This is a genomic window from Pisciglobus halotolerans (assembly GCF_900113675.1).
GTDB lineage: Bacteria > Bacillota > Bacilli > Lactobacillales > Carnobacteriaceae > Pisciglobus > Pisciglobus halotolerans.
The window spans coordinates 78407-136077 of sequence record NZ_FOQE01000001.1 but is presented as its reverse complement, the minus strand read 5'-3'; the positions used below and the strand labels follow the sequence as shown (position 1 = coordinate 136077).

General features: G+C 40.1%; 52 protein-coding genes (1 of these 52 cut by a window edge). 40 read left to right on the top strand and 12 right to left on the bottom strand.

All coding sequences use genetic code 11. The annotated features are described in order from the left end of the window. Both BM057_RS00615 and BM057_RS00610 read right to left on the bottom strand, forming a co-directional pair. Positions 1 to 1054, bottom strand: the 5' portion of a protein-coding gene (locus BM057_RS00615) for a heavy metal translocating P-type ATPase (protein WP_092090754.1). The gene continues 833 nt to the left of window position 1, outside the view; 1054 of the gene's 1887 nt are visible here — the first part of the coding sequence; the start codon lies at positions 1052 to 1054; its stop codon lies off the left edge, out of view. Positions 1055 to 1355: 301 nt separating this feature from the next. Next, positions 1356 to 2699 carry an MATE family efflux transporter gene (locus BM057_RS00610; RefSeq protein ID WP_218147425.1) on the bottom strand — a complete coding sequence of 448 codons (1344 nt, stop codon included), beginning with the start codon at positions 2697 to 2699 and terminating at the stop codon, positions 1356 to 1358. 421 nt (positions 2700 to 3120) lie between these two features. Between BM057_RS00610 and BM057_RS11500 the strand changes: the two genes are divergently transcribed. From BM057_RS11500 to BM057_RS00595, 3 genes are all read left to right on the top strand, one after another. Next, positions 3121 to 5157: a methyl-accepting chemotaxis protein gene (locus BM057_RS11500; RefSeq protein ID WP_143074455.1), complete on the top strand. Its 2037-nt coding sequence runs from the start codon at positions 3121 to 3123 to the stop codon at positions 5155 to 5157. A 366-nt stretch (positions 5158 to 5523) separates the two neighbouring features. Then, positions 5524 to 6171 (top strand): ABC transporter ATP-binding protein, encoded by a 648-nt coding sequence (locus BM057_RS00600; protein WP_092090753.1) that lies wholly within the window; start codon positions 5524 to 5526, stop codon positions 6169 to 6171. Between the two features lie 4 nt (positions 6172 to 6175). Next, a complete protein-coding gene (locus BM057_RS00595) occupies positions 6176 to 6937 on the top strand; it encodes an ABC transporter permease (RefSeq protein WP_092090752.1) in 762 nt (253 codons plus the stop codon). Positions 6938 to 7582: 645 nt separating this feature from the next. Here BM057_RS00595 and BM057_RS00590 read toward each other — a convergent pair. The 8 genes from BM057_RS00590 to BM057_RS00560 form a co-directional block, all read right to left on the bottom strand. After that, positions 7583 to 8290, bottom strand: coding sequence for a DNA-3-methyladenine glycosylase family protein (locus tag BM057_RS00590; RefSeq protein WP_092090751.1), 708 nt, complete (start codon positions 8288 to 8290; stop codon positions 7583 to 7585). Between the two features lie 29 nt (positions 8291 to 8319). Next, entirely contained in the window at positions 8320 to 8970 is a 651-nt protein-coding gene (gene msrA, locus BM057_RS00585; protein WP_092090750.1) for a peptide-methionine (S)-S-oxide reductase MsrA, read from the bottom strand. 302 nt (positions 8971 to 9272) lie between these two features. Then, entirely contained in the window at positions 9273 to 10160 is an 888-nt protein-coding gene (gene mgtE / locus BM057_RS00580) for a magnesium transporter (protein ID WP_218147424.1), read from the bottom strand. After that, positions 10096 to 10614, bottom strand: coding sequence for a magnesium transporter MgtE N-terminal domain-containing protein (locus BM057_RS11810; protein WP_218147423.1), 519 nt, complete (start codon positions 10612 to 10614; stop codon positions 10096 to 10098). Before BM057_RS11810 ends, mgtE begins: the two co-directional genes overlap by 65 nt. A gap of 262 nt (positions 10615 to 10876) precedes the next feature. Next, entirely contained in the window at positions 10877 to 11563 is a 687-nt protein-coding gene (locus BM057_RS00575) for an ABC transporter ATP-binding protein (protein ID WP_092090749.1), read from the bottom strand. Beyond that, entirely contained in the window at positions 11563 to 12687 is a 1125-nt protein-coding gene (locus BM057_RS00570; RefSeq protein ID WP_092090748.1) for an ABC transporter permease, read from the bottom strand. Before BM057_RS00570 ends, BM057_RS00575 begins: the two co-directional genes overlap by 1 nt. A gap of 96 nt (positions 12688 to 12783) precedes the next feature. Continuing rightward, positions 12784 to 13356: a TetR/AcrR family transcriptional regulator gene (locus tag BM057_RS00565; protein ID WP_092090747.1), complete on the bottom strand. Its 573-nt coding sequence runs from the start codon at positions 13354 to 13356 to the stop codon at positions 12784 to 12786. A 642-nt stretch (positions 13357 to 13998) separates the two neighbouring features. Further along, entirely contained in the window at positions 13999 to 14904 is a 906-nt protein-coding gene (locus BM057_RS00560; RefSeq protein WP_052181905.1) for a nuclease-related domain-containing protein, read from the bottom strand. A 747-nt stretch (positions 14905 to 15651) separates the two neighbouring features. Between BM057_RS00560 and uvsE the strand changes: the two genes are divergently transcribed. The 16 genes from uvsE (at position 15652) to BM057_RS00480 (ending at position 32963) form a co-directional block, all read left to right on the top strand. Then, on the top strand, positions 15652 to 16908 hold the full coding sequence (gene uvsE / locus BM057_RS00555; protein WP_092090746.1) for a UV DNA damage repair endonuclease UvsE: 1257 nt from the start codon (positions 15652 to 15654) through the stop codon (positions 16906 to 16908). A gap of 325 nt (positions 16909 to 17233) precedes the next feature. Next, positions 17234 to 18322: an ABC transporter permease gene (locus tag BM057_RS00550; protein WP_092090745.1), complete on the top strand. Its 1089-nt coding sequence runs from the start codon at positions 17234 to 17236 to the stop codon at positions 18320 to 18322. Positions 18323 to 18339: 17 nt separating this feature from the next. Beyond that, entirely contained in the window at positions 18340 to 19029 is a 690-nt protein-coding gene (locus BM057_RS00545) for an ABC transporter ATP-binding protein (protein ID WP_092090744.1), read from the top strand. Between the two features lie 22 nt (positions 19030 to 19051). After that, complete coding sequence (locus BM057_RS00540) at positions 19052 to 19501, top strand: MarR family winged helix-turn-helix transcriptional regulator (protein WP_092090743.1); 450 nt, start codon at positions 19052 to 19054, stop codon at positions 19499 to 19501. 40 nt (positions 19502 to 19541) lie between these two features. Further along, positions 19542 to 21047 carry a phytoene desaturase family protein gene (locus BM057_RS00535; protein ID WP_047392827.1) on the top strand — a complete coding sequence of 502 codons (1506 nt, stop codon included), beginning with the start codon at positions 19542 to 19544 and terminating at the stop codon, positions 21045 to 21047. A gap of 22 nt (positions 21048 to 21069) precedes the next feature. Then, complete coding sequence (locus tag BM057_RS00530) at positions 21070 to 21957, top strand: phytoene/squalene synthase family protein (protein WP_092090742.1); 888 nt, start codon at positions 21070 to 21072, stop codon at positions 21955 to 21957. Positions 21958 to 22009: 52 nt separating this feature from the next. After that, positions 22010 to 23509: a phytoene desaturase family protein gene (locus BM057_RS00525; RefSeq protein WP_092090741.1), complete on the top strand. Its 1500-nt coding sequence runs from the start codon at positions 22010 to 22012 to the stop codon at positions 23507 to 23509. After that, on the top strand, positions 23502 to 24902 hold the full coding sequence (locus BM057_RS00520) for an aldehyde dehydrogenase family protein (RefSeq protein ID WP_047392835.1): 1401 nt from the start codon (positions 23502 to 23504) through the stop codon (positions 24900 to 24902). Before BM057_RS00525 ends, BM057_RS00520 begins: the two co-directional genes overlap by 8 nt. Positions 24903 to 24913: 11 nt before the next feature. Further along, the gene (locus BM057_RS00515) at positions 24914 to 26023 is read left to right on the top strand and encodes a glycosyltransferase family 2 protein (RefSeq protein WP_047392837.1); all 1110 of its coding nucleotides are present in this window, start codon (positions 24914 to 24916) and stop codon (positions 26021 to 26023) included. 15 nt (positions 26024 to 26038) lie between these two features. Next, positions 26039 to 26554: a glycosyl-4,4'-diaponeurosporenoate acyltransferase CrtO family protein gene (locus BM057_RS00510; protein WP_047392840.1), complete on the top strand. Its 516-nt coding sequence runs from the start codon at positions 26039 to 26041 to the stop codon at positions 26552 to 26554. Between the two features lie 138 nt (positions 26555 to 26692). Then, complete coding sequence (locus BM057_RS00505; protein WP_047392842.1) at positions 26693 to 26914, top strand: heavy-metal-associated domain-containing protein; 222 nt, start codon at positions 26693 to 26695, stop codon at positions 26912 to 26914. Positions 26915 to 27621: 707 nt separating this feature from the next. After that, entirely contained in the window at positions 27622 to 27876 is a 255-nt protein-coding gene (locus BM057_RS00500; protein ID WP_052181906.1) for a heavy-metal-associated domain-containing protein, read from the top strand. After that, positions 27860 to 29770 carry a heavy metal translocating P-type ATPase gene (locus BM057_RS00495; protein ID WP_092090740.1) on the top strand — a complete coding sequence of 637 codons (1911 nt, stop codon included), beginning with the start codon at positions 27860 to 27862 and terminating at the stop codon, positions 29768 to 29770. The genes BM057_RS00500 and BM057_RS00495 overlap by 17 nt, the downstream gene beginning before the upstream one ends. Before the next feature lie 190 nt (positions 29771 to 29960). Beyond that, entirely contained in the window at positions 29961 to 30683 is a 723-nt protein-coding gene (locus tag BM057_RS00490; RefSeq protein WP_047392848.1) for a Crp/Fnr family transcriptional regulator, read from the top strand. 237 nt (positions 30684 to 30920) lie between these two features. After that, a complete protein-coding gene (locus BM057_RS00485) occupies positions 30921 to 32243 on the top strand; it encodes an FAD-dependent oxidoreductase (RefSeq protein WP_092090739.1) in 1323 nt (440 codons plus the stop codon). Between the two features lie 48 nt (positions 32244 to 32291). Next, positions 32292 to 32963, top strand: a complete 672-nt coding sequence (locus BM057_RS00480) for a DUF421 domain-containing protein (RefSeq protein WP_092090738.1) — start codon at positions 32292 to 32294, stop codon at positions 32961 to 32963. A 68-nt stretch (positions 32964 to 33031) separates the two neighbouring features. Here BM057_RS00480 and BM057_RS00475 read toward each other — a convergent pair whose 3' ends face one another. Continuing rightward, entirely contained in the window at positions 33032 to 34825 is a 1794-nt protein-coding gene (locus BM057_RS00475) for a DUF4153 domain-containing protein (protein WP_177186134.1), read from the bottom strand. A 330-nt stretch (positions 34826 to 35155) separates the two neighbouring features. On the opposite strand from BM057_RS00475, the gene BM057_RS00470 reads away from it, so the two are divergent. From BM057_RS00470 to BM057_RS00455, 4 genes are all read left to right on the top strand, one after another. Continuing rightward, positions 35156 to 36550 carry a uracil-xanthine permease family protein gene (locus tag BM057_RS00470; protein WP_425439003.1) on the top strand — a complete coding sequence of 465 codons (1395 nt, stop codon included), beginning with the start codon at positions 35156 to 35158 and terminating at the stop codon, positions 36548 to 36550. A gap of 211 nt (positions 36551 to 36761) precedes the next feature. Continuing rightward, the gene (locus tag BM057_RS00465; protein ID WP_092090735.1) at positions 36762 to 37148 is read left to right on the top strand and encodes a GntR family transcriptional regulator; all 387 of its coding nucleotides are present in this window, start codon (positions 36762 to 36764) and stop codon (positions 37146 to 37148) included. Next, on the top strand, positions 37145 to 38530 hold the full coding sequence (locus BM057_RS00460; protein ID WP_092090734.1) for a PH domain-containing protein: 1386 nt from the start codon (positions 37145 to 37147) through the stop codon (positions 38528 to 38530). Before BM057_RS00465 ends, BM057_RS00460 begins: the two co-directional genes overlap by 4 nt. Before the next feature lie 126 nt (positions 38531 to 38656). Beyond that, a complete protein-coding gene (locus BM057_RS00455; RefSeq protein ID WP_092090733.1) occupies positions 38657 to 39328 on the top strand; it encodes a CAP domain-containing protein in 672 nt (223 codons plus the stop codon). A gap of 584 nt (positions 39329 to 39912) precedes the next feature. On the opposite strand, the gene BM057_RS00450 is transcribed toward BM057_RS00455, so the two are convergent. Beyond that, positions 39913 to 40356, bottom strand: coding sequence for a YaiI/YqxD family protein (locus BM057_RS00450; protein ID WP_092090732.1), 444 nt, complete (start codon positions 40354 to 40356; stop codon positions 39913 to 39915). A 208-nt stretch (positions 40357 to 40564) separates the two neighbouring features. Here BM057_RS00450 and BM057_RS00445 point away from each other — a divergent pair, with 208 nt between their 5' ends. The 17 genes from BM057_RS00445 (at position 40565) to flgL (ending at position 57567) form a co-directional block, all read left to right on the top strand. Continuing rightward, on the top strand, positions 40565 to 42298 hold the full coding sequence (locus BM057_RS00445) for a methyl-accepting chemotaxis protein (protein WP_092090731.1): 1734 nt from the start codon (positions 40565 to 40567) through the stop codon (positions 42296 to 42298). 30 nt (positions 42299 to 42328) lie between these two features. Further along, positions 42329 to 43513: a PfkB family carbohydrate kinase gene (locus BM057_RS00440; protein WP_177186133.1), complete on the top strand. Its 1185-nt coding sequence runs from the start codon at positions 42329 to 42331 to the stop codon at positions 43511 to 43513. A gap of 81 nt (positions 43514 to 43594) precedes the next feature. After that, complete coding sequence (locus BM057_RS00435; protein ID WP_092090729.1) at positions 43595 to 45805, top strand: methyl-accepting chemotaxis protein; 2211 nt, start codon at positions 43595 to 43597, stop codon at positions 45803 to 45805. A 39-nt stretch (positions 45806 to 45844) separates the two neighbouring features. Beyond that, on the top strand, positions 45845 to 46303 hold the full coding sequence (locus tag BM057_RS00430) for a chemotaxis protein CheW (protein WP_092090728.1): 459 nt from the start codon (positions 45845 to 45847) through the stop codon (positions 46301 to 46303). Positions 46304 to 46337: 34 nt separating this feature from the next. Further along, complete coding sequence (locus BM057_RS00425) at positions 46338 to 46820, top strand: chemotaxis protein CheD (RefSeq protein ID WP_092090727.1); 483 nt, start codon at positions 46338 to 46340, stop codon at positions 46818 to 46820. A 13-nt stretch (positions 46821 to 46833) separates the two neighbouring features. Continuing rightward, the gene (cheB, locus tag BM057_RS00420; protein WP_092090785.1) at positions 46834 to 47847 is read left to right on the top strand and encodes a chemotaxis-specific protein-glutamate methyltransferase CheB; all 1014 of its coding nucleotides are present in this window, start codon (positions 46834 to 46836) and stop codon (positions 47845 to 47847) included. A 4-nt stretch (positions 47848 to 47851) separates the two neighbouring features. Then, positions 47852 to 48634 (top strand): CheR family methyltransferase, encoded by a 783-nt coding sequence (locus BM057_RS00415; protein WP_092090726.1) that lies wholly within the window; start codon positions 47852 to 47854, stop codon positions 48632 to 48634. A gap of 18 nt (positions 48635 to 48652) precedes the next feature. Further along, positions 48653 to 50707: a chemotaxis protein CheA gene (locus BM057_RS00410; protein ID WP_092090725.1), complete on the top strand. Its 2055-nt coding sequence runs from the start codon at positions 48653 to 48655 to the stop codon at positions 50705 to 50707. Continuing rightward, positions 50691 to 51287, top strand: coding sequence for a chemotaxis protein CheC (locus tag BM057_RS00405; protein WP_092090724.1), 597 nt, complete (start codon positions 50691 to 50693; stop codon positions 51285 to 51287). The genes BM057_RS00410 and BM057_RS00405 overlap by 17 nt, the downstream gene beginning before the upstream one ends. A gap of 20 nt (positions 51288 to 51307) precedes the next feature. Continuing rightward, positions 51308 to 51670, top strand: a complete 363-nt coding sequence (locus tag BM057_RS00400) for a response regulator (protein ID WP_092090723.1) — start codon at positions 51308 to 51310, stop codon at positions 51668 to 51670. A gap of 13 nt (positions 51671 to 51683) precedes the next feature. Beyond that, positions 51684 to 52103: a chemotaxis protein CheW gene (locus BM057_RS00395; protein ID WP_047392883.1), complete on the top strand. Its 420-nt coding sequence runs from the start codon at positions 51684 to 51686 to the stop codon at positions 52101 to 52103. Next, positions 52100 to 53098 carry a flagellar motor switch protein FliM gene (gene fliM / locus BM057_RS00390; protein ID WP_092090722.1) on the top strand — a complete coding sequence of 333 codons (999 nt, stop codon included), beginning with the start codon at positions 52100 to 52102 and terminating at the stop codon, positions 53096 to 53098. The genes BM057_RS00395 and fliM overlap by 4 nt, the downstream gene beginning before the upstream one ends. Continuing rightward, the gene (gene fliY, locus BM057_RS00385; protein WP_092090721.1) at positions 53091 to 54173 is read left to right on the top strand and encodes a flagellar motor switch phosphatase FliY; all 1083 of its coding nucleotides are present in this window, start codon (positions 53091 to 53093) and stop codon (positions 54171 to 54173) included. Before fliM ends, fliY begins: the two co-directional genes overlap by 8 nt. Before the next feature lie 354 nt (positions 54174 to 54527). Next, positions 54528 to 54821 (top strand): flagellar biosynthesis anti-sigma factor FlgM, encoded by a 294-nt coding sequence (gene flgM, locus BM057_RS00380; protein WP_047392892.1) that lies wholly within the window; start codon positions 54528 to 54530, stop codon positions 54819 to 54821. 7 nt (positions 54822 to 54828) lie between these two features. Further along, positions 54829 to 55197 (top strand): flagellar export chaperone FlgN, encoded by a 369-nt coding sequence (gene flgN / locus BM057_RS00375; protein WP_047392894.1) that lies wholly within the window; start codon positions 54829 to 54831, stop codon positions 55195 to 55197. 12 nt (positions 55198 to 55209) lie between these two features. Beyond that, a complete protein-coding gene (gene flgK / locus BM057_RS00370; RefSeq protein ID WP_047392896.1) occupies positions 55210 to 56637 on the top strand; it encodes a flagellar hook-associated protein FlgK in 1428 nt (475 codons plus the stop codon). 3 nt (positions 56638 to 56640) lie between these two features. Further along, positions 56641 to 57567 carry a flagellar hook-associated protein FlgL gene (gene flgL, locus BM057_RS00365; protein WP_047392898.1) on the top strand — a complete coding sequence of 309 codons (927 nt, stop codon included), beginning with the start codon at positions 56641 to 56643 and terminating at the stop codon, positions 57565 to 57567. The last annotated feature ends 104 nt before the right edge of the window (positions 57568 to 57671 follow it).

Here is a 57671-nt window from a genome sequence, read left to right as displayed (position 1 = left end):
CGAGATGAGCTAGGATCTGTTCTTTTTCAGTTTGATCTTTGAAAAAACTGTCTGTGATGTAGGGTTTTCCTTCTGTGAGTGTGCCCGTCTTATCAAAGGCAATGGCATCTAATTCGCCAAAGTTTTCCATATAAGAACCGCCTTTGAACAACATGCCTTTTTTTGCGGCATTGGAAATAGCCGATAAAGCAGCCGGAGTAGCCGAAGCCACCAGTGCGCAAGGTGAGGCGACCGTCAGCAAAACCATGCCGCGATAAAAAGCTTCTTCAAATGACCAGTGGAAAAGAAAGTAGAAAACAGCAATCATAACAGGTACAAAAATAAGCACGGCTTTTACATAAGTATTTTCGATTTTTTCAAGGAAAGTGGCTGTTTTTGAAGGCACGCTTTGCGCTTCTTCGACCAAACGGACGATTTTGGCAAAAAGGGTATGCGATTGATCTTTTGTAACTTGCATGGAAAAGGCTTCCCCTAAATTAAGGGTTCCACCGATCAGTTCAGCTTTTTCGTTTTTTTCAACTGGAATGGCTTCTCCCGTAATCGCTGCCTCGTCGATCAAAGCAGTGGCAGAAGTTAAAACGCCATCAATAGGAATGGCAGACCCTTTCGGAACAAGTAATTGATCGCCGATCGCTACTTGATCCAAACCAACCGTTACAGTAGAGTGATCGGGTTGGATCAGCTGAGCAGTTTCTGGTGTCAACCGCATCAAATCAGCAATTGCGCTTTTACTTTTATTGGTGGCGTAAACTTCAAGCGAGCCGCTAAGAGAAAAAATAAAAATCAACAACGCGCCTTCCATCCAATAACCAATAAGAGAAGCCCCCACCGCAGCTAACACCATTAAGATATCTACGTTTAGATGCTTATTTGTGAAAGTATCAATGAAACCTTCTTTTGCCTGATAAAAACCACCAATCAAAAAAGACAGCAAGTAGATCACAACAGAAGCTGAGAAAAATTGCAGGTAAGAAAGCAGGATCCCTAGCAAAATCAAAAGTCCGCTAGTGATCGTAGCGATCATGGGACGATTTTGCTTTAACAAGTTGCTCATATTTATCCATCCCTTTCACTTGTGATGTTTCTATCTTAATCTTAACACTTTTATGTAAGAGAATAAACGCCGTTATACTGATATTTGGGTTATTAATGAAATGAATTTCACAAGAAACAAGGATAACAAATAAAAAGAGGCCAACTAACGGCTAAACGAGTGTTTAATTGATTTCTTCTCAGTTATGAGCATCCGATCGCATCAACTTGAACGTTAAATTGATTCTGACTTCATCACTAGAAATTTTTGAAAAAGGAAAAAGCGCCTGCCTGATGTGAAAATCGGCCTGCGCTTTGATCCGTTATTTTAATTGATGATTTTTGGGCGTTTCAAAGTAGCGTTTTAAAAAGAATAGTGTTAGTACTAAAGTCAAAACTTCCGTGAACGGTATCGTCAACCAAACGCCAGTCAGTTCAAACAAAGAAGAGAATAATAAAAGCAATGGTATGATCAATACCAATCCTCTTAAAAGAGAAAGAATGAAGGACTGTCTTGGTTTTGCTACTGCTGAAAAGAAAGCAATGGACACAATGTTGATACCCATAAATAGAAAGGCGATGAAATACAGATGAATCCCTTTTTTAGTTATAGCAGCGAGTTGAGCACTGCCTTCGCTGTTAAACCATTGAATAATAGGGTCAGCATAGAGAAGCCCTATACTATAAAACAATAGACCAATCAGTAAAGTCAGCGAAAACCCGTAAATCATCAATTTCGAAATGTTGTCTTGTCTTCGAGCGCCAAAGTTGATACTGGCTAGAGGTTGGATTCCTTGTCCAATCCCTGTAAATATCGCTACGCAAACAAGTGAAATATTAGCAATGATGCCATAAGCAGCCACACCGATATTGCCTACAAGCGTGAGGATCACTTTATTGAATAGGAAAATGACCAGTCCTGAAGAAAATTCGGTAATAAAAGAAGGAAATCCTAAAGAAAAAGTAGAGAAGATATCTTCTTTTTTCCATTTGAATCGAACAAAAGATAGTTTTCTCGTGGAGGAACGCTTATGCAAAGTCAAGATTAACAAACTAATCATGGGGGAAGTGACAGTCGCTAAGGCAGCTCCTTTCATGCCCATTTGTAAAGGGAAAATAAACAAATAATCTAAAACAATGTTCGCTAAACTGCCAATCAGCATACCCGCCATTGATAGATTTGGGTTGCCATCGTTGCGTACAAAGCAGACAACGATATCATTGACGATAAAAAAGACTGAGAAGAAAAGAATCAAACTGAAGTAATCGGTAGCCAATGGAAGAATTTCACCGCTTGCACCTAAGAATGTCAGTAATGGCTTGGCAAACAACATACCCACGATCGTTATTCCTATTCCAATGATGGTCCCTATAAAAAAGGTAGCTGTAAAAATTTGATTTCCTTTTTCCGCTTGCTGTTCGCCATGTGAAATAGCGTATCGGGTAGCACCACCTAAACCCAACATCAAGCCGATGCCATTTAGTACATTGTAAATGGGAATGACTACATTCAAAGCAGTCAAACCGTCTTGACCAACACCATTGGCAACAAAAAAAGTGTCCGCTAAAATATATAAAGATAAACCAAACATACTAAATAAGCTCAAAGAAACATAATGAATAAAAGACTTATGCAGCGGTTGATCTAAAAGATTCATTGATGACATAGCTTTGCTCCTTTCAAAATAAAAGAACACTACCTCTTTTGTCCAAGACCTAACGACAAAAGTAAATAGTGCCTTAAAGGATTCTTTGTCCGGTGACAGTAGAACCCCAGCAAGATAAAATTTTAAGTCAGCATAACACATTCTAGAAGAAAGGTCAAAAAGCGTTGTGGGAAAAATAACGGCAATGAGTTTTTTGAAGAGATTCAGCCAAGGTCATTATAATATAGGGTTTAACCTTTTCTTTTCAGGGCTATAAAAAAGAGAAAGAGGTTCTTAAAGTTTTGTTATTTTTTCCGATAAGGGGAATAGAGAGGAGAAAGGGCATAACTTTGTCTAAATAAATGTGAATGATATCACTGCCTTATAACAGTAAAAATGGAATTGTCAAAAAATAAAAGCCTATGAGAAAGGATAAAAATACATGGATATCGCTATAAAACATCAACTATCCAGCAAGAAAGTTAAAAGAACAGCACCTGCTGCTCATTCTTTACAAAGTAAGATACTCATTCCCTTTTTGATTCTGATTGTTTTAGCTGCAGGGATTATTTCTTTCGTAAGTTATTATTTCAGTGTAAACAACACCACTAATGAGCTTTCTAAAAATGTGGAAAGCGAAATGATCACGATGAATCAATCATTTGAGTTGTTTTTTTCAAATATCAGTAACGTATTGGATCGTTTTTCAGCAAGTGCCCTACTGACAGATTATCATCCAGAAGACAAAGATAAACTGATGCAGATGCTAAAAGAGACACAAGAAACAACACCCTCGATTGCTTTTATTTATACTGGTACAGAGAATAAAGATATGGTCGATTATCCCTCAGCCGATAATGGCGAAGATTACAACCCTAAAGAAAGACCCTGGTATCAACATGCTGTTGCAGCAAATGGAGAAGTTGTTTGGACAGAGCCTTATGAAGACACTGGAACAGGAGAAATAGTCGTTACAGCTTCAAAGGCCTATTTTAATGGAGATAAGCTATCTGGGGTCATGGCAGCGGATATCCTTATTGGAACCTTGACTGATATGATTGATAGGGTGAAAATAGGCGAAACCGGATATGCATTTATGTTGGATGATACGGGCAAGTACATCACGCATCCCAACAAAGCTTATATTGGAAAAGACCAAACGAAGGAAGATTACTATAAAAAAATTAAAAATGGTGAGGACCATGGGATTGTAACATACCAATTTGAAGGAAATGAAAAAGTCATGGGCTTTGCTAAAAATCCCACAACACATTGGCTTATTGGAGGCACGGTAGATAAAAAAGAATTTCAAAAAAAAGCAAGCATCATCTTTATGCCAATCGCTATTACTGTAAGCTTAGTATTGATTTTTGCTGTGATTATTTCTCTAGTGACCGCAAGAAGAATCACAAATCCTATCCAAGCGGTTATGAAGCGCATGAACGATATCTCTAACGGGGATTTAAGCCAAGAGGCATTACAAACAAAATCAAGCAACGAAATCAACCAGCTGGTAGAAGCTACCAACGCAATGAGCCAAAATATGAAAGAATTGCTGCAGAATATTCAAGGAGTATCTGAAACGGTTAATCATCATAGTGAAGAACTAACACAATCAGCTGTTGAAGTGAAAAAAGGAACAGAGCAAATTGCAGCGACGATGCAAGAACTAGCTTCTGGTTCTGAAACGCAAGCTCACAGCTCAAGTGATTTGTCTTTAGCTATGGTTGCCTTTGATGAAAAAGTTCAAGAGGCAAATGAATATGGCAAAAATATTTATCAATCTTCTGAAAAGGTCTGGCACATAACAAAAGAGGGCAGTCAGTTAATGACAGCTTCTACTAGTCAAATGGAAGAGATCGATCAGATTGTTCAAGATGCTTTCCAAAAAGTTCAAAACTTGGATAAGCAGTCTCAAGAAATCTCTAAGTTGATCACGGTCATTAAGGATATTGCAGATCAAACCAATCTATTGGCGTTGAATGCAGCGATTGAAGCAGCAAGAGCCGGTGAACAAGGAAAAGGATTTGCAGTGGTAGCAGATGAAGTCCGTAAGCTTGCTGAACAAGTAGCTGATTCTGTAACTGACATCACCAAGATTGTAACGGATATTCAAAAAGACTCGTCTATCGTGACAGAATCTTTGTTAAGCGGTTATAAAGAAGTTAAAAAAGGAACAGGACAAATTGAAACGACAGGCAAGACATTCCAACACATTAGCCAGTTGGTTAATGAGGTAAAAGAAAATATAAGAAAAGTTTCAGAAGACCTCACTGAAATAACAGCGAATAGTCAGGGTATGAATGAATCGATTCAAGACATCGCTGCTGCTGCAGAAGAATCTTCAGCAGGAATAGAGCAAACTTCTGCTACAGCACAACAAACACATAGCACCATGGAAGAAGTTGCTGCAAGTTCGGGACAACTTGCCAGACTCGCAGAAACACTAAATGGTTTTGTACAAAAATTTGTTTTGTAGATCGGCTAAAAAAGATGAAACAAATAAAGCAAAGAAGAGTTTGATGAAAACTCTTACTTTGCTTTATTTTATTTTTATGAAAAACTTTTTTCTTCATTAATGAGTTTTTATTTTTTTGTTTACTTGATGTCTACTGAATAAAGGAGACACATATTTCTGATAATGTTTTCTGTTACTTTTTTAGACATCGCCACAAACGTTCAAATCAGTTTGCATATCTGCATGGTCTGTGACTCAGCAGGTATTAAATAAACCTAACAAGAGATTGCAACGGTTTGAAAAGTCATGTAAATTAGAAATAGTGTAAAGAATAATAAAATATCGATCATATAATGAACAATGGATGTTAGAAAGGAAGAGAATATTATGGAAACTGCAATTTTACAAGCTCAGAAACTGGGGCTGGAGATTGAGGGAAAGACGATTTTAAAAGACATTGACTTGTCTATTTCAAAAGGAGAGTTTGTGACGATCACGGGTCCTTCTGGAAGTGGAAAAAGCACCTTGCTGCAGTTAGTCGCATCAATGATTTCACCAACAAGCGGGGATATGTTGTATAAAGGAAAAAGTATCAATACGTACGAACCAACCGCTTACCGCAAAGAGGTATCGTATTGTTTTCAGACAGCTAATCTTTTTGGTGAGACAGTAACAGAGAACTTAGCTTTTCCTTATGAAATCAGAAAAGAAACGTTTGACAAGGATCGAGCGATAGAAGCGTTGGGAAGTGTAGGCTTGTCTGCAGATTATTTGGATAAGAAGGTCACTTCTTTGTCAGGAGGCGAGAAACAACGGATCGCATTGATCAGAAATGTGTTGTTTTTGCCGGAAGTGCTATTATTGGACGAAGTAACGAGTGCGCTGGATGCAGAGAACCGCAAAGCCATCGGCAAAACGATCCGAAAGTTGAATAAAGAAAAAGGTGTAACCATTCTGTGGGTAACGCATAACACGGAAGAAATCACTGAAGCAAACCGCAAGATCGACATCGTTGACGGTCAAGTAAAGGAGTAAACAGATGAATAACTTGGAAATTACGAATACCTCTTTAATTTTATCAAGTGTGCTGATCATCATTGCATTGATCGTAGACTATAAAGAGCAACTAGGATTAGGAAAAGATATTTTTATAGCAGCTGTTAGAGCCGTTGTGCAATTATTTGTGATTGGATATCTATTGAGTTATATCTTCAAATTAGACAACACTATCGTAACACTGGCGATGGTTTTATTTATTATCTTTAATGCAGCATACAATGCGGCCAAAAGAGCAGAAGGCATCCAACATGCTTTCCGGATCTCGCTGATTGCGATCGGAGTTGGGACGCTGATTTCGTTAGCAGTGTTGTTTGTGTCGGGCGCTTTGATGTGGACACCTTCGCAAATTGTTCCTATCACTGGGATGATCGCCAGCAATGCCATGACAGCGATTGGCGTAGGGTATCGTACGATGAACAGCAAATTTAAAGATCAGCGCCAGCAAGTCTTAGAACGTTTGGCTTTAGGAGCGGATGTCAATCAAGCTTCCACCGCCATAATTCGCGACAGTATCAAATCAGCTATGGCTCCAAGTGTGGACCGGACTAAGACTGTCGGCCTTGTTAGCTTGCCAGGAATGATGTCTGGTTTGATGTTCGCGGGTGTGGACCCAACAGCAGCGATCCGCTATCAAATCGTTGTCATGTTTATGTTGATTGCTACCACTGGATTTTCAACAATGATTTCAAGCTATATGGCTTATAAGAGCTACTTTAATAACCGCAAACAGTTGCTTTCCTAGGACGTTTAAAGGCGAACAGGAACAGCTTAAATAAAAAAAAGCGCGCATCTTCATATAAAAAGGGTGTGTGCTTTTGTTTAAATAATCTCGAATGATTAGACTGCTTTATTTTTAAAAAAGAGTTTAAAATTGAGCTTAAAGAAACTGTGAGCTCCTAAAATTTGTTAGATTCACTTCACGAAAAGGGATAGAAGAAGCAAAAAAACAGCCTATCCATTTTAGGAGACAATACCACAAGTGATGAAGATTTGTTATCCCATACTCGAGAGTAGAAAAGCATTTGAGTGTGCCATAAAAGGACGTTTACCCGATACTCAAGAGCTGCAATGCGTTTGAGTGTGCCATAAAAGGCTGTTTATCTCATACTCAAGAGCTGCAATGTGTTTGAGTGTGCCATAAAAGGCTGTTTATCTCATACTCAAGAGCTGCAATGCGTTTGAGTGTGCCATAAGAGGTCGTATATCCGATACTCAAGAGCTGTAATGCGTTTGAGTGTGCCATAAGAGGTCGTTTATCCGATACTCAAGAGCTGCAATGCGTTTGAGTGTGCCATAAGAGGCTGTTTATCCGATACTCAAGAGCTGCAATGTGTTTGAGTGTGCCATAAAGCCTCACTTAACATTGTTTTTCTACGTCATTCTGGTTTTAAAGCTTGTCGCGGCTTTTGTTTTGCTTTTGGGCAGCTCGTCTAGTTTTTTTTCGCCTTGCTTTTTCTGCTTCTGTCAAAGGTGCATAGTCTTTCATTTCAGGAATGGCACCGCCTGCGATAGCCCAAAGATAAAGACTGGCCACACTAGCGTAAGGAGAATAGCGGCGCTTATACTTATTGAACAGCTTTTTTGTCACGCGGCGATGATGGTATAGCATACGAAGACCGCGATGGATCGCTAAATCATCCCAGCTCAGAATGTCAGGACGCTGCATTGAAAAAGTCAGCAGCATTTCAGCAGTCCATTTGCCGATGCCTTTCAGTTCTGACAGTTTTTGAATAACGGCTTCATCTGGCAAATGGTCCAATTCGCTTAAATTTAGTTTGCCGGTAACAATGGCTTCTGCTGCACCCTTTATATAGGTCACTTTTCGATAGGACAAACCAAAAGATTGGATTTCATCGTCTTTCAAAGAAAGCAACTTTTCGGGTGCGATGGTTCCCAAAGTATCGAGCATGCGTGCCCAAATCGTTTCTTGGGCTTTGGTAGAAATCTGCTGACCTACGATACTTTTGATCAATGACTCAAATAAATCTGGCGTGACTTTGCGTTTGACTGGACCGATTTTAGCAATCGCAGCGCCTAAAATAGGGTCTTTTGCAGATAATGCATCTATGACTTCTTGATCATACTGAAAATACATCGCTATCGCTCATTTCTTTTCAAAGTAGGTTACCAACGAAGATCAGTGAGCGTTTGTTCCAACAATACGCGCTGTTCTTCAGGCAAGCCCCAATGATGGATTTCTTCTTTGATTTCTTTTAAAGTTGTGCGTTCTCGTACAAATCCGTTCAAACGCGCTGCAATGGTTGAATGGATAAAAGCTGCTTCATCTGGAAAAAGTTGTTGAATTGTTTTCGTCGCTTGTTTGAAGCGCCGCAAGAAATACTTTTGATGGTAGTCTTCTGCTGGATAAAAGATGTTGTAAGGTTGAAACTCAGTCTGAAGCTCTTTTCCTAAAAGCTGTTCTTGTTCCGCTTTGATTTTTTCAGCTTGCTCGTTTTGCGTATGATTTCGGTAAAGCAGCAGTGAAATGTATTGACGTTCTTTGTAAAAGCGGTCTTTTGTTGCATCATGGTTTTGCCAAAACAAACGCAAAAGATCTTCATAAGAAAGAAGGGCAGGATCAAAAGTGATGTCGATTGATTCAGTGTGATCTCCAATGTTGCGGTAGGTTGGAGCTTTTGATGTGCCTCCTGCAAAGCCGACTTCCGTTTGGATCACTCCTGGCAAACTGCCAAACAAGGTGTCCGGTCCCCAGAAACAGCCCATGCCAAACGTTGCTTTTTCAATGGTTTGTGCGTGTTCATTTAAATTGGTCATTTTCAGTATCCTCCTTGCTGTTCGTTTAAATATTCTTTCGTCTATCTTTACACGTCACTTTTCTTTTGGCAAATGATTCAATTAATCCCCTAAAATAAAGAAGAGAGGAGACATGGGACCATGCTCCTCTCAAAAAATATTCTACTCCTAAATGATGTTTACTGAACCATAGATTCTGCAGTTATGCAATTTGATCTAACAAGTTGCAGCTATCTTAAAAAAAGGAACTGTAAACCTTATCAACAATCCCGCTTTCCTTTATGCAGCAGGCATGGAAGGATTCAGTCTAATTGGGCATCTGTTTAAAGGCCAAGCAAAGCATTGGCAATCGTAAAGTAGATAAACAAGCTTAATGCATCAACAACAGTTGTGATCAGCGGACCTGACATCACAGCAGGATCCATTTTCATCTTTTGAGCAATGATCGGCAGCATACCGCCGACTAATTTCGCCATCATCACAGTAAAAATCAAAGTGAGTGAAACGATCATCGCAATCATAAAGCCTACTTTTTCAATAGTCATCAGTTTAATAAATGAAACAATAGAAAGAATGATGCCAGCTATGATACTGATCGAAAATCCTTTAAAAAGGACTTTCAAAAAATCTCCAGTGTGAATGTCGCCAGTTGCTAAACCTCGTGTAATAAGAGTAGAGCTTTGATTACCGGCGTTTCCGCCCGTATCCATCAGCATGGGAATAAACATATTCAAAGCTGCGATAGATTGAAGGGTATGCTCAAAACGACCAATGATCCCGCCTGTGAAAGTGGCAGAGACCATTAAGATCAATAGCCAACCAATTCTATTTTTAACGAGAGAAAAAATGGAAGCATCCATATAACTTTCTTCTGAAGAACCGACCGCTGCCATTCGTTGAAAGTCTTCAGTTGTTTCGAGTTCTATAACGTCGATGATATCATCGACAGTGATGATTCCGACTAAGCGGTCTTTGGTGTCGACCACAGGCAATGCAATAAAGTCATACTTTTTAAACTTTTGGGCTGCTTGTTCTTGGTCTTCTTGTACATTGACGGAAACAAGATCAGTATGCATGACCTCTTCAATGGTTGCTTCTTCAGGTGCGCTGAATAGTTCTCGCAACGAAAGGACACCGACAAATTTTTCATGTGTACTTGTCACATAGAGCGTATAGATGGTTTTTTTTATGCAAGGCATGTTGTTTAACATGTCTCAGTGCTTCTTTTACAAGCATGCCTTTTTTCAGACTGATAAACTCGATCATCATTAGACTGCCGGCCGAGTCTTTTGGATAGTTTAAAAATTGGTTGATCAGCGTTCGTTTATCTTTGCTTGTACGTTCCAGCAGCTTTTTTACAAGCTCAGCCGGCATATCATCTAACAGATCGATCAAGTCATCAAAGTAAAGCTTATCTAAAATATAATCCAATTCGTTTGTTGTTAAATGAGATAGGAATGCCTGTTGCTTTTTTTCAGAGAAGAGAGAAAAAACTTCTACTGCTATCTCTTTTGGCAAAAGACGAAAGACGATGACGGCATTGATGACGTCTAGTTCATCCATTAATTCTGCAATATCAGCTGGATTTTTGTCTTTAATGATTTCCTTTAATTGCGTAAAGTGTTTTGTATCGATCAAGTCGATAATTTCGTTTGTATTCCACATGCTCTTTTCCTCCTAGTCAATCAGGAAAGCAGAGAAACGATGGCTGCCATGGTTTCTTGTTTCCTATTTTTTTTGGGCCTACTGTCAGGTTCCACGGCGATACCACCTTTCATGTGTAATGTTTAAGCCTCTATTCTCTAACATAACAGAAAACTTTTTATTGTAAAGCCGAAAAGCAGAAAAAAACGATTCTTCCCAATAAAAATACTCAGAGAAGAACCGTTTTTATCAAATTGGTTGGGGTAAAAAAGGAGCCAGATCTTTAAATAAGATTGGTTTCCTCTTTTAGAATCCCATCTTCAATACGGTAAACGCGGTCGCAATAGTCCAACATTCGTTCATCATGTGTGACCATAACGGCTGCTTTTTGACGCGCTTTGACCTCATTTGCCATTAATTTGACGACTTCATGAGCGCGGTTGGTATCTAAGCTGGCTGTTGGTTCATCAGCAAGGATAATCGCCGGGTCATTCATAAAAGCTCGCGCGATAGCGATGCGCTGACGTTCGCCGCCTGAACATTCATTTGGAAACTTGTTGCGCTTTTTCTCTAACCCCAAGTCATTCAATAACTCCGTTGCAAAAATTTTGTCTTCTTTTGTGACGGATCCATTCATTCTTTTAACGACTAGCAGTTGATCTAAGGCGGTCAAATACGGGATCAAGTTAGAAGTCTGTAAGATAAAGCCGATTTGTTTTAAGCGAACGGCAGACAACTCTTTTTCATTCAAATGAGTGATGTTCTGTTCATTGATAAAGACTTCACCTTCAGTTGCTTGGAGCAGAGCGCCGGCAATCGATAAAAAGGTGCTTTTTCCGGAACCGGATGGACCAATGATCGCCACAAACTCGCCAGCTTCAATAGTCAACGATACATCATTCAAAGCAATCGTTTCAAATTCATTTTCCTGATAGCGTTTGGTTACATTCTTTAATTGAATTCCTGTCATTATTCTACCCTCCCTAAAGCTGTCAATGGATCGATTTTAGCGATTTTCACAACTGAGAACAGCGAGCTGATGAGACTGATCAACAACAGCACGATGCTGTAAATCATGACCATTGGCACTTCTAAATGGAAAGGCATGGCTTCGGGTAGAAAGAGGGTCGTTAGATACGTTAACCCAATTCCGATCAGTACACTGATCAAAGATAAAACAAAAACTTGAGAAATAACTGAACGGATAATGAACCCGTTACTGCCGCCGATTGCTTTCAAAACACCAAACTGTTGGGTCTTTTGGTTGGTTAAAACATAAAAGAAGACGCCTAGAATAAAGGCGGAGATGATCATTAAAAACCAAAGCATCATTGTGATCGTTGCATTTTCGGCTGAGTACCCTGGAACAGCGTTGACGGCTGCTTTTTTTGAGCCAGCCTCGATATGTTCATCTGCTTTCGTCAGTTCATTAAGATCTACATCTTTTCCTTGAACCAAAATACCGTTTACGATATCTTCTATGCCGTTATCAGAACCTGGAGCGGCATAACGAATCGTTCTAAATTGGTCTAAATTGACGAAAATAGCTGGCTGGTGGTTCAAGGTTTGATGGTCTGTGAACCCGCCGATCGTCAATTTCTCTGTTGAACCACTTAATGCTAAAGTGTCACCAATCGCAAACCCGTCATTCTTTAAAGAAGAATCGACAAGGACTTGATCAGCAGCATCGTCTGTTAAATTTTTTCCTTCTGTAGAAGTGGGCTCAATGAAAGATCCTGGCTCGATCCCAATCAAAATAGCATCTGTTTTCTTGCCACTTTCTTCGCTTGTACCACTTTTGCGGATAGATGTAGAAAAGGTACTGATAGGCGCTGTATCTGAAACGCCTTTTTGCCGAAGCAAGTCATCTGAGATCGATTCAGAAAGCATCGATTTTGATATGCTCATATCTGCACCTTCTTCAAAAACCACTGCATTTGCCTCCGCTCGTTTTAATGTCCCTGCAGCCAAGTCAGATAGACCAGTGCCCAATCCGGATAGAATAAAAACAAGCCAAGAAATTAAAACAATAATGAGGCCGATCATGATAAATCGTCCTTTAGAATGAATGAGTTCCTTTAGTGCTAAAAACAATCTAATCCCTCTCTTTTCTTGCTGAATTTGTTTACAAAAAGGATTATACACTAAATTTACACTAGTGTCACTTTAAAAGTTTCTTTTGTGTCACTTTTATTTTTGGAACATCCCATGCGCAAGAATTTCGCGAATATAACCAGCTCGTTCCTTTTGCGTTAAATCGGATGAAGTGTTGATCATCACACTATGAAAAATCATATTGATCAACAGATTAGCCGGTAATTCTTTTTTGATAAAACCTGTTTCTTGGCACGATAAAATAAAGGATTGAATGTGGCCAAAAAAGCGTTCATGCAGTTCTTTTGAAATATTTTCCTTAAATTGGATTTTTTCATGTTTCATCTTCATTTTTTGAGTAAAAACATTTGAAAGTTGATGAACATCGCTGTAATTGAAGATCAATTCAAACAATTGGTTGAAATGTTCTTCTCTGTCTGATGACCACTCCATTTGATCAAATTCTTCTAACAACTTTTTCATTTCAAAAGTTAAATAATCACTGATCAAAACATCTTTATTAGAATAGTATTTGTAAATAGCTGCTCTGGAAACGGACAACTCATCAGCCAGCAGACTAAAAGTAAATTGATCATAACCTACTTTCATCAGCAGTAAGTGAGTTTGATGATAAAGATCTTCAACAGTAAATTTTTTCTTTCGCGGCATAATTAAGCTCCTTTGATTGTCTTTAGTTCATTGTACAATATATTCAAGCAAATCAGAAAACTTGTTTGCTTAACTCAAGCCCTTTGAAAGAGATATTCATTGAAAATAGGTCGTAAAATCATTGCCTATGACCAAGTACAGAGAGTAAAAGAGCCAACTTGTTCATAGGATATTCGTCTGTGATCAAGTTCAAATAGAAAAGGAGTCAACTGTGTTCACAGGGGACTTGTCTGTGATCAAGCTTAGATAGCAAAAGAGCCAACTTGTTCATAGGAGGTTTGTCTGTGAACAAGTTCGGATAGAAAAAGAGTTCACTTGATCACAGGGGACTTGTCTGTGATCAAGTTCAGATAGAAAAAGAGTCCACTTGTTCATAGGAAGTTTGTCTGTGAACAAGTTCGGATAGAAAAAGAGTTCACTTGTTCATAGGAGACTTGTCTGTGATCAAGTTCGGATAGAAAAAGAGTTCACTTGTTCATAGGACGCTTGTCTGTGATCAAGTTCGGATAGAAAAAGAGTTCACTTGTTCATAGGACGCTTGTCTGTGATCAAGTTCAAATAAAAAAAAGAGCCAACTTGTTCATAGGAAGTTTGTCTGTGAACAAGTTGACTTCCAATGGGCCTCATTTATCAAGATAAACCTCAAGTATAATATCTACAAGGTCCTTTTAAATGGCTTTGAAAGTTTTCTTTCAGAACGAGATAAATACGTCTTCGCGAATATATTTGACCACACCATTCATAAATCACGTTGGTTGTTAAAGGACTATTCGGAAAAAGAAAGCGGTATTCTTCAATGTTTCGCTTAATTGCGCTCTTAATAGATTCAATATACCCGCATGTAGGACAACAACGGTTTTGTCTTGAATCTGTGTGTGCTTTTGAAAAACACTGTGGACAGAAGATGCCTTTTTCCAATTGATCAAATGGATAGACTGGGAGATTTTTCGGACGATAGTATTCATCGTGCAATTGCAGAATTTCTTGAGCAAGCTGCATGTCCCTTTGGTTAGAGCCTCTTGATTGATTTGACAAATTGTGGAAATGAGCAGCTAATTGATTTGGAAACAAATACGACGTATGAGGCGGAAGATCATTAAATATAAAGTCTGGATGGATAAATACCACAAACAGATGCACTTTTAAATGATATCCTCGATTCAGCAAATAGTTATATAGCAATTCTGCACTTCGATCAGCTTGACCAAGAGGATTGCGCACGCGGTAGCCTCCTTTATTATAAATAGCGTTATCTCTGTAGTAGTAATGACCAGAATGGTTTTTAACTTCATACAAATATAGCTCACCATTCGCAATAACAAGAGAATCAATTTGAAAATCCATACCTTCGATACTAAAGTTTAGTCCATTCAAAACTAGAAGAGGCTCCTGATAAGGGGACATAAAAGAATCAAACTGCTGCTCTCCATCATAACCAATCAGTTGGTTTTCGTATTTCTTTTTCTCCTTTAGAGATAGCTCCATTCGATGATCCAGCGACTCGTAGATTTTATACGTAATGGGCTCCGTACGCTGTTTTAAAATCATAAAATTCCTCCTTTTTATTTATCACTGTTAAAATACGCAAATATTGTTTTTTTTGTAAAAAAATTTGGACAATTTAGTACTAACTTGATCACAAGGCATTTGTCTATGAACAAGTTCAGCTGGAAAAAGAGTCAACTTGTTCACAGGGTGCTTGTCTGTGAACAAGTTCGGATAGCAAAAGAGTCCACTTGTTCATAGGTTGCCTGTCTATGAACAAGTTCAGCTGGAAAAAGAGTCAACTTGTTCACAGGGTGCTTGTCTGTGAACAAGTTCAGATAGAAAAAGAGTCCACTTGTTCATAGGATGCTTGTCTGTGAACAAGTTCGGACAGCAAACGAGTCCACTTGTTCATAGGATCCTTGTCTGTGAACAAGTTCAGATAGCAAACGAGTCCACTTGTTCACAGGATGCTTGTCTGTGAACAAGTTGGACTTATTATGTGCTTTATTGAAGTATTAGGAAGCATGCTCACTGGTGCATTCCTTTCTTGGTAGTTTTAATTAGATCAAACATTTAGAAAAGCGAGAGTTGCCTTTTCTTGTTTGTTATGGCTTCAAAAGCTGCAGGGCAGTGTTGACTGTACCAATTCCCCGCTAGTCTAAAATTCTCGATAGTACCAAGTTCCCCGATAGTATCAATTTCCAAAGTTCTCGGCTGCTGCGAGTTCTCTTTCTGTACGCAGCGAGCAAAGGTGTGAGAGAATGGGAGACAAATCATTAAGGCTAGTTGCGAGAAAGGATAAGGAAAATGAGTATTGGATATGCTTGTTTAACGGTTGGGGTACCGGAAACAGATATGCGTCGTGTGACGAAGAAAAATGCTACGGCAGAAAAATTGAATGACATTACGCGGCACAATTTGATGTCATTGGAAAAAATGATCGATTACAATATTGAAAATGATATTCATTTGTTCCGGATCAGTTCAGATTTGATTCCATTTGGTTCTAGCCCTGTTAACCAGCTGCCGTGGCAGGAAACGTTTCGGGAAGAGTTTGGACGTATTGGTCGAAAAATCACTGAAAGTAATATGCGCGTTTCCTTTCATCCAGGGCAATATACCGTTTTAAATTCGCCAAATGAAGAAACTGTTGCAAAAGCGGTTGAAGATTTGCGTTATCACAATAAAGTGATGGAGTGTTTGGGCGTGAATGATGAACATAAAATCGTGCTGCATATAGGCGGAGTATATGAGGATAAACCGGCTGCAAGTCAACGTTTCGTGGAGAACTTTCAAAAGTTGGATCAAGCCATTCAACGACGATTGATTATTGAAAATGATGACCGTTTGTATACTATCCAGGATGTGCTGGAGATAGCTGAGAAGATCGGGATACCAGTTATCTATGATAATTTACACCATGCTGTCAATCCAGGGCCAGACGAGGGAAGTGATGCAGAATGGATCGCAAAAGCAAATCAAACGTGGAAAGCAGGCGACGGCAAGCAAAAGATTCATTATTCGCAGCAAGCACTAGACAAAAGAGCGGGAGCACATACTTCTACGATCTACCTTGACACGTTCTTAGATTTTTATGACTCCTTGCCTGACCAAGACATTGACATCATGCTGGAAGTCAAAGATAAAAATCTCTCTGCTGTTAAATGTATCAATGCGACAAGACCTTTTCCAGCTATAAAATATTTGGAAAAAGAATGGATGCGTTATAAATACTTGGTATTGGAGCATAGTCCAGAACGTTATCAACACATTCGTTCATTGTTAAAAGATAAAACAATTTATCCTGCAAAAGCATTTTACCATTTGATTGAAGCAGCCTTGGATACAGAAGTACAAATTGGACAGGCAATAAATGCGGCACAGCATGTTTGGGGACATTTGAAACAGCAGGTCACTGAAAAAGAAGCCAAAGCTTTTGAGCGACTGCTGGCTAAATATCAAGAGGGCCAATCTTCTGAGCAGGCAGTGAAAAAACGACTATTAACATTCGCTATGAAATACCATGAACCTTATCTGCTGCAATCGCTCTATGTTTACATTTGAATCATTCTGAAAAAAGATGTGCAAATAAAAGGCACATCTTTTTTTGTGCCAGCCTATCTAGAGGAGAAGGGATCATACATGCTGGATGGCAGATGCGAATAAGAATAGTCTCGAGAAAGTGACTTTGAGCGCAAAAGTTTATTCTTTGTAGTAGAGTAAAGACAACAGTTTGCAAATCAATATCAGCTCGTTTAAAAAACGCGATTGGTATGCCGTCTAGCCACCAATCGTATTCTTTTACATCGTACCCGATTTAATATAGAATGAGAGCCATTAATCAGGTTACATAAATAAAAATAAATAGCAGATAGAAGGAGCTAGGTGTATGTTTTTAGCATGGAAAGAAATCAAATATGAGAAAACGAGATTTGCCTTGATCATTGGTGTCATGGTTTTGGTCTCTTACTTAGTCTATTTTTTAACAGGACTAGCTTATGGATTGGCACAAGCTAATCGTACAAGTGTCGACAAATGGGATGCAGACGCTGTGGTGTTAACAGATGAATCGAACAGCAATATCAATATGTCGATGATGACATTGAAAGAGGCGGAGGAAGTCTCGGCTGATGAAACAGCGTTGTTGGGGCAAACAGCCGGAGTCGTACGCAAAGAAGGAACGACAGGAGAAGCGGCTAAAATCAATGTCACTTTTTTCGGGATCGATCCAGATGAATTTATTATGCCTGAAGTCATCGAAGGAGAGGTGTTTACGAATGATGACGAAGCTATAGCTGACAGCAGTTTAAAAGATGATGATGTTGAGATCGGAGACGTCATTGAGCTAGCTGGAAGCGACAAAAAGCTGACCATCACTGGATTTACGGAAAACGCTCAATTTAATACAGCTCCTGTTTTATATACTACGATCGCATCGTATCAAGAGATCCGTTTTGAAAAGGCAGATGACTCTGAGAATGGGCGCATCAGTGCTGTTGTTGTGAGAGACGATGCTAGTGACTTATCTGACATCAACATCGATAATGATGATTTAAAGCCTTATGCCATAAAAGACTATATCAACAAAATTCCAAGTTATAACGCTCAAGTCTTGACATTTGGACTGATGATCGGCTTTTTAGTGATCATCGCAGCGGTAGTGATCGGTATTTTTATCTATGTCTTGACCCTGCAAAAAGCCAGTATGTTTGGAGTAATGAAAGCACAAGGAATCTCTTCAGGTTATATTGCAAAATCCGTGATCGCACAAACCTTTATTTTATCTGCGATCGGTGTTGGGATTGGGTTGGTGCTGACGATCGGCACTTCTTTCGCTTTGCCGTCTGCAGTTCCTTACCAAACAGACCCCTTGTTCTTGATTGGGATCACTGGTTTGTTAGTTTTAGTAGCCGTTTTAGGCGCGTTGTTCTCAGTAAGGACAGTGGTTAACATTGATCCGTTAGAAGCCATTGGTTAGAGAAGAGGGGTAGAAAAATGAAATTGATTGAATGTAAAGGTGTGCGCAAACACTTTGGCGAAGGGCACACTAAAGTGGAAGCACTAAAAGAGACGAATTTTTCAGTAGAAGCAGGAGAATTTGTAGCCATTATTGGACCTAGTGGATCAGGCAAAAGTACGTTATTGACAATCATTGGCGGATTGCAGACGCCAAGCGAAGGAAAAGTACAGATCAAGGATGCACCTTTTAGCGAAGAAGAAGAAAAGAAGCGGGCTGCATTGCGTTTCAAAGAAATTGGTTTTATTTTGCAAGCTTCCAACCTGGTTCCATTTTTAACCGTTTCAGATCAGCTGCAATTGGTGAACAAAGTCAAAAAGGTAAAGATGGATCAAGAAAAAGCAGAACATTTATTAGATGATTTGGGTGTTTTAAAGTTAAAAGACAAATATCCAAGCGACTTATCAGGCGGAGAACGTCAACGGGTGGCAATCGCCCGTGCTTTGTACCATGAACCTTCCGTTATATTAGCGGATGAACCGACCGCAAGTTTGGATTCAGAAAAAGCTTTTGAAGTCGTCGACATTTTGGCTAGAGAAACCAAAAATAAACAGAAGGCGACGATTATGGTCACGCATGATGAACGTTTGATTCAGCAATGTGATAAAGTCTACCTCATGCAAGATGGGGTCTTATCATTAAAAGAAATGGATACAGAAAAAGAATAAGCATAAAGAGGGGTAAACGGCAGTGGAAGAAGATCTTTTTAACCGTTCATTGGACGATCAATTGTGTTTTGAAGTCTATAAAGCAGCGAATGGTTTTTCTAAGCTTTACAAAAGAGCACTGGTACCTTTTCAATTAACGTTTCCACAATATTTGGTCTTATTGGCACTTTGGGAAGAAGATAACGTTTATATTAAGCGGATCAGTGATCGCTTAGCTATCTCGATCGGTACATTGAACCCGATGTTGAATCGACTGACAGCGCAAAAATGGATCAAGAAAGTACCTTCTCCTAAAGATAAACGAGCAACACTTGTATGTCTGACAGAGAAAGCGCATGAACAAAAAAGAGCGATTTCTCTCAGCATTTTGCAAGAAATCAAGAGTTGCAATACGACCGGTATAGATGGACAGCTATTTTTACAAAACTTAAAGCGATTGAATGAAGAATTTGATCGCATAGAAAAAAATTAATCTGAATATTGTGTGTGCTAAAGAAGGAGAAAAGACAAACATGGAAAAACAAAAAACGGTTAGCGTGATCGGAGCCGGCGTTGCTGGGCTAGCTAGCGCTATCCGTCTGCAACATGCCGGTTATACAGTTGAACTTTTTGAAAAAGAGGACTTGCCAGGCGGTAAAATGAATGTCGTGGAAAAAGATGGTTACCGGTTTGATCTAGGGCCCAGTCTAGTTATGATGCCGGAGTTATACCGTGAACCATTTGAGCTGGCGGGTAAAAATCCGGATGATTACATTCCAATGGAAAGATTAGACCCTATGTATGTCTCTCATTTCAATAAAGGAAAGGAAACCATAGAAGCTTCTTCTGATTTGGTAAAATTGATCAGCACGATGGAAGCCATCAACGACAAAGACGCGCAAGGTTTTCTGCAATACTTACAAGACATTTATGAACGCTTTATTGTTGCTCGTGATCATTTTTTGCAACGTCCGTTCCGCAGACAAAGGGATTTTTATCAACCTTCTGTTATCCGTCAAGCGCTGAAATTGAAAACGTTTGACAGTGCCAGTCATTCGATCGGCAAGTATATCGAAGATGAACGTCTTCAACAAATGCTGAGTTTTCAAACTTTATATATCGGTGTTTCTCCTAAAAATGGGCCATCTTTATACACCATTATTCCAATGATCGAGTTGCTGTACGGTGTATGGTTTATCAAAGGCGGCATGCATACAATGGCTGAAGCGATGGAAAAGTTATTGATTGAATTAGGCGGGAAGATCCATTACCAAACGCCAGTGGAAGAGATTTTGATCGAAAACCAAAAAGCTGTCGGATTAAAACTGGCAGATCGCACCGTTTTTTCTGATTTTGTCATGTGTAACGCCGATTTTCCATATGCAATGAAGCACCTGGTTAAGGATACAAAAGCAAAAGGAAAGTATACGGATAAAAAGATCGATCGAATGAAGTACTCCTGTTCTTGCTTGATCTTTTACTGGGGGATGGACCGTCAGTATGACGAAATTTCTCCTATTCACCATTTTGTTTTTTCAGAAGATTTAGATGAAAATATTGATCAGATTTTCGATGGCAGAAAAATGACGGACCCTTCTTTTTATGTTTATATGGCTTCTAAGCTTGATCCTACATTAGCACCGGCTGGAAAAGATGGACTTTACGTTTTGATTCCTGTATCTGAATTATCTACAGCTCAATACCAGTGGACAGATGAAACGATTCAAGATTATCGCCAAAAAGTATTGAATACATTGAGCCAAATCTCAGGTTTTGAAAATGTTGAACAAGAAATCGTCTCGGAATCTTATATGACACCAGAAGATTTTAAATCAAAATTCAATGCATATAATGGTGCTTGTTTCGGTCTGCAGCCTAATTTGCTGCAAAGCAATCATTTTCGTCCGCAAAGTAAAGCTACCCATTGTGAAAATCTATATTTTACTGGAAGCAGTACACATCCAGGTGCTGGAGTCCCGATCGTTTTGCTGTCAGCCAAGATCGCTGTGGAAGAATTGTTGTTGGATGACCAAGAGTAAAGTCGGATAAGGAGGAGCCGTCATGAATTCATCAATTGAAGCAACCTTGCAAAAAGATTATCGCCACTGCCAAAAGGTGATCAAACAGCAGTCTAAAAGCTTTTATTATGCATTTTCTCAGCTCCCAAAAGAAAAAGCACAAGCTGTATATGCGATTTATGCTTTTTGCCGACGTGCAGATGATACAGTCGACGAAGAAAAAAGCAGGATGCGACAACAAAACAGCTTAAACCAGCTGGAAGAAGAATTAAGACAATTTGAAATGGGGAAGACACCAGATAGTCCAGTTTGGCGAGCGTTAAGAGATGTCTTCAATCGTTATCCAATGAACATTCGACCCTTTTATGACCAGCTTCGAGGTCAACGGATGGATATTGATTTTGCAGTCCCGCGTACATTAGAAGAACTAGAAACTTATAGCTATTATGTCGCAGGAACGGTGGGATTGATGCTGCTGCCGATCCTTGCAGCGAAGGCAGGAAAAGAGGCTGAATCAAGTGCTGTTCGTTTAGGGACAGCGATGCAGCTTACCAATATTTTAAGGGATGTTGGTGAAGATCTAAAAGAGAACCAACGCCTTTATCTGCCAATCAGCATCTGCAAGCAAGAAAATTGTTCAGTTGAAAAGCTGTTAAACGGTCAGCCGGATGCTGCTTTTATTCGTGTATGGGAGAGGTTGGCCAAACGAGCCGAAACGTTATACGAGCAGTTCAAGCAAGATATTTATCTGTATGATGAAGAAAGCCGTCTGCCTGTATTGGCAGCCGCTCATATTTATCGCGGTATACTGAATGCAGTACGTAAAAACCAATACAATTGTTTAGATCAGCGGAATGCAGTTTCATTTATGGAAAAAAAGGACATCTATCAAGAGGCGAAAGATTTTTTGAAACAAATCAATGCAGTCTAATGAAGCCAAAAAATCATCAGAAAGAGCAAAATAGAGGGGTGGCGCAAATAGGATGAGCAAGAAAAAAACAGTTGTGGTGATTGGGGGAGGATTAGGTGGTCTTTCAGCTGCGGTCTCGCTAGCGCAAAGCGGCTTTCAGGTTTCCCTTTATGAAAAAAATGATCATCTCGGTGGAAAATTGAACCGAGCAGAACAAGATGGGTTTGGGTTTGACTTGGGGCCTTCTATTTTGACCATGCCGCACATATTTGAAAAGCTGTTTACTGGCAGTGGTCGAAAAATGGAAGACTATATTCCGATTGTTCGCTTAGAACATGAATGGCGTTCTTTTTTTCCAGATGGCATGCATATCGATCTTTATGGTGACCTGGAGAAAATGGCGAAAGAGAATCCGCTGCTTAGTGCACAAGATATGGCAGAATATCAAACGTTTTTAGAGTATGCTAAGGGCTTATATGATTTGACGGAAGAAGGCTATTTTGCAGAAGGCTTGGATGGGACGATGGACATTTTCCGCCATCATGGATTGATCGAATCGATCAAAGGTTTTGATTACTTTTCTTCCATGTATGACGGCATTGAAAAACGCATCAGCCATCCGAAACTGAAAGAGATGTTAGCGTACTTTATCAAATATGTAGGCTCTTCTCCTTATGATGCGCCTGCTGTATTGAATATGATGATTTATATGCAGCATGCGCAAGGTGTGTGGTATGTTCCAGGAGGGATGCAAAAGATTGCTGAAGGCATTGTACAGTTGGGCAAAGAAATCGGTGTTCAATTTCATCCAAACCAGCGTGTGGTCAAGTTGATCTCGAACGACCAAAAGCAAATCGTTGCTGCAGTATTAGCAGATCAAAGGCAGATACAAGCGGATTACTTTGTTTCCAATATGGAAGTGATTCCTGCGTATAAAGAACTGTTAACAGAAGATCCAGCTTTTGTCCAAAAATTGAAAAAAACATTTGAACCAGCCAGCTCAGGTTTGGTTTTGCATCTAGGCGTAGACAAATTGTATCCGCAGTTGGCTCATCATAACTTTTTCTTTTCTGCTGATCCTAAAAAGAATTTTGAACAAGTCTTTCACCACCACGAACTGCCGGATGATCCTACCATTTACTTAGTGAATGTCAATAAAACGGATCCGGAACAGGCACGACCAGGACATGAAAATATCAAGATTTTGCCTCATATTCCCTATCTTCAAGATCGTCCCTTTACTCCAGAAGCATATGCTGACTTTCGCGAAAAGGTTTTGATCAAATTAGAAAAAATGGGACTAACCGATTTAAGGCAACATATCGTTACTGAAAATCAATGGACACCTGAAGACATTCAACGTCACTATCTATCTGACCGAGGGGCGATCTATGGAACAGTTTCTGACCGGAAAAAGAATCATGGGTTTAAACATGCTAAGCACAGCGAACGTTATGATAATTTATATTTTGTCGGGGGGACGGTTAACCCAGGAGGTGGCATGCCAATGGTTACCTTGAGCGGTCAGCAGACACGAGATAAAATCGTGAAAAGAGAACAAGCCAATGATTGATCCAGCTCAAAAGAAAGAGTGGCAGGAGACGTTAGAACGGCAAAAAGAGCGAGTTTTGCAAACAAAAGGCGGCACCTATCCTGAACGTCTTGCTCATCTTGAAGGCTTGAAAAAGTTGTTGATAGAACATGAGGAAGAGTGGATGACGGCTCTTGAGCAGGACTTAGGAAAATCAGCTGTGGATAGTTATACTTCAGAAATAGCCGTTGTTTTGAATGAAATCGATTATGCCAAACGTCGACTGAAAAAGTGGATGAAACCGCAGCGTACTAAACATTTCAGTTTAAGCGGATCAGCGAAGACAAGAGTTTCTTGGGAGCCATATGGTGCGGTGTTGATTCTTTCACCTTGGAACTACCCGGTCCAGCTAGCCTTATTGCCGCTAGTAGGGGCTTTGGCTGCTGGAAACAGCTGCTTTCTCAAGCCTTCAGAACAAGCCTCAGCCGTCAGTCATGTATTAGCAAAATTATTGGCACGCTACTTTGATCCTAAAGTGATAACGGTCATAGAAGGAGAAAGCGAGACGGCAGCAGCGCTTTTGACGCTGAAATGGGATTTTATCTTTTTTACCGGCAGCAAAAAAATCGGCAAGAAAGTTTATCGAACTGCTGCTGAGCATTTGATCCCTGTCGCATTGGAATTAGGCGGGAAAAATCCTTGTATTGTGGATGCATCTGGTCTTTCAAAAGAAACCGTTCGACAAATTGCTTGGGGAAAGTTTTTAAACGCTGGGCAAACTTGCGTAGCGCCAGATACCGTTTATGTCCACGAATCGATCTATCCACAATTTTTGGCCCAACTAAAACAGCAGCTGCTTGATTTTTATGGCCCAGATCCTCAAAACAGTTGGGATTATGGCAGGATGATCCACAAAAAACATTTAAATACTGTAGTAGACTATTTAACAGAAGGAAATGTTTATCATGGAGGGGCTTTTAATGAAGAAAAGCTTTATTTAGCACCGACCATTTTAACAGACATCCAAAAAGATAGTGCTGTAGGAGAAGAAGAAATTTTTGGACCGATCTTACCGGTGATTCCTTATCATTCGCTGACATCCTTGGTACAAGACTTGCAGCAAAAGCCTGTTCCTTTGGTGACCTATGTGTTTAGCCAAGATTCAAAAGTAGTCCATCTTTTAGAGCAGCAGCTAAGCAGCGGAGCGTTCAGCTTAAACCAAGCGATCCGTTTTGCAGCCAATCCTGAGATTCCTTTTGGAGGATTGCAAGAGAGTGGCTTTGGCCGGTACCATGGTCAATCAAGCTTTAAGACCTTTAGCTGCCAAAGAGTTGTTTATGCACAACGATCTTTATTTGCATTACCGCAACAGTATCCGCCATATCGAATGGAACAATTAAAGTGGTTGAAAAAATGGCGGCGCCGCCTTTTTTAGGAGGAAAACGCATGCTTATTGGAAGTTTGGCTGTTATATTATTGGCGTGGTCACTAGGATGGTTAGCTTTTTGGCGCGTTCCGTTTTTGCCGCGAAAAGTTGTGCAAAAAAGAACAGAATGTACTATTTCAGTTGTGATTCCTACTCGAAATGAAGAGTATAATCTGCCTCGGCTGCTATCATCATTAAAACAGCAGCGTTTGCAGCCGAAAGAAATCATTGTTTCAGATGATGATTCTGAAGATGCGACTGTTGCGATAGCTAGGCAATTTAACGCTATGGTTGTTGTAAAACCAATGGATGAAAGGGCAGTCGGCAAAGCAGCAGGTTGTTGGAGAGGCGCTAAGGCAGCCACAGGCGAGGTGCTATTATTTTTAGATGCAGATACGTATTTAGAACGTGCAGATAGTTTAGAACACTTAGTCCATGCTTACCAAAAACAAGGTCAAACAGGGATTTTATCTGTTCAGCCGTATCATCAAGTAGCTGCTGCATATGAACAATTTTCAGCGGTATTTAACATTCTTGTTTTAGCCGGTATGAATGCTTTTACTTTATTTAAATCATACTTTAAACCAGCTGGCGCTTTTGGACCCTGTTTATTCTGCAGCAAAGCAGAGTATATGATGGTCGGCGGTCATGAAAAGGCGCAAGAAGATATCATGGAAGACTTTGTATTGGGGAACAGCTTTCAAAAAAAAGGACTGCCGATCGTTTTATATGCGGGCAAAGGAGCGGTGCATTTTTGTATGTACCCAGAAGGTATGCGACAGCTGGTAGAAGGCTGGACAAAAAACTTTGCAATAGCTTCTCGTTCCACTCATCCACTCGTATTGTTTTGCATCATTTGTTGGATCAGCGGCGGCACCATATCAGGCGGCTTTTTGGCAGCTGCATTATTTGTCGGATCTGTTCAATGGCTGATTGGTGCAGCAGTGATGTATGTTCTTTATTTCTTGCAATGCTATTTATTTGCTAAGCGAGTAGGCTCTTTTTCTTTATGGGCGCTGCTCATCTATCCTTTTCTATTTGTATTTTTCATCTTATTATTTAGTTGGTCATTTTTTAAAACGCACTTTTTTCGCACGGTTACATGGAAAGGTCGTAACATCAAGCTTTGATAAGGAGGGAGCATGATGCCGTTGATCCAATTGCCATCTATTGGGATCGTCATCTTGGATATAGCAGCCTGGTATTTTTTTCATCTGTTCATCTCTTGGATAGCCCGCTTATTACCAGACGATTTTTTTGAGCGTCATGCTGAATGGTTTCAGACTAAGAGATGGGAACAAGACGGCTTTTTATGGCAGCGCCTATTTCGAGTGCGTTCCTGGAAAAATAAATTGCCAGATGGAACGCAGATCATTAAGAAGGGCTTTGATAAGAGACACCTCTTAAGCGTTGATCATCAAGGGTTATCAAAGTTTATCATCGAAACACAAAGAGCGGAGCTGACGCACTGGCTTTTGATTCCGCCAGCTTTGCTGTTCTTTATATGGAATCCTCTTTGGGCCGGCTGGATGATGATCGTTTATGCATTGCTGGTTAATGTGCCTTTTATTTTGATCCAACGCTTTAACCGCCCTCGGCTAGAAAGGCTGCGCAAAAAAGCCAGCCGTCTGCAGAGCAGTAAAATAACAGTTATATCATGACCAAGGAACTGAGCCAATCGCCGGTTTCTTTTTTTTTGCCTACTTTTTTGTCTAAATCAGTAAAACTTGATGGCCGTCAAGTTTTATTCGCCTAGATCAGCTTATACTGTAGTCAATTACAAAGAGGAGGAATTCAACATGAGTAAAGCAGTTTTTCAATTAGAACCATTAACTTGTCCATCATGTATCAAAAAGATCGAAACGACCTTAAACAAAACAAACGGTGTAGAGTCCGTCAAAGTTTTATTTAACTCAGGCAAAGTCAAAACACAATTTGATGAAAGCAGCATCCAAGCAGAAGAATTGAGCAAGATCCTCACGAACTTAGGTTATCCTGTATTGTCCTCAAAAGTTTCTTAATCGGTAGCTGTATAGACAAAGAACAGGTTCTTCCTCTTTTAACGTTGGTAAAGAAATTTCCTCCGGTCGATGGACTACTGATGGAAAGCCATGAAAATATATTGAGCCGAAAATCGCGTCTCAATGTTTGCAAGCTTCAAACTTAGTGTAACGGCTAAAGCCTACCACTAAGTGATTCACATTGCATCTTTTTTCATGGCTATCAGTAGCCCTATGCGCCTCCTGAAATTTCTAGAAATAGGATTCTAACGAGCTTAGCATTAAAAAATTGATTTTTTACAGACCAACGTTAAATATTGTAGAACCAAAGAACAAAGATCTCGGCTAGTGCTAGTCGGGATCTTTTTTATCGCCAAAATTTGTGTTGATCGGACATTGGGTGACAATAGAATCGAGATCAAGCTATTTTCTACTGAATAGCATAGATGGTGTTTGCTGAAACAGCTCTAAGCTAACAGAAATCCTTACACTAAAGCTTTCTTAACTGTAAGACAAGCGCGATTGAGTGAAGTGTGGACAATCTGCCGCTTATCCATAACAACAATGATGAGGATTCAGTGCATTACAATTGAACCGATCATGACCTACAAACAAAAGTATCGTGACAAAGGAAGCAAAAAGTTTTCAAGAAATTGACGGGCATCAATTTAAGTTGTGCGTGTTCAGGATAAGATAAGGTCAGAAAGCAGGAGAGAGGAGAAAGAAAGATGAGCAAAGCATTATTTCAAATTGAGTCATTAACATGTGCCGGTTGTGCAAGTCAAATTGAACAGCACATGAATCAACTAAACGGTATCCAATCTATCAAAGTTTTTGCCCATTTGGGAAAGGTTCGTACGGTTTTTTACGAGACGGACATTAAAGCAGAACAAATTGGAGAAAAACTTGGCAATATCGGCTATCCAGTACAAAACATCGTTGTTTCAACAGAAGGAGGAGAAAAAAATGATCAAAACAGTTAATCAACATAAGCAGCACATTACTATTCTATCCGGTGCCTTGATCGCGATCGGTTTTCTTGCAGGGATAGTAGGAAACGAATCTTTTAAAGATTTGATGCTGATCATCGCCACTGCCATTGCTAGTGTGCCGATCTTCATCAAAGCCTTTCAAGCGTTGCGCATGAAGGCATTCAGTATCGATCTATTGGTCAGTATTGCGGTGATCGGCGCGCTCTTCATTGGTGAATATACAGAATCAGCTGTTGTTACTTTCTTGTTCTTATTTGGAGACTATCTGGAAATGAAAACCTTAGAAAAAACACGTTCTTCTTTAAAAGAGCTGGTCGATATGGCACCGCAAGAAGCAACTGTCATGAGAGCTAATGGTCAAACTGAAGTCATTCCTGTCGAGGACGTGGAAGAAGGCGATCGGGTCGTGATCCGACCTGGCGGTAAAGTTCCGGTAGATGGAGAAGTGGTTTCTGGAAAAGCTTCGATCAATGAAGCCGCGATCACAGGGGAATCTGTACCAGCTGCAAAAGCAGTAAAGGATAAAGTTTTCAGCGGGACAATCGTAGACAATGGCTATATCGAGATCATTGCCGAAAAAGTCGGAGATGACACAACTTTTGCCAAAATTATCGAATTAGTAGAAGAAGCTCAAGAATCTAAGTCAAAAGCTGAAAAATTTTTGGATAAATTTGCCAACATCTATACCCCTTCCGTAGTGGTATTGTCTCTCTTGGTCCTTCTCGTGACACGCGATTTGCATTTGGCTATCACGTTCCTTGTGATCGCTTGTCCAGGAGCTTTAGTGATCGGCGCACCCGTTTCAAACGTAGCGGGGATTGGAAATGGCGCAAAACATGGTGTCTTGATCAAAGGCGGCGAAATCATGGATAAGTTTTCAAAAGTCGATACGTTGGTTTTTGATAAAACCGGTACATTGACGAAGGGGCAACCGGAAGTTACGGATATCCACACCTTCAATAATGCCAATCGTGATAAATTGTTACAATTGGTCGCTACAGCTGAAACGATCTCAGAACACCATTTAGGCCAAACGATCGTAAAAGAAGCCACACAGCGCGGAATGGATCTATCCGCTGCAACGATCGAAGACAGCGAAGTGATTAAAGGAAACGGGTTGATCGCTACTGTAAACGGACAAAGCATCGCAGCTGGCAACCGTAAATTGATGGAAGCACAACAAATCGCGATTCCACAAGAAGCTGAACATTATGCTGTCAGTCGTGAGAAAGCCGGAAATTCAGCAATCTTTGTCAGCCTTAATGGAGAACTGGCTGGATTGATCTCCATTGCTGATCAGATCCGCGATGATGCCAAACAAGCTTTGAGCCAAATGAGAGCAAATGGAATCAAGAAAATCGTGATGCTGACAGGTGATAACCGGCATACTGCTGAAGCAGTCGCAACTGAATTAGGACTAGATGAATTTCATGCTGAACTGCTGCCAGAAAACAAAGTGGCATTTGTCCAACAATTGAAAGCCGATGGACATCAAGTCGCTATGGCTGGAGATGGGATCAATGATGCACCAGCTATCGCTACCGCAGATATCGGGTTGGCAATGGGCGAAGGCGGAACAGATGTATCGATGGAAACAGCTGATGTGGTGTTGATGGCTGATAAACTGATGCAATTCTCTCATGCGTACTCATTGTCAAAAGCGACCACGCGCAACATGAAACAAAATATTTTGATCGCAGTAGGTGTTGTATTCGTCCTTTTAATAGGCGTTCTGATGGGAAATGTACACTTAGCAGCCGGAATGTTTATTCATGAAGCGAGCGTTCTAGTCGTGATCCTGAATGCGATGCGCTTGATCGGCTTCAATCGTAAGAAAATGCAAAGCATTCAGCAACCAACGCAGCATACAGTAGAAGCACAATAATCAAATCAACCTTAACGGGAGAGAAAGAGGTACTTTCTCTCCTTTGAATGAAGCTTTTTCCACTTCATTGGTCGTTTAAATGCTTGAATAAAACAGCTTGACTGTTGCAAGCTACATGGAGACGTGATAGCCTAAAAGCGAAAAAGACGAACCGAGCATTTCTATCATCTAATAAAGAGAGGCAGAAAAAATGACAATAGAAGAAAAACATTCACATCACTGTGAACGACAGGATCATGCAAGGGCTCATACGCATAAAGCTTGTGTTTCACTCGTACCGATCTTTAACCATCTCAGTGATGAGCAGTTGGATGAGATCATGGTAACGACGCAATCCACTTCTTTTAAAAAAGGCGAAATGATCTATCATGCTGGAGAAGAGTCTAATGCTTTGTATATCGTCAATCAAGGAAAGATCCGTATCTACCGATTAGCAGAATCTGGGAAAGAACAGCTGGTCCGCATTTTAAACCCCGGCGACTTCACCGGTGAAATGGCGTTGTTCAATGAAACGACCCATGAATCCTATGCGGAAGCTATGGTCGCGACAAAAGTTTGCCGGATCCGTCGTGAAGATTTGCAATCTTTTTTAGTCAAATACCCAACTATTTCATTGAAGATCCTACAAGAATTATCTAGCCGTATTGATGAAACAGAAAAGCAAGCGACACGCTTCTCAACAGAATCCGTTGAAACTCGAATCGCTTCTTTCTTAGCCGAATGTCTAGACGCTGAAGCGAGCGGGCGTTCCTTCACCTTACCGATGTCTAAAAAAGATTTGGCGTCTTATTTGGGAACGACCCCTGAAACGATCAGCCGCAAACTAGGAGATCTCGAAGACAAAGGATTGATTCGTCAAAAACCGAAGAAAAAGATAGAGGTACTAGACTTAGACGGCCTGCTGCTCGTTTAAAAACAAATAACGGCATTTTTCAGAAGCTGAGACAAATCGTCTTGGCTTTTTTTGCAACGTTCAAATGAATCCCCATCGCCTATCCAACCAAGCAATGTTTTTCGCTTCTTCTGTTTTGTTGCATGAAGAGAACCCTTACGACATGCCCGAAAGCAATCGTTACTCCTTTCTTTCTAAGGGTGTTAAACTAAAGCAAGAGGCTTCAATAAATGTTTAGAAAGGAATGGAGGAAAAACCATGAAATACGATGCAATCACGATCGGGTTTGGACAAGGGGCGCATAAGATAGCAAGAGACTTAGCCAAAAAGAAATGGAAAGTCGCAATGATCGAGAAAAACGATCAGATGTACGGCGGTTCGTGTGTCAATATTGGATGTATTCCAACTAAGTTGATGGATCATGATGCCAAAGAAGGGCATCCTTATGAAAAAGTGAAAGAACGGCGCGACCAAGTAGTAGCACATAACCGAGAAAACAATTACAACGGTATGCAAAATAACGAATATGTGGATGTTTATACAGGAATCGGTTCTTTTAAATCCAATCATGTAGTGGAAGTGGCAACGAAAGACGGAACATATGAACTAGAAGGAACGTATATTTTTATTGATACGGGTTCTGTGCCGAATATGCCGCCAATCGATGGCTTAAAAGAAGCTGATCATGTTTATAACAGCACAACTTTGCAAGAACTGGACCATCTGCCTGCAACACTCGGCATTATTGGCGGAGGAAACATCGGATTGGAGTTTGCTTCTATTTATGCAACGCTTGGTGCCAAAGTCACGCTTTTAGAACGCAGCGATTCATTTATGGAACATGAAGAGCCGGAAATTGCTGAGGCGGTTCAAAAAGTGCTAGAAGATAAAGGCATTCGTATTCAGTTGAATGCTGAAAGCGAACAAGTCAGCAATAGTAAGGAAGGAGTAGAAGTGAAAACCAGCGATGGACAAGTCTATTCTTTTGAGGCGCTCTTAGTAGCTGCTGGACATAAACCGCAAACAGCAGAGTTGAACTTGGAAGCAACAGATATCGAAGTGGATGAAAAAGGCGGAATCAAAGTAAATGAACAACTAGAAACAACGGCTGAAAAAGTATATGCAGTGGGGGATGTCAGAGGGAAACTGAAATTTACCTATATTACAACCGATGATGCCGCACTTGTACTCGATCATTTGCTCGGAAACGGTACGCGAAAACTATCGGAACGCAAACACGTGCCATATGCGATTTTTATAGACCCGCCGGTAGCACATGTTGGACTTACAGAAAAGGAAGCCAACGAAAAGGGCTACACTTTTCTGACAAATATCGTTCCGGTCAAATCCACCGTTCGATCAAATGTGATCAACGATGAACGCGGATTATATAAGGCTGTAGTAAATAAGGAAAATGAGGAGATTTTAGGTGTATCTTTATTTGGTGATCAAGCCCATGAGCTCGTCAATATGATGAAAATGGCTATGGACAATCATATTCCTTATACGTATTTACGCGACCAAGTGATCACTCATCCAGTCATGTCAGAGATTTTCAATACTCTTTTTGATCTTAGCTAAATGACGCTCTTGTTAAAAAAATGAAGGAACGTTAGAGGAGGGCTGCAAGTGCTTGTCAGCATGATCATAAAGTTGATATTAGGACTGGTTGTGCTGCTCCTTGTGGCTCGGCTGGTTGGAAAAAAAGCTTTATCCAAAGTGACCCCTTTTGATTTACTCTATACCTTGGTTCTTGGCAGTATCCTTGGCTCTGCAATGTATCGAGACGAAGCAAATATTGGACATATCGCCATTGCAGCTATTCTTTGGGCAGCCATGATCTACTTGATCGAACGAGTTGTCCAAAAAAGCCGAAAAGCCAGCAGATGGTTAAAAGGAACGCCTTCTGTTTTGATCAAAGATGGAAAGCTCAATATAGAAGAAATCAACGAAAATCACATTGAAATGGAACAAATGCGCGCCATGTTAAGAGAAAAAAGCTGCTTTTCGTTAAAAAATGCTCAGCATCTTGTGTTAGAAGCAAACGGAAATTATAGTGTTGCTAAACAATCAGATGAAAACATGACTATAACGATTCTTTTGGTTGAAGCAGGAAAAATAAAGAAGAAGACGCTTCAGAGCAACGGTTTAGGAGAAGATTGGTTAAGAGATCGTCTGAAGGAAGAAGGTTTTTTCTCTTTAGAATCGATCGTATATGCAGAATGGTCCCAAGAGGAAGGGTTCTACATTGTTTCTACCACGGATGAAACCAGCGACTTTGTGATAGAAGGCAAAAACTGATAGACCAAAAAGACCGAGAAAAAATCTCGGTCTTTTTTTATCTATCACAATAGACTGTTTCATATGTTCTATTTGATATCGATCAGAAGATACAAGTCTAAATAAACACGATCTGTAGAAAGATTAATGGAATGGACGATAATTTGAAGGCGTGCTTGCTCATTTTCGTAAACTTTGGTCGTCGCTTCATCTAACGTCATCGATGTTTCACTAAAGCTAGCTAAAAGGGAGTCGAAAGCTTCTGTTGGATCAACTTCAAGCAGCGGCTGGTTATTCTCTTTTGTTTCTTTATAAAGAGCGAAAGAATAATAAGATGTTGCAGGTGTCATCTCTAAAATATATGTTGTTTCATCAGAAGAAAAATGCAGCTCTTCTGACTGCTGTTTACTGCCGTTGTCTTGAGAAAGGTAAACGGAAGTCACATAATCAAAACCATTGACTGGAATGGCTAAAAATTCGCTGTTATTCAAATAAACTTGCTGAGAAGCAGCCGTTCCAGTGTGTTCACCTGAATAAGAAAAACCAAAAGTGTCTTTAAATTTATCTTTTGTCAGCAATGTATCAGGCAGCCAAGCGACCGTAGATAACTCGTCCATCTGCTGAAGATAATCGACAGATTTGATGATGGTTTCTTTATCTTGAGTAGAAATCGAGCTGTTAGGTTGAATTTTCCCGTCTACAAGCATTTGATTGTCTTTTAAAGTGCTCTCTAGGCGATGAAGCTGATTGTTCCGACTGACCGTAAAGGCATCGATTGGCGGCATGATAGAAATAGCCGAACAAATCAATAGTAACGCAGCAACCCAACCGTTTTTCTGCGGCGGTAGGAAACTGAAAATCAAACCAGCAACGACAGCAAAGAAACCAAACAAGATGACATAATAGCGACCATGTGTTACGCCCAGTTCATTGATTTTTAAAATGGATGCAATGGTTTGCAGCAACACAATGGGAATCAGAATCGTAGGAATATTTTTGCGGTACCAGTTCGCTGCAGGAGTTTGCAAGTTGCAAGCCAACAGATAAACAAGGATCGTTTCGATTGCATAGGAGACCAGCATCGGTTCAAGTAAATTATCCGTCCAAAAACTGCCCCGAATATTAAGCAATAGATAAACAAAAAGAATAATGGTAAACACAGCAGATAAAGGAATGACGACATAAGAAAGCAGAATATTAAGCATATTTGAAACAGTGGTTGCTTCATCTATTCTTTGTTTTCGTGCCGCTTTTTGTTTTTCTGATAAATCAGCGTCTTTCTTTCCTAAGAAAGGAGGCGTAAAAGATAAGAAGAAAAGAGGCGCGAATAAAGAAGCCACGACATTAAAAACATGTGTATAAACCTTCCCGTCAACATCGAATAAGAGAACATTCATGGCGCCTAAAATGAAATAACTGCCCGCAGTCAATACGAGTGTAAATAAAAGTGTGATAAAGAAAGCACGAAAGGCTGATAAAAAGCTGGCATGGAAAGGAACTGGATTTTTGATCGTAGGGATCCAGATGTAGGCGATGAAGAGGGCAAACAAGATCACGCCAACTTTGATCGACAGTTCTAAACTAAACGTTTCATTTGGCAGCAGGAAATAAAAAAGCATAGTCAATAGAAGTGCGCCGCCCATTAGCAGCAGACGTTCTGTTAAGTTTGAAAAGAAGCGTTCATATATTTGCTGGGCAACCACACTCAACATGGTCCCCACCAGTAAAGTCATATATGTTTTTTCATTGTCGAAATTGCTGGTTTCAATGAGCATCGCTGAATAAACGGTCAATACAACGAGAAAAAGTAAAGTCAGCGGGTAACGACTTCCGGCAAGGATCAAACTCTGGAATTTTTGTTGAATCGACTGAATGATTTTCATCATCATTCCTCCTCATGTCGGATAGAATTTTATTTCATCTTTAGTATACCTTTTTTTCGTACTAGCAGATACCAAAAAACACTTTACAAAGCTCAATAGAGAAGAAGGTTTTGCTGAAAGATGAACAACAAGGGATAAAAAAGTCGCACATCTTAAAATGAACGAAGCAAAACAGCTTTTTGACACAAACACGAACAATAACAAAAAGAATTAATATAAATATCGTTATTAGCTTTACAATCTATAAGGGTGTCAGTATAATAAATCTATCAAATTAAACGAATGATAATTAATTGGTTAAAATTATTGTTCGTGTTTAGGAGGATTATTGTGGAAGAGAAGCTGAGCCAATCGCTTTCGGCAATCGATAGAAAAAAGCTGCAGCAAGTAACGGAAAGAAGAGAAAGAGAACAAGATGGGCTGGAACTAACCTATCATATAGATGATAAGCCTGATCTTTTCACCACTACTATTCTTGGTTTTCAAAATGTACTGACGGCGTTTGGCGGTCTAGTAGCTGTTCCATTGATCATCGCGGGAATGGCAGGATTCGGTGTGGCAGATACAGCTTATATGATCAGTACTGCTTTGTTTGTTTCAGGAATCGTTTCAATCATCCAGTCGAAAGGTATTGGACCTAAAGGTTTTCGGATCGGTGCTGGGGTACCGACCATCATGGGAACAGATTTTGGTTTCGTAGCTCCTGCAAATGCTGTGATCAATACAATGGGCGGCGGGATCGCCGGCTATTTTGGCGGTACGATGTTAGGCGCATTGCTAGAAATCGGATTAAGTTACTTTGTAAAACCACTGATGAAGTTCTTTCCACCCGTTGTTACTGGAACAGTCATTGCGCTGATGGGCATGACGTTGATGCCAGTTGCTTTTGATTGGGTAGGAGGCGGAGCAGGAGCGGCTGACTTTGGTTCTCCTATCAATCTAGCTATTGCAACGCTTGTTTTTGTGATTATTATTGCACTGAATCATTATGGCAGCCAGCGCATTGGACCAGCAGCCGTTTTGATCGGTATCGTAGTTGGTTACTTGGTCTGTATACCACTAGGAATGGTTGATTTCAGCCAAATCGCAGCAGCTGATTGGTTTGCTTTTCCACGTCTCTTTAAATTCGGCGTAAATTTTGATCTCCGTTTTGCGATTCCGTTTGTGGCGGGTTACTTGGTTACCGTGATTGAAACGGTCGGTGTGATGCAAACGATCGGAGAAGTGACACAGCATCCATTATCAGACGAAGACATTGCGAATGGTGTGCGTGCAGACGGTTTCGGTTCTTTTATCGGACCTGCATTGGGTTCAGGACCAGTAGCAACCTTTAGTCAAAATGCTGGTTTGATTCCATTGACAAGAAATGCTTCTCGTGTCGTAGCCATTGCTGCTGGAGTGATCCTTGCCGGAATGAGCTTCTTTCCTAAGTTGGCAACGATCATTTCCATTATGCCGCTGCCAGTTCTTGGAGGTGCAGGCATCTTGATGTTTGGAACGGTTGCCGGAGCAGGAATCAAATCTTTGTCTCGCGTCAAATTCAATAATCGTAACTTATTGATTGTTTCTGCTTCTATCAGTATTGGCTTAGGCGTGACGTTCCGCCCTGAAGTCGTAGCTGGATTGCCGGGCATTTTAAATGGTTTGTTTTCATCTGGTATTTCAGCTGGAACAATCGTAGCACTCGTTTTAAATCTTCTTTTAAAAGAAAAAGCAGAAGTCTAGTTGATAAACGAACTAAAAAAGTTCGATTGAATGTACCGTAAGTAAAAAATAAAAAAAATCAGATGAAATATCCCATGGGGATGTTTCATCTGATTTTTTGTTAGGCTTCCTATTCAAAGAGATCGTCTCATCTTCAGTTTACACATTGCATTGCTTGTATTATAATAAGTAATACAAAAGAAGTTTGTAAAAAGAGAAAGAAGGGGTCAACATGCTTTTGGAGATCGATACAACATCTGCAACCCCCATTTATACACAGATTCGTGATCAAATGATTTTGGGGATCGCTCAAGGAGATTTAAAGGTGGCAGAGTCGTTGCCCTCCGTCAGACAATTAGCAGATGAATTAGGCGTCAATATGATGACTATTTCTAAAGCTTATACCGTATTGAAAAAAGAAGGATATCTTTTGACTGATCGACGGAAAGGAACGCAAGTCGCACCTTATCCTAAGAAAACCGACTCTTTTGCTCGTGAGTACCAGCAGCAACTAGCCTTATTGACAGCAGAGGCTGCGATTCATGGTCTAACACCAGAAGAAATGGTGAAAGATGTCGTTAATTTATTTACTGAGTTTAGAAAGGATGAATCAGTATGAACATTGTGATCTGGATTTTGATCGGAACCTATTTTTTATTGGCGTTAATCTTACGCATTCCTGGAAACCCGCATAAAAATATTATTTTAGAAAATACTTTGCCAAAAGACAAACTGGATGAGCCAAAAGTGACTGCATTAAGAAAAGCTTATAAAAACAATTTGTTAAAGATTGCAGGTGCGCTTTCAGTGCTGACACTGCCGCTATTATTTGTATCCTATGATTCAATTGTGATGGCTAGTTTCAGTTTATTGTTGGTGGTTTCCATCGGAGCTTTGTACGGATGTGAGATCTTCTATATTCATAAAATGCGGCAACTGCTGATTGAACAAGATTGGCTGTTACAAGTTGCACCTGTGCTTGTAGACACAAAACTAACAGTTGAAAAAAATAAAAAATTGGTGCCCGTTGCTTGGTTGATTGGGAGCTTGCTGATAGCTGGCGCTGTATTGGCTTTCAGCTTTTTCCAATTTGGCAGCAGCACGATCAGCTGGACACTTTTAGGCACCTTCGTCTTGCTGTGGGGAGTATTTGCAGCTGGCTATTATGCTACTACCCGTATTCCTGTCAGAGCATTGACCGATGATCAGGAGACCAACCGACAGTACAACAACCTGACAAAACATGCATGGTCATTTATGATGGTTATGCTGAGTTATTTGTTTATTCCTACTTTATTGATTCCTTTTGTCACATTGGTCAAAAGTGCATGGCTCAGTTCGGTGCTGATGGTGGGCTTCTTATTGTTGCTGTTAGCAGGTTCACTGTTCACGTTCTATTTGACCTTCCGTTTGCGAAAAAAACAAGATGTCCTGCTTGAGGAAACGACGAGTTACCGTTACAACGGTGAAGACCAATACTGGAAATACGGCATGTATATCAATCCTGATGATTCCCGTTTGATGGTTCCAGATCGTCTGGGAATGAATTTGTCTATTAACTTAGGCAAACGTTCTGGGAAAATCATTAGTGTGATCACACTGGTCAGCGTGCTGGTTATTTTGATCGGAACGACTTTTCCACTATTTTTATTTGATTTTGGGGAAAATCAATTGCATTACACCTTAACGGATGATCAAGTTACCTTGAACGCTCCTTTGACAAAGGCATCAAGCATTCCATTTGTTGAAATGGAGTCCGTTGAATTGCTTGAAGATTTGCCGAATACTCGCATCCGAATCAATGGTATGGCTACGGATGATTATTTAACGGGTATTTTTAAAGTCGAGAATAAACGTGCAGTGTTGTATGTTGATCGCTCGTCAAAACCGATTTTAAAAATCACCACTCAAGACGAAGACTATTATTATACCAACAAAGATGAAGCCGAAACGCAGCAGCTCTATCAAGCATTGCAAAATGATTTGGGTAAAAGCCATTAGCCTTTCTATTGTTGTTCGAGGCTCCTAAAAATGCTAGTCAAAATAGAGAAATCTTAACAAAAATCTATAAAATTTTGGTAAACTGTAGAAGATACTCATTGGCTGAAATAGAGAAAGGAAAATCGAATGAAAAAATTCTTGGCAAGCTTGATGATGATTGCTGTATCGATCGTTTTTGGCTATTGGCTCCATGCGGTGCATCTTTTGGACCACACCTTTATAGGAGAAGGCTTAGACTGGGTCGTTGAAAAAGTGCCTGTTCCTGAAGAATGGGATCGATTGCCAGTCATAGAGACGCCTGAAGAGCCGCCAACGCATGAACAACCTGCTGACAGTGAAGAAACCCAAGAGACCAATAGCGAAACAAATGAAAAAGATGATGCTGTTGATTACAAAAAGGTAGAAGACAAAATTTTTGTATTATTGAACGAATTGCGTGAAGAAAAAGGTGTACAGCCGGTCACGAAAAACAAACAGTTGAAAAAAGCTGCTGATGTCCGTGCAAAAGAAAGTGCGACTTCTTTTTCCCATACAAGACCCAATGGCGGTGACGCTTTTACGGTTTTTGAGGAAAAAGGTTTGGCTTATCCTTATTTGATGGCTGGAGAAAACTTAGCCATGGGCACCTATTATTTGGATGAAGAAGGAATGGCTGAATTTCTGTTTAACGGTTGGGTAGACAGTCCGGGGCATTATAAAAACATGGTTCAAAAAGACTTTGAAGAAGTAGGGATCGGTGTCTATTATGACGGAAAGATCCTTTATACCACTCAATTATTCGGAACACCAAGAAATTAAAAAATAGAACTCATTCTCATTTGTGTTTGTTGTAGAAAGCATAAATGGAGAATGAGTTTTTTTTGTTTATTCGTCTTGTTATAAGTCAAGAGCAGGAAGTAAGTTGCTGTTTGTTCGTCCACACTTTAGTAAACATGCAGCAGTTTCGTTTGATTATAGTGCTTCGTTCAGGGCAGTTATTCTTTAAAGCAAAAAGAGATGAAGAAAGGCATAGCCTCGCGCTTACCTTACCTTTGTAAATGGTCAATAAGGATCAATAAGGATCAGTAATGACCAACTCAAACAAGCATTGTCCCTCGAGTTGGTTCATAACTGGGATTAATGACCAACTCAAACAAGCATTGCCCCTTGAGTTGGTTCATAACTGGGATTAATGACTAACTCAAACAAGCATTGCCCCTCGAGTTGGTTCATAACTGGATTTAATGACCAACTCAAATAAGTTTTGCCCCTCGAGTTGGTTCATAACTAGGATTAATAAGAAAATCAAACTTCATTACATTCTCAAGTTGTTCATCAGCTTCCGATAAGTAGTTAGTCGTCTTGCTTACAAGCTAAAAGTTGATAACTACTATCTTTTCTAGCTATGATTCAGCGAGCGTGTCTTTTAAAAGTGCACGGAATTTTTCTCTATCGGCTTCGGTAAAAGCTTTAGGTCCTTTTGTACGTTTGCCTCCTTTTCTTTCCATCGCGCTAAAGTAACGTTGCTGCAAAAGGGCATCAATATTGTCGCGTGTATATCGAAATCCCTTGTGGTGCAAAACGATACAGCCTTTTCCTAGTGCCAAGGAGGCCAATCCATAGTCTTGTGTAATAATCAGATCGCCTTCTTTCGCTAGCTGCATGATGCGATAATCTGCTGCATCAGCACCTGTGTCAACATAAATCGTTTTTACGTTTTTGGGCAAGATCTTTTGCGAATAATGCGGAAGACTGGTCACTAAAGTAACGGGTAATTGTTGAAGCTGGCTTTCTTCAATCACAATATCTTTTACTGGACAAGCGTCGGCGTCGATATAGATGTTCATATTTTCCCCTCATTTTTACATATTGTTTTTCCTGATAAATAAACCTTTTTTGCTTTTCTCTACTATAACAAACTAAAAACCAAAAGGACCAGCTCTAAAAGAAAACTTTTGTTTTAAAAAGCTTAACTCTTTTTAGATCACTACCGATATAGCTAATGAAATAGATCTATTCAAAAAAGCAAGATGCAAGAAAGAAGGAGTTTTAGATATGGAAATGAGTACAGAGTTGCCAAAAGACAAAAAGAAATGGAGGAAAAGGATATATTTTAAAAGTGTTAAAAGCATGCTGATAGCAGGTTTTACAGGCATTATTTTAATGGTGTTAGGATTAAGCTTTTTTAACTTAACGGCTATGAACAGCATGAAAGACAGAGTGACTTACATAGTAGAAAATGAACAACCTTTACTTGTCGCTGATTTTCAACTGGCTAATGACATGGCGCAACGTACCAGTTATTTGCAAAGCTATATTTATTCAGGAGATGAAAGCTTTGCAACGTCTTTTAATAAAGGAAAAGACCAAGATATGCGTTTGGAAGAGTATATTTCCAAACATTCAGATTCTTCTTGGGTTAGTGATGTGATGGCACAAAAAGCAGAATGGGGAACTTTAACAGACAATTTACTGGATTTGATGGAAAAAAATGACACGATAGCAGCAGAACAGCTGTTAAGAGAAAAGATTCAGCCATTGAGTGATGAATTAATGGATAGCTTAACTTACTTAGCAAATGAAAAAAGTGAAAAAACCAAAGCAAGCGGAAAAACTGTTTTAGATCTCAATAAAAGAAACAACCTATTCAGTTTTAGCATTTCAATTGCCATCGTGATGGGCTTGTTTGTACTTGCCTTTCTCATTATCAAATCGATCATGAAACACATCAAGCCTATTAATGAAAGGCTGCATGTGATCGCTGACGGTGATTTTAGCCAAGAACCACTAGAAACACACCTAACAGACGAGTTGGGGCAAATGGTCGTTTCAGCAAATGATATGAATGACAGCTTGCGCGGGATGATGATGTCAATCGCGAATTTAGCTGAAATGACTTCTAGCCATAGTGAAGAATTAACACAAGCTGCCAACGAAGTAAAAAGCGGCTCTGAACAGATCGCAACAACGATGCAGGAAATTGCTTCTGGATCGGAGACTCAAGCAGAAAGCGCGTCTGAGCTGGCCACTTTGATGATTTCATTTGCAGATAAAGTTTATACGGCTAACGATGCGGGTGTGAAAACCAATCAATCTACTGGCTCTGTCTTAGAAATGGCAAATAAAGGACAACAGCTGATGGATCGCTCTTCCAGTCAAATGACTAAAATCGATGGCATCGTTCATGATTCTGTTGAAAAAATGATGCATTTGAATCAACAAACGACTGAAATCTCTAAGTTGGTCACCGTCATTAAAGATGTGGCAGAACAAACGAATCTGTTAGCTTTAAATGCTGCGATCGAAGCAGCGCGTGCCGGCGAACAAGGGAAAGGCTTTGCGGTCGTTGCGGATGAAGTGCGAAAACTAGCAGAGCAAACTGCTCAGTCTGTAACCGATATCACAAACTTTGTCCAGGCGATCCAAAAAGAATCCTCAGCAGTAGCGGAATCATTAACTGAAGGATATGTAGAAGTACAAACGGGAACAAAACAGATCCACGAAACCAATACAACATTTAGTCAAATCAACCATGCAGTTGAAAAAATGGCTGGCAATATCGAACACATCACAGAGAACTTGTCAGATATCGCCAAGAGCAGCCAAGAAATGAATGTATCTATTGATGAAATTGCTTCTGTTTCAGAAGAGTCAGCTGCAAGTGTGGAAGAAACATCTGCTTCTTCACAACAAATTACCGGTTCAATGGAAGAAGTAGCGGGCAGTGCAGCCCAACTGGCACAAATTGCTGAAAACCTCAATGCTTTAGTTCAAAACATTCAAATGTAACTTATGCAGAAGAAAGAAAAGGAAAAGACGATGGATTTGAATAAAAATGAAGCAGCCGTTTTAAAATGGGTCAAAGAAGATCCATACATTTCACAAAAAGAACTAGCAAAAAAATTAGAATTGTCTCGTCCAGCTATCGCCAATATCATTTCACGTTTAGTCGGAAAAGGCTATTTACTAGGACGCGCTTATATCGTCAATCATACTTCGCCAACGATTTGTATTGGAGGCGCAGATATTGACAAAATCTATCAGTTAAAAAGGTCTTTCCAAAAAGGAACGACGAACCAAATTGAAGTTACCCAGGAAATAGGGGGCGTTGCACGTAATATTGCTGAAAATTTAGGGCGTTTGGAAAGAGAGGTCGAACTGTTTTCAGTTGTGGGAGACGATATGAAATGGCAACAGATCGAGCAGGCATCTAGTCCTTTCATGGAAACGACACATGTGATGAAAGTCCCAGAACAAGCAACAGGAACGTCTATTGAAATGAAAAATGAAAGAGGACAAGCGGATGCCAAATTGGCTGAAGATAAAATCTATGAACAAATGAGCGTGTCTTGGCTGACGAAACAAGTTCATCTATTGAGAAGAGCTAGACATATTATCGCAGACTTAAATTGTCCAAAAGAAGTGATCGAATATTTGCAAATCGTAGCTCAGCAAAGTGGGGTTCCTTTGGTCGTTGTGACTGTTTCCATCCATAAAATGCAGCATTTGCCACATGACTTGACGGGTATTCATTTGTTTGCCTTATCAAATGACGCAGAAACAGATACACAGTGTGACATTCAAAATGAGCAAGATCTTCAGCAGGCTGCAGATTATTATTTAAAAAAAGGTGCTGAAAGTGTCTTGATCAGCAAAGACTATAAAACTGTAGTGATGGGAGCTGCGGGGGGAACAAGCCGGATATTTACGTTCAAAGAAATCGATAAGCCGATCCTTTCTTTTGGCGGTGTCAAAGAAGCGTTCTATGCTGGGCTGCTTCATGCTTGTATAGAAGATCTGCCGATAATAGAACGATTGAAGATGGGATATACCAATGCTTTTTATACTGCTCACACTGAAAAAAATGTCCGTACAGACTTGTCCAAAGCTCAATTAGAAAAAGAGTGTAGTGAAATGAAAGACTTTGTCTATACGATGCAAATGATCGAGCTAAGAACTGCTGACGATCCTGATCAAAAAACAATAGCTTTATCATCATTCTGATTACTCAAAGAGCAAAAAATCATGAACCAAACCATCAGCTTTATTTCTTGATCAAAAAATAAGTTTAAGGAGCCAAAACTAATGGAGAAACGAATAAAGCCGTTTGTTGTTAAACGATTTTTTAACAAAGGTACAAATAAACATAAGAGCATAAGATTATTGATCAATATCGTTATCGTGTTACTGATTCTCATTCCGATGCTGATCTCTTTGATCATGAATTATTACAGCTCCGCACGATTGCTGGAAAACCGAGTAAAAGAAAATGAGGAGAGCAGTGTAGTTCAATTATCCTCGCAGTTGAAAAGCGCTGCGACATCATTAGAAGAAAGTATCAATCATTTAGCGAAAGAACCGGAATTTTGGGGGATCGAGGATAACGAAACGCTTAGAACCACCGTTTGGGAAGACTTGACTTTTTTTAAAAATACAAATCCTTATGTAGGAAATGCTTTTTATGCTATGGAAAGCGGAACGTATATCACTTCAGCTGAAGGAGAAAAAGAAGGTCAAATTGTTGATCAAGCAAACTGGTACCAAGGGGCTTTAGCAAATAACGGCAACTTATATTGGTCTAAGCCTTATTCAAAAGATCAAACCAATCAATATACGGTCACGCTCTCGAAAGCTGTTTACCAAGGTGGAAAAGTTTATGGTATTTTAGGGATCGACTTTAATTTATCTAAGTTTAGTGAGCTGATCGTAAATAGCAAGATTGGGAATACAGGCTCTTCTTTTATTCTTGATCAAGACGGAAAGCTGTTTATGTCAGGCGATGGTCGCAATATCGGCCAAGATTATTCTTCCATGGCTTTGGTAACAGAAGCTAAGGACGACAAAGGTTTTGTTTTTGATGATGCGTTGAATGAAGGAAGCTTCGGGACCTATTATGAAAAAATTCCTGGCATTGGTTTGACCGTATATGGTGCTGTTCAACAAAACGAAATGAGCAATGAATTACAAGCAACGACAAGAATCGGTTTGGTGCTGTTGATTTGCGGAATCTTATTGTCTATTTTTATTGCAATAGCCCTATCAGGATACATGATCAATATCATGGAAACATTCACTCATGCTTTCAAACGATTAGAAAATGGAGACTTAACTGCTCAATTGCACGATGAAGATTTATCAGGAAAAAGCAATACAACACTGTCTCGTTTTTTCCGTAAGGGAAAGAAATCTAAAGCAGCAAGTAAAAAGAAACAGACAACAGCCATCGCGGCGGATAGCCATGAACTAGGTCAACTTGCTTTCTATTTTAATCAAATGGTACAAAAAATGCAGCATTTGGTTGGAAACATTCAAACTAGCAGCGCGCGCGTATCAGACATGACGGAAACATTGACAGAGATTTCTAAGCAAACTTCTTCTGCGACTGAAGAAGTATCTGAAACGATCTCAGGTATTGCGGATGCGACAAGCCTTCAAACACAAGACACAGCTGCAACTTCAGCTCAAATGGATGCACTGGCTTCGATTTTGACTGATATGGAAACCGATTTGCAAAATATGAGCCAGCATGTCGATGACACAACTTCAGCCAACTTTAAAAATAGCGAAAAAATGATGCACGTATATGAAAACTGGCAGAATACGATCGAAACATTGGGTAGTTTGAAAGAAAATATTACTTCGGTAGACGATGAAATCCAAAACATTGAAAACATTACTCAAGTTATCAGCGGAATTTCTAGTCAGACAAACTTACTAGCGTTAAATGCATCAATCGAAGCAGCACGTGCTGGCGAAGCAGGACGCGGCTTTGCTGTTGTAGCAGATGAAGTCAGAAAATTGGCTGAGCAAAGTGCCCGCTCTTCCAAAAATATCAGCTTGATCATTCAAGAAGTGCAAAAGAAATCACAAAATATGGTAGAGAAAGTGCAAGAATCGCATGAAGACAGTGAGAAGCAAACCAAACTGATCGACCAAGCAATCGAAGCGGCTAACACCGTGATGGACAGAGTTGAAGCCTTAGTAGAAAATATCATTCATGTCATTATGTTGAGCAGTCAAATCAACGAGAAAAAAGAAGCAGTGGTGTTATCTGTTGAGAATATTGCTGCAACTGCTGAAGAAAACTCAGCCGGCACCGAAGAAGTTTCTGCTAATGCACAAGAAATCTTGGCTACGATGGAAGAGTTCACTTCTCATATCTACGACTTGGAAAGTGTGGCAAAAGAACTAGCTGAAGAAACGGACCGCTTTAAATTAGCGAAAGAACGTGCTGCTTACCCTACTGAATCAGAAGCAGGACTTGGAGATCCAGTGATACCAGCTGTTGGATCTTAAAATCGACTCCTATAAACAAGAACAAAAGCAGGTGAGAAAATGGAAAAATATGTTGTTTTTACATGTCATCAGCAGAAATTTGCACTGCCGATCGATAAAACAGAAAAAATTCTGCAGCTAGAAAAAGTAACGAGTGTCTTGGATGCTACTGCTTATATTTTGGGAATCATCCAATATGATGAACAGATCTTACCAGTAATCGATATGAATGAACGTTTCTTTAAGGAACGAATGGCTTTTACCTCAGATGCAAAAATCATTGTGGCAGAATGGCATGACAAAAGAATCGGCTTAGCTGTAGATGATGTGCTGACCGTTCAAACTTTTGAATCGGTATCGCTGAAAGAACATCATGATAAGATAAAAGACGAAACAGCGGAAAGTATCCGTGCTTTTATATCCAAAGATGAAGAGATCATTACGTTGTTAAATTGCGAAACCTTTATTTCAGAAACAGGCAGCAAAGAACTTGAAGAACTGATCGAAAAAGCAGGATAGTGTGCAAAAAATAAGATAGGTGGCGGGCGGATAAATGGCAGAAGAGATCAAGGTGAAAATTTCAGATTATCACATCACTCAGCCGCCAAATCTATTGATGACGATCGGTTTAGGCTCCTGTATCGGCATTGCTTTATATGAACCAAAAACAAAAATCGGCGGTTTGAGCCATATTATGCTGCCAGATAGTAGAGCCTTCAAAGAAGCAACGAAACATGAAAAATTTGCTGATTTGGCTATTCCGCAAATGGCAGCTGAGATCAAGGCTTTGAGTGGTCAAGCTAGGTTGGTGGCTAAGATTGCTGGCGGCGCCAGTATGTTTCAATTTACGACAGAGACACCTGCTGGCAATATCGGCGCTCGTAACGCAGCAGCAGTTAAGCAATGTTTGCAAGAGCTGAATATCCCGCTGTTGGGCGAGCATACAGGCGGGAATTCAGGACGCACGATGACCGTAGACTTAGCGACATTTGAGGTGACGGTCCGGATGGTAAACAGAGAAATCATTGTATTATAAAAAGGATGAAAAGATGAATAAAAAGATTTTATTGGTAGATGATTCGCCGTTTATGCGAAAGATCATGTCCGACTTGATCTCTGAAATCGATGGCCTTTCGATCAGTAGTACAGCCCGCAATGGACGTGATGCATTAAAACAGCTGGCTGGGTCTCAACCGGATGTAGTGTTGATGGATGTACAGATGCCAGGGCTGAATGGACTAGATACGTTAGCAATGATCCGGGAGGCTTATCAACTGCCCGTTATGATGATGAGTGCCGATTCCAGTAAAGATTTAACAATTGAAGCTTTGGAACGAGGAGCTATCGACTTTATTGAAAAACCGAAAGACTTGAGACGGTATGCAGACGATTTTAAAGCTGTTGTAGCGGAAAAGATGCGAGTGTTAGATCGAACAACAGTACCGTCTCAGATCAAACCTCTCGTTTCTATGAAAAAAGAATCAGCTGAAACAGTTGATTTTCAACAAACAGAAGCCATCGTGATCGGTGCTTCTACGGGTGGTCCTAAAGCGCTCTTGACATTGATCCGTAATTTGCCTGCAAAAGTGACATTGCCGATTTTTATTGTGCAGCATATGCCAGCTGGATTTACGGCTTCATTTGCTGAACGGTTAAATAAAGAAACCAGCGCAACTGTCGTGGAAGCAACAGATGGTATGCCCATTCAAAGCGGGACGATCTATATTGCACCTGGAGATCATCATATGGAGATTCACCAAAATAAAATTTGTTTACATGAAGGAGCAAAAATACATGGTGTCCGTCCAGCTGTTGATTTATTGTTCCAATCGGCAGCCACTTGCTATGGTGCTCACCTAGTGGGATTGATTTTGACCGGAATGGGACATGATGGTACGAAAGGTTGTAGCAGCATCAAAAAACATGGCGGCTTTATTTTAGCGCAAGATGAAGAAACCTCAGTAGTATATGGTATGCCGGGGAATGCAGTCAAACAAGGCATGGTTGATCAGAGTGTGAGTTTGACAAAATTATCAGAATGGATCAATTGGATAATCGGGTGAAGAAATGGAACTGAATTATGACTTTTTTTATAAGTGGGCTAAACAGTATTTAAAATTGAACTTGGACAGCTATAAAGAAAAACAGCTGCAAAGGCGGATCGCTACTGTGATGAAAAACACTGGTGCAGCTACTTTGGAAGAATATGCCTTAGAAATACAGAGAAATCCAGCAATAAAGCAGAGATTTTTGGATTATATCACCATTAATGTCACTGATTTTTTCCGCAACCAAGATATTTTCGAAGAGTTTGAAGAACAGTTGGTTCAACAACTCGCGCCAAAATTTTCCGATTTGAAAATTTGGAGTGCTGCTTGCTCGATCGGTTCTGAACCTTATTCGATGGCGATGATGTTGGATAAACATGGGATCGCTACACGGGAAAAAATTCTGGCAACAGACATTGACGAAACAATCTTGAAGCGAGCTAAGGAAGGGATCTACTCTGAAATAGAGATGAAGAATATCAGAGCTACAGATTGGGTAGATTATTTTGACTTAGCAGAAAAAACTTACTATTTGTCTCCAGCCATCAAACAAAAAGTTCGGTTTAAAAAACATGACTTGATCGCGGACCCTTATCCCGATAAATGTCATGTGATCCTTTGCCGAAACGTGACGATTTATTTTAAAAACGACGTGAAAGACGAGATGTATCGAAAGTTTAGTGAAGCGCTCGTCCCCGGCGGTTTATTTTTCACTGGTGCGACGGAAACGATCTATGATCCTAAAGCTTATGGTTTAAGAAAAATATCATCTTTTATTTACGAAAAAGAGCACCGATGCTAAAAGGAGGAAGAGTGAAACATGACGGATGACAATAGTAAATACCTCGAAGTTTTCTTTGAAGAGACGGCTGTGCATTTACAGGTATTGAACGATCGTGTCCTTGAATTGGAAGAGGACCCAACAGACTTGGAGATCCTGAATGAAATCTTTCGTTCAGCCCATACGTTAAAAGGTATGGCAGCTACAATGGGCTTTGACGCTATGGCTAAGTTGACTCACAAATTGGAAAATATTTTTGACTTACTCAAGTCGCAGACCATTAAAGCGGACAAAAAAACAATTGCTTTGATCTTTGATTGTCTAGATACGTTATCTGATATTGAAGCAGATTTGCAAAGTGGCATAGATGACGAAAGAGATGTCAGTGCATTATTGGATCGATTGAATCATGCTGCAGAAGGGACAACGGCAGAAGAAGAAAAAGAAGAAGTGATGCCGGCTGAACAATGGAATACTGAGCTGCAAAGCATCGAAATGGCAGATATGGAGGTTATCCAAGCAGCTGCGGCAGAGGGTTACCAAGTTTTTTCACTAGCAGTTAAAATCGAAGACAGCAGCATGATGAAAAATGCCCGTGTTTTTCTTGTAATGAGCAAGCTGGAGCAGCATGGAGATATTTTATATTCAGAACCACATGCAGAGATTCTGGAAAATGAAGATTTTGGTTCAGTGTTCAAGTTGCTGCTGCTGACCAAAGATAACATGGAAACCATCGAAGCAGCCGCTAAAGACAATAGCGAAATTGAAGATGTGCTGATCAAGATGGTCACGGCTGAAGCATTATGCGAGACAGAAGAGACGACAGCCAAACCTGAAGAAACGTCTTCGATAGGCAAAGAGGAAGCGAGAGAACCAATCAAGGACCAAGGAAAAGCTGCGAAGAAAAAAAGCTCATCTAAACCAATGGCTGGGAATCATTCGATCCGTGTCGATATCCAAAAATTGGACGATTTCTTAAATGCTGTTTCAGAGCTGCTGATCCATCGCACGCGTTTAGAAGATTTGACGAAGCAGCATGAAATCTTTGAAATGCGGGAGCCGTTAGAACAGGTGGCCCGGATCACAACAGAACTGCAAGATCTTGTTTTGAAGATCCGTTTGCAGCCAGTCAGTACTGTAATGACTAGTTTCCCGCGTATGGTAAGGGATCTAGGAAAGGAACTAGGAAAGACATTTCGACTAGTGATCGAAGGCGAAGATACTGAACTTGATCGCACAGTCGTTTCCGAATTGGGTGAACCGTTGATCCATCTCCTTCGCAACTCGGCTGATCATGGAATAGAACCGGCGGAAAGACGTAAAGAATTGGGGAAAGATCCAGAAGGGTTGATCCAAGTCACAGCTTATCAAGAAGGCAATCGCGTCGTCTTGATGGTCAAAGATGATGGTAAAGGAATCGATCCGCAAACCATTAAAGAAAGCGCTGAGCACAAAGGAATCGCAACTGAAGGGTTGAATGAAAAGGAACTACAGCAGTTGATTTTTCATCCTGGTTTTTCAACAGCAAAAGAAGTGACCAATATCTCAGGTCGCGGCGTGGGAATGGATGTGGTGAAACAAAAAATCAGTTCATTAGGCGGAACAATTGAAATCATCAGTGAAGTTGATAAAGGTTCTATATTCAAAATCAATCTGCCGTTGACGTTATCGATCATTGATTCGTTGTTGGTAAAAGTTGAGACTGAGACATTTGCGATCCCGTTAGACATTATTGAAAAAGTTGTAGAAGTCCAAGCTGGAGACATTGTAGAAACTTACGGCCGCAGCTTGTATGTTCGCGAAGACGAGCCTGTACCAGTCATTTGGTTGAAAAATGAATTAGATTTGTCCCAACAGGAGCAATCGATCCAGCACTTGGTTCTTGTCCAGCTCGGTGAGTACCGTTATGCACTGTCTGTCAACGAGTTGGTGAAGCAGCAAGAAATCGTGATTAAAAAGCTCGGCAAAGAATTGAAGGATGTCAATAAATACTTAGGCGCAACGGTTCTTGGAAATGGTGAGATCGTGCTGATCCTTGATGTCACTGCTATTGCCAATGAAAGTGTCGGTGAACAGCATGTCCAAACCATATAGTGAAAAGCAGTTGGATGCATTAAAAGAAGTGATCAATATTGGGGGAGGACATGCAGCAACGAGTATTTCTCAGTTGATCGAAAAGCCAGTTCACATGACAGTCCCGGTGATCGAAGCATTATCGTATGAAGAAATTTTTGAGCAAATCATGACAGAAGACACGATCGTCAAAGCGGTCTTAACAAAGATCTTAGGCGATGCACCTGGAGCTTTCCTCTTTGTCGGCAAGCAGGAAGATTTAAATGATGTCGCAAAGATGATGCTGCCAGTTGATATAGCAGCTGATGAAGAAATGACGAATTCAGCTTTAAAAGAGCTGGTCAATATCATCGTGAACGCCTTTTTGAACGCTGTCACAAAATTGTTGGATCTGCAGTTGCTTTCTTCTGTCCCGCTATTGACACGTGATTTGTTTGGCTCCATAGTAAGTAGTGTCTATTTGGAGCAAGGGCAATATGACGATACGATTTTGATCATCAAATTAGAATTTTTTTATATGGGTAATCGCGTAGAATCTTCTTTATATTATGTACCGCAATCAAGAAATTTAGAGAAATTGTTTGCCTTGTTGGGCGTTTGAAATTGAAAGGGGAAGAAAAGATGTCAAAAAAAGTATTGATCGTTGATGACGCAGCATTTATGAGAATGAAATTGAAAGATATTCTAGAAAAGAATGGCTATTCCGTTGTAGCAGAAGCTGAAAATGGTGCTGATGCCATCGAAAAGTATAAAGCTGAACAACCGGATATCGTGACGATGGATATCACGATGCCGGAAATGGATGGTGTTGAAGCGTTAAAAGGAATCAAGGCGGTTGATGCCGGGGCTAAAGTTGTGATGTGCAGTGCAATGGGACAACAATCGATGGTAATGGATGCTATTCGTGCCGGAGCACTTGATTTTATCGTGAAACCTTTTGACAGCAGCCGTGTGATTCAAGCACTCGATAAAGTTACCCAGTAGCGGAGGAGAAGAGATGCAGATTATCACCTTTAAGCTAAATGAAAAGGTTTTTGCATTAGATGCAAGCCACACGGAAGAAATGACAAAACAGTTGGTTTGGAAAGCTGTCCCTACAGCACCAAAGTGGATCCAAGGTTTGATCAATTTACGTGGGGAGATCATAAGTTTGATCAATTTGCAACAATTGCTGTATCCATCTAGTGGTATGGAAGAAATGTGTTACAATAACAGCATCATTATGAAAAATGCCGATGGGAAAATGGCGTTTATGGTTGATGAGATTTTGGCAGTGACTGAGATTGAAGCATCAGAAATCAAGCAAGTCGATCAAAAAGAGACGAGCAAGATCGCTGGTATCCTATCTGTGAAAGGAGAAATTGCCAGTCTTATCCAGTTAGATGGGTTAATACCTAAAAGTGAGGGAGAATCGTGACACAAGTCTTATCACAACAAGAAATCGACTCTTTGCTGGCAGCTGTTGAAAGCGGCGAGATCGATGAAAAAGTTTTAGAAGAAGCTGAAAAACCGAAGATCAAAGAGTATGACTTTCGCCGGCCAGTACGTTTATCAAAGGAATATATCAGCATGCTCAGCATGATTTTTGAAGAGTTTGCTAAAATCACAAGCAATATTCTTTCTACACAAGTTCGCTCAGGTGTGACTTTGCAGCTCGCATCGATCGAGCAGATCAGCTTTGACGAGTTCGTTCATTCTGTTCCGCGATTTACGCTGCTGAACGTTTTACATGCCGAACCATTAGAAGGTGTGCAAGTTATCGAAGTCAATCCACAAGTCTGTTTACAGCTGGTTGAACTGTTGTGCGGCAGTTCTCAAGAAATTACTAGTGCTGAAGCGACGGATAAAGACAGCTTTACAGAAATTGAATTCGCCCTATTGGAAGACGTTGGTAAAAACCTAGCACAAGCTTTTCAAGCAGCTTGGTCGGATATTATTGATTTGGATGTTTCATTAGAAGCGATGGAAACGAATGCTCAAATGCTGCAAAATATGTCGCCGAATGAACCGATCGTTTTAACAACTTTTACGACAGAGTTGATGGGAAGCAAAACCTTTATTAATCTGTGTATTCCTTATTTATTCTTTGAAACGATCTTGGACAAGCTGAGCTTCCGCAATTGGTTCCATGGTGGGAAGGAAATCGATCACACAGAGAATGAAGCATTAGAAAGCAACCTGCAAGATGTAAAAGTCAATACTGAAGTCTTATTAGGACAGACAGAGATGCCGCTGGAAAATTTCTTGCAGTTAGAAGATGGGGACATTATTCAATTGGATGGCAAAACATCGCAGCCATTAGTGATGTCTATTGAACATTTGCCGTATTGCCTCGTCAAACCAGGTGTCAAAGGGAAAAATATGGCCATTGAAATTTTACAATATATAGGAGGAGAAACGGCAAATGAGTAGTGACCAATTATCACAAGAAGAAATTGACCGGTTACTAAGCGGACATGCAGAACCGGAAACACCAAAAGAACAGCCTTTACATACCTTAACGCAGCAGCAGACTGATATCATTGGAGAAGTCGGCAATATTTCTATGTCGCAAGCTGCTACAGCTTTATCCAAAAATTTAAACCACCAAGTCTTGATTACAACGCCGCGTGTGACCTGTACCGATTTTGAAACGATCATTGCTCAGAGCAACACACCAAAAGTCGTAACGACTGTTGAATTTAAAGCGGGACTTGTTGGAACAAACATGCTCATGATGGATACAGATGATGCAGCGATCATTGCTGATTTAATGATGGGCGGCGACGGAAAAACGCAAACGACAAAGCTTACTGAACTAGAATTAAGTGCGGTCAAAGAAGTGATGAATCAAATGATTGGTTCTGCTTCAACAGCAATGGCTACGATGTTGGATAAAGTGATCGATATCCATCCACCGAAAGTAGTCGTTTGGAGCGATAAGCAAGATATCGATAACGATTTGATCTTAAAAGATGAAGGGATTTGCAAAATTGCTTTCAATTTAGATGTTGAAGGTATTTTACACAGCGAAATCATGCAAATCTTTGCGCTGGATACTGTCCGTAATATCGAAGCGGCAATGCTTTCTGATCAAGCAGAAGTTGTCAGCGGTCATACGTCAGACCAGCCGACAGCTTCACCTAAGATAGAAATGGCACCAGAACCGGTAAATGAATCAGAACAAAGATTTACAGTCCAAAAACCAGCTTTTCAAGAATTGAGTCACAACGATGCTGCAACAGCTAATAAGAATTTGGATCTGATCATGGACGTTTCGCTTGATTTCAGTGTCGTTCTCGGCGAAAGTAAAAAGACCATCAAAGACATTCTATCTTTAGGCACTGGTTCAGTTGTCGAACTTGACAAAATGACGGACGAACCTTTAGAAATCTATGTTAACGGCAAATTGATCGCAGAAGGAGAAGTTGTTGTGATCAACGAAAGCTTTGGCATTCGGATCACTAATATTCTTAGCCAAGAGCAACGCATCCGAAACTTAAAATAATTGTGGCATGGTAAAGGCAGTAAAATTGTGTCTCTGTTAGGAGCGACATGAGTTACAATTGCAAATCGCGATAAAAAATAAGATAACAACCGTCTCAACTGCTCGCTTGTGTTTGAACTTGTAATATAGAAGATATCTATTTAAAAAAAGGATCAGCTAAGGCTGGTCCTTTTTTTATAAAGTCAAAAAAGCTTCAATTTTGATATATTCTCTTTCTTTTAGTAGCTAATCTAAAAAAATGTGTTAAACTTTTGTTGCTGATGACCGATAAAAGAGATGAAGACAGAAAACGTCTTAATGAATGAGTAATGGACAAAATAGAAATAAAGACAAGATAGAAAGGGAGGACCAAAGATGAAAATTGGAAATGGCTACAACCAATACATCAACAATCTCCGCTATAATAAAGAATTAAAAGAAAATAAAGTAATGAATAAGATAGAGGAAACGTCAACCGTAAAAGAAGAGGCTGTAACAGTTGATATCTCTGAAGCAGCTAGACAGGCAGCCAGCTCAACTAGTTCCACTGCTTTTAGTGCACGTGTAGAAGAAATCAAAAAAGCTGTGATGGAAGGAACATATGAAGTTTCTCCTGAAAAAATTGCTGAAGGTATGGTTTCTGAAATGAACAAACAAAGGAAGGGTTAGAGATAGCATGAAATCATCAACAAATCTAAAAGAAATATTGCAGCAGTTTCTGGCTTTGTTAAAAGTAGAAAAGACAGCATTGATTAAAAATGATGGTCAGCAAATTGAAGAGATCGTCAAAGAAAAGCAAAGCTTCTTAAAAATGATGCAGGAATTGGATCCGTCTGATATGACTGAGCAAGAAGTAGTTGAGGATGTACGAAAGATACAAGAATTGCAAGAAACCAATTTGATGCTGACAAAACAAGCTTTGCAATTTCAAGAAGGCGTGCTGGATGCTATCAGTAAAACTGCGAAAAAGTCAGGTCATACGTACTCGAAAAAAGGGACTTATGCTGCATCAAAGCATCCCAATCTCATCAATCAATCGATTTAAAGGAGTAAAAAGATGTCAGGATTATTTGGATCACTCAACTCGGCAACTAGCGGATTAAAGACGACGCAAACGGCTTTACAGACCGTTAGTCATAATGTCTCAAATGCGAATACAGAAGGCTATACTCGACAACAAGTCAAAATTACCGCCAATAACCCTTATTATCAAGCAGGTGTTGGCTATCTTGGGACAGGTGCAAAAGTTTCAGGTATCGTGCGGGTGGTTGATGAGGCTGTAACTGAACAATTACGTAATGAAAATGCCAATCTGAATAAATATAGCCAGAAGTCTGATGCATTGAGCCAGCTGGAATCTGTCTTTGATGAGCTGTCCGGTACAGGTCTAAGTACCGATATCAGCAATGTTTTCTCGTCGTGGACCTATTTAAGCTCAAACCCAGAATTGACATCCGCAAAAACGACTGTTGTGCAGCATTCGGAAACATTGGCTGATACCCTTAACCATATGGCGACGCAGATTGAAAGTTTGCAACAGGCGACTATCAAAGATATCCAGACCGGTGTTAAAGATTTCAATACGAAAATCGATCAGCTCAATACATTAAATGGACAAATCGCGCATGCCGTATCAAGCGGTGAAACGCCAAACGATCTTTATGACAAACAGGATCAACTGTTATTTGAATTAGCTGGTGTCGCTGATGTTACGGTTCAGATAGATGATTTGCATCGTGCTTCTGTCTCTGTAGATGGAGAAGATATCTTAACAAAAAGCGGGAGTCAACAGTTGGCCGCTTCATCATCGGGCGCTATTTCAGTGGTCCATGAAGATGGAACGTCAAAAGAGATGACGTTAAAAGCAGGTACGATCAAAGGTAACCAGGAAGCTTTGGCCATTATGGATGAACAAACGCAATCCTTAAATGATTTTGCTTATACTTTTGCTACAGCTGTCAATACGGTTCATGGTGATGGCGACGAAACGAATCAGCCGATTTTTGACTTAGGCGGCACGACTGAATACGCTAAAAATATCTCTGTTTCAAAAATCCTTTCAGAGAAACCAGAATTGATTCATGCTGGTAAGGATATTGAACATCCAACAGATGGAGATGGAACACGTGCACAAGCGATTGCCGCTTTGCAGCACACAACATTAACCTATCCTGCTAGTGACTTGAAGTACGATAGCGATAAAATGTCGATTGAAAACCAACAAGAGGGTTCTTCTGTTACCAATCGTTACAACACGATCGTTACAGAATTAGGAATCGTTGCAAATCAAGCCAATAGCAATGCAGAGAGTCAAAGTGACTTAGTTCAATTGCTGAACCAAAGACGGACATCCGTTTCTGGAGTGTCGATCAACGAAGAAGTCACCAATATGATCCAATATCAAAGTGCTTTTCAAGCGAACTCCAGAATGATTTCAACGATCGCAGAAATGCTAGATACACTGATCAATCGAACGGGGGTGTAGTAGATGCGGGTAACAGATTCCTATATGGCATCAAGTTTTCTAAATAATTTACATAAAAATATGTCGAACGTCCAAAAATATCAAGAACAACTTTCTTCTTTGAAGGAGGTCAATCGACCTTCTGATGATCCAATGAAAGTTTCGCAAATTTTAGACTTAAACAACAGCCTGATTCAAAATGACGGTTACAAAACGACGATCAAAGACACGATCGATTTTACAAATGTTCAAGACTCTGCCTTGAATCATGCAACAGAAGCCATGCAGCGTATACGTACACTGGTACAGCAAGCAGCGAGTGATACTATGAATGATGATAATCGCCAAATTATTAAAAAAGAAGTCGAAGCAGAGATCTACACTTTGACTGACGCATTAAATACTAACTTTGGCGGCAAGTATGTTTTTGCCGGGATGAATACGACGACCAAACCATTTGAAGTAGTGAAAGAAAATGGTGAGTTCACGGGCATTCAATACAATGGTACTGCTAATGGAAGCGGAAAGCTGACGAGAGAAATTGCTGCTGGTGTCTCTATCAGCTTAAAAACTGATGGTCGTGAATTGATGAATGAACAAGGCTCAGCTGAGAAACCAAGTAACATAGGGACTTTTCTATCAGATGTTTTAACAGCCCTAGACGCCAATGATACAAAAGCACTATCTGGAGATTTGTTGGCACGTGCAGACAAAGAAATTGATAATATCGTTACCATGCGCTCAGAAACGGGAACGATTTATAACCGTTTGACAGCTGCTCAAGAAAGAAATGAAACCAATAGCTTGAACTTGGAATCGATCCGTTCTGAGAAACAAGACATTGACTTAGCAGAAAAATTTATGCAGTATACGATGGAGCAAACAGCTTACCAAGCTTCTCTAGCTATGGGAACCAAAATTTTATCAACTAGCATTTTGGACTATCTTTAATAGATAGTCTTTTTTTTGAGGAAAAAAATAAGCTTACTGCTTAATTCACTACCGTTCTTTCCGATATAAGGGGTGAAGGCAAGAACTTCACACCTATTTAGGAG

Excerpts from the sequence above, each read along its gene's own strand:
- BM057_RS11810 (WP_218147423.1), bottom strand. The coding sequence starts at position 10,614 with ATGTGGAATACAAACGAAATTATCGACTTGATCGATACAAAACACTTT.
- BM057_RS00395 (WP_047392883.1), top strand. The coding sequence starts at position 51,684 with ATGCAGATTATCACCTTTAAGCTAAATGAAAAGGTTTTTGCATTAGAT.
- BM057_RS00545 (WP_092090744.1), top strand. The coding sequence starts at position 18,340 with ATGAAATTGATTGAATGTAAAGGTGTGCGCAAACACTTTGGCGAAGGG.
- BM057_RS00430 (WP_092090728.1), top strand. The coding sequence starts at position 45,845 with ATGGAAAAATATGTTGTTTTTACATGTCATCAGCAGAAATTTGCACTG.
- BM057_RS00490 (WP_047392848.1), top strand. The coding sequence starts at position 29,961 with ATGACAATAGAAGAAAAACATTCACATCACTGTGAACGACAGGATCAT.
- BM057_RS00565 (WP_092090747.1), bottom strand. The coding sequence starts at position 13,356 with ATGCCGCGAAAGAAAAAATTTACTGTTGAAGATCTTTATCATCAAACT.
- cheB (WP_092090785.1), top strand. The coding sequence starts at position 46,834 with ATGAATAAAAAGATTTTATTGGTAGATGATTCGCCGTTTATGCGAAAG.
- BM057_RS00535 (WP_047392827.1), top strand. The coding sequence starts at position 19,542 with ATGGAAAAACAAAAAACGGTTAGCGTGATCGGAGCCGGCGTTGCTGGG.
- BM057_RS00410 (WP_092090725.1), top strand. The coding sequence starts at position 48,653 with ATGACGGATGACAATAGTAAATACCTCGAAGTTTTCTTTGAAGAGACG.
- BM057_RS00415 (WP_092090726.1), top strand. The coding sequence starts at position 47,852 with ATGGAACTGAATTATGACTTTTTTTATAAGTGGGCTAAACAGTATTTA.
- BM057_RS00405 (WP_092090724.1), top strand. The coding sequence starts at position 50,691 with ATGTCCAAACCATATAGTGAAAAGCAGTTGGATGCATTAAAAGAAGTG.
- BM057_RS00560 (WP_052181905.1), bottom strand. The coding sequence starts at position 14,904 with ATGATTTTAAAACAGCGTACGGAGCCCATTACGTATAAAATCTACGAG.
- uvsE (WP_092090746.1), top strand. The coding sequence starts at position 15,652 with ATGAGTATTGGATATGCTTGTTTAACGGTTGGGGTACCGGAAACAGAT.
- BM057_RS00400 (WP_092090723.1), top strand. The coding sequence starts at position 51,308 with ATGTCAAAAAAAGTATTGATCGTTGATGACGCAGCATTTATGAGAATG.
- BM057_RS00485 (WP_092090739.1), top strand. The coding sequence starts at position 30,921 with ATGAAATACGATGCAATCACGATCGGGTTTGGACAAGGGGCGCATAAG.
- BM057_RS00500 (WP_052181906.1), top strand. The coding sequence starts at position 27,622 with ATGAGCAAAGCATTATTTCAAATTGAGTCATTAACATGTGCCGGTTGT.
- BM057_RS00595 (WP_092090752.1), top strand. The coding sequence starts at position 6,176 with ATGAATAACTTGGAAATTACGAATACCTCTTTAATTTTATCAAGTGTG.
- BM057_RS00435 (WP_092090729.1), top strand. The coding sequence starts at position 43,595 with ATGGAGAAACGAATAAAGCCGTTTGTTGTTAAACGATTTTTTAACAAA.
- msrA (WP_092090750.1), bottom strand. The coding sequence starts at position 8,970 with ATGACCAATTTAAATGAACACGCACAAACCATTGAAAAAGCAACGTTT.
- BM057_RS00450 (WP_092090732.1), bottom strand. The coding sequence starts at position 40,356 with ATGAACATCTATATCGACGCCGACGCTTGTCCAGTAAAAGATATTGTG.
- flgN (WP_047392894.1), top strand. The coding sequence starts at position 54,829 with ATGAAATCATCAACAAATCTAAAAGAAATATTGCAGCAGTTTCTGGCT.
- mgtE (WP_218147424.1), bottom strand. The coding sequence starts at position 10,160 with ATGTTAAACAACATGCCTTGCATAAAAAAAACCATCTATACGCTCTAT.
- BM057_RS00600 (WP_092090753.1), top strand. The coding sequence starts at position 5,524 with ATGGAAACTGCAATTTTACAAGCTCAGAAACTGGGGCTGGAGATTGAG.
- BM057_RS00520 (WP_047392835.1), top strand. The coding sequence starts at position 23,502 with ATGATTGATCCAGCTCAAAAGAAAGAGTGGCAGGAGACGTTAGAACGG.
- BM057_RS00510 (WP_047392840.1), top strand. The coding sequence starts at position 26,039 with ATGCCGTTGATCCAATTGCCATCTATTGGGATCGTCATCTTGGATATA.
- BM057_RS00475 (WP_177186134.1), bottom strand. The coding sequence starts at position 34,825 with ATGAAAATCATTCAGTCGATTCAACAAAAATTCCAGAGTTTGATCCTT.
- BM057_RS00445 (WP_092090731.1), top strand. The coding sequence starts at position 40,565 with ATGGAAATGAGTACAGAGTTGCCAAAAGACAAAAAGAAATGGAGGAAA.
- BM057_RS11500 (WP_143074455.1), top strand. The coding sequence starts at position 3,121 with ATGGATATCGCTATAAAACATCAACTATCCAGCAAGAAAGTTAAAAGA.
- BM057_RS00440 (WP_177186133.1), top strand. The coding sequence starts at position 42,329 with ATGGATTTGAATAAAAATGAAGCAGCCGTTTTAAAATGGGTCAAAGAA.
- flgL (WP_047392898.1), top strand. The coding sequence starts at position 56,641 with ATGCGGGTAACAGATTCCTATATGGCATCAAGTTTTCTAAATAATTTA.
- BM057_RS00610 (WP_218147425.1), bottom strand. The coding sequence starts at position 2,699 with ATGTCATCAATGAATCTTTTAGATCAACCGCTGCATAAGTCTTTTATT.
- flgM (WP_047392892.1), top strand. The coding sequence starts at position 54,528 with ATGAAAATTGGAAATGGCTACAACCAATACATCAACAATCTCCGCTAT.
- BM057_RS00575 (WP_092090749.1), bottom strand. The coding sequence starts at position 11,563 with ATGACAGGAATTCAATTAAAGAATGTAACCAAACGCTATCAGGAAAAT.
- fliY (WP_092090721.1), top strand. The coding sequence starts at position 53,091 with ATGAGTAGTGACCAATTATCACAAGAAGAAATTGACCGGTTACTAAGC.
- BM057_RS00525 (WP_092090741.1), top strand. The coding sequence starts at position 22,010 with ATGAGCAAGAAAAAAACAGTTGTGGTGATTGGGGGAGGATTAGGTGGT.
- BM057_RS00465 (WP_092090735.1), top strand. The coding sequence starts at position 36,762 with ATGCTTTTGGAGATCGATACAACATCTGCAACCCCCATTTATACACAG.
- BM057_RS00495 (WP_092090740.1), top strand. The coding sequence starts at position 27,860 with ATGATCAAAACAGTTAATCAACATAAGCAGCACATTACTATTCTATCC.
- BM057_RS00505 (WP_047392842.1), top strand. The coding sequence starts at position 26,693 with ATGAGTAAAGCAGTTTTTCAATTAGAACCATTAACTTGTCCATCATGT.
- flgK (WP_047392896.1), top strand. The coding sequence starts at position 55,210 with ATGTCAGGATTATTTGGATCACTCAACTCGGCAACTAGCGGATTAAAG.
- BM057_RS00455 (WP_092090733.1), top strand. The coding sequence starts at position 38,657 with ATGAAAAAATTCTTGGCAAGCTTGATGATGATTGCTGTATCGATCGTT.
- BM057_RS00425 (WP_092090727.1), top strand. The coding sequence starts at position 46,338 with ATGGCAGAAGAGATCAAGGTGAAAATTTCAGATTATCACATCACTCAG.
- BM057_RS00590 (WP_092090751.1), bottom strand. The coding sequence starts at position 8,290 with ATGTATTTTCAGTATGATCAAGAAGTCATAGATGCATTATCTGCAAAA.
- BM057_RS00530 (WP_092090742.1), top strand. The coding sequence starts at position 21,070 with ATGAATTCATCAATTGAAGCAACCTTGCAAAAAGATTATCGCCACTGC.
- BM057_RS00550 (WP_092090745.1), top strand. The coding sequence starts at position 17,234 with ATGTTTTTAGCATGGAAAGAAATCAAATATGAGAAAACGAGATTTGCC.
- BM057_RS00460 (WP_092090734.1), top strand. The coding sequence starts at position 37,145 with ATGAACATTGTGATCTGGATTTTGATCGGAACCTATTTTTTATTGGCG.
- BM057_RS00515 (WP_047392837.1), top strand. The coding sequence starts at position 24,914 with ATGCTTATTGGAAGTTTGGCTGTTATATTATTGGCGTGGTCACTAGGA.